Below are 57,671 nucleotides of genomic sequence, written 5' to 3'. Positions count from 1 at the left end.
TATTGCAGTCGAAATCGCAGTAGGTTCTACATTACAAATTGCCATGTTTGTTGCTCCTGTATTGGTATTGCTATCCATGTTTTTTGCAAATAGGATGCCTTTAGTATTTACCATACCAGAACTTGTTTCTATGATTACAGCTGTTTTCTTAACGATAGCGATTTCAAACGATGGTGATACAAACTGGTTTGAAGGAGGTACGTTATTAGCGGCGTATGTCATTATGGGAATTGGTTTTTATTTATTATGAAAAATAGGCATAACAATTGTGCTGAGAGAAAACAATAAAAAAAGTAGTATATACCTTTACGTAGGAAGGAGCCAGACAGGTGAAACGAGTATACAGCATATGTCTTTCAACTATGGTCTCGTTTATTCTATTATTTCCTAACATAAGTTTTGCAAAGACAACGGTAGAAACAAAAATGCCTTCATCTGTTTTAAATATTTCTAAAGACAATACGTTTCCAAATGATGCGCAAGATTTGCCGCGTTTACAGCCGAGTAAGTTTGCTCAAGAACTATTGAAAACAGCAAATATTAAAATTGAAAATCCGGACTTAATTCGAATGTTTAATGAAACGACAATTTCGAATGCGCCGCTTGCGGTAGGGTACCGAGCAAAAATCTATTTAGGTCAATGGGCTTTGAATTATGAATCGGTTGATACAACGATTAATTGGGAATATAAACAAGTAAATCGCAATGTGTACGATAATCGCGGAGGAGATCGCTTATATCCGTTACGCTATAAACAAGAAACGCAGAAGACAGTTGAAGGCGATTTAACAGCGGATATGAAAGATGCTACAGATGTGAAAAAAATGATGCTTCTCAAAGCACTTGAAAAAGTACAATTGCCACTTTCATTTAAAACAACCATTGGTTATGGTACAGGACATGAGCGCGTGTATAATATTAGCCCGAGTCAACTTGGATATTTATACGCCTATACACCAGCAGTAAATGAAAAAGGAAAAGTGACGTTTGGAGAAGTATACCTTGTATTAAAAGGAAATCAAAAAAGGCTTGTTGTAAAAAATATTACCTCACAAGGAATTGGAGCTGCTATTCCAATTCATGATCATTTATATTTTAAATTCATATCTTCTTCTCACTCGCAATAATATGAAAAAACGTCAGCTTATAAGCTGACGTTTTTATTTAGAATGTAATATTTGCTGTTTTTGATAAGAAATCTTCTGTTGGATAGTAGCTGTTTTTTACAAGAACATTCGGTCCGAGGCATTTTACAGCAGGACAGTGACAGCTTAATGATTTTGCTGTTTTTGAAGCACTCCATTTGTCATACGCTTCTTGTAGTGTGTTTGTTTGTACGTTACCTAGAAGAGGAACGTCACCGAAATCAGTTACAATAATATTTCCATCGAAAATGTTAACGTTTAAACGAGAACGGCCATCCGGATCGTTACGAACGGTTACATTTTTGCTTTCTTGTAATTTCTTAAATGTGGCGATGTCTCGCTCGTCATCGCTACAAGCGTAGAAAGGTAAAGTCCCAAATAACATCCATACATTTTCATCGCGAATTTCTAGTAAATGCTCAATTGCATCACGAATTTCAGCTTTTGTTAAAATTTCTAGATTACTCGCGAAGTCACTTGGATACATCGGATGTACTTCATGACGTTTACAGCCCATTTCTTCAACAATTTGACGATGAATATGTTCAATATGTGGTAGAGTTCTTTTATTCAGCATTGTTTCGGCTGATACGAGTACACCGGCATCTGATAGAGCTTTACTATTTGTAATCATTCGTTCAAATAGTTTTGCACGCTGTTCATACGTAGGTTTACGCTCCATCATTGCAAATCCGCCTTCAACGAAGTCATCAATTGTTCCCCAGTTATGAGATATGTGCAATACGTCTAAATAAGGAATAATTTGTTCGTAACGTGCTAAATCTATAGTTAAGTTTGAGTTGATTTGAGTGCGAACGCCTCGTTCATGGGCGTATTTTAAGAGTGGTGTTACATAGTTGTCGACGGATTTTTTTGAAAGCATAGGTTCTCCGCCAGTAATACTTAAAGAACGTAAATGAGGAATCTCATCTAATCGTTTTAATAAAAGCTCCATCGGAAGCGGATTTGGATCTTTCGGCTGTAATGTGTAACCAACAGCACAATGCTCGCAACGCATATTGCATAACGTTGTCGTTGTAAATTCAACGTTTGTTAATAGTAGTTTGCCGTACTCTTCAAGGTCCATATACGCTTCCCATGGATCGTAAGAAGGAGTAATCGGCTTCATTTTTTGTGATATCGTCATATGAAATACTCCTTTGACTATTGAAATAACAATTTGTCCATTCTCTATAATAGAAGAATATGTACTTTTTATAAAGTGAAACTTTTTTGTGAAAAAAGAGAGAGGGCTTACATTTGAATGAATGACCGTGACAAAATTGATGAAATTTCATGCCCATAGCAATCATTTTTGCGGTATAATAAAAGCAACTCGAATTAAAAGGAGAGTGCCTTCATGGGAAAAGCAATTCAAGATAAAGATACACAATTAGTATATTTAAAAGAACGTTTAAATATGTTCATTGAAGTGATTGATACAATTGAACCTGAAGAAGTAGAGTTAGAAGATGTAGATCGTCTACTTGCAATGTTAGATGAATTAGAATTAAAATGTGAGCAATTTAAAAAAGACGAATAATATATTAAAAAGGCTGCCAAAGCAAAATTGGCAGCCTTTTTCTGTATGGATAATAGAAGGAAGGTAGAAAAAAAGGTATAATCAAGTTGTGAAAAATTTCATTTATGCTTTATAGCGTGAAATAAATAAAAAGCTGAAGAGCATAACAATGGAATTTTCAGCTCATAACGTTTTGGTAGCGTTCACAATTGAGGGGGAAGTAACAATGGAAAAGCTTCAAGAAAGCATGTATCAACTAATTGTTGAAACGTCAACGAACTTACCGAAAGATGTTCGTCGTGCGATTCAACAAGCGAAAGAACGAGAAAATGCAGGGACTCGTTCAGCGATGGCACTTGGCACAATTACGAATAATATTAAAATGGCTGATGATAACATCTCGCCAATTTGCCAAGATACAGGGATGCCAACGTTTAAAATTTATACACCAGTTGGTGTGAATCAATTAAAGTTGAAGGAAGCTATCTATAATGCGCTTGAGCGGGCGACAAAAGATGGTAAACTTCGTCCAAATTCTGTTGATTCTCTTTTTGGAGACAATAGTGGAAATAATTTAGGACCAGGTACACCGGTTATTAAGTTTGAACAATGGGAAAAAGATTATATTGATGCTCGTTTAATCCTAAAGGGTGGTGGCTGTGAGAATAAAAATATTCAGTATAGCTTACCATGTGAATTAGAAGGACTTGGACGAGCTGGCCGTGATTTAGAAGGGATTCGTAAATGCCTTCTTCATGCAGTATATCAAGCACAAGGTCAAGGATGTAGTGCAGGTGTAATTGGTGTTGGTATCGGGGGAGACCGCACATCAGGTTACGAATTAGCAAAAAATCAATTATTCCGTACATTAGATGACGTCAATCCAATTCCAGAGTTACAAAAGCTTGAAGAGTACGTATTAGAAAATGCGAATAAGCTTGGCATTGGTACGATGGGATTTGGCGGAGAAACAACTTTACTTGGTTGTAAAATTGGCGTGTATAACCGTCTGCCAGCTAGCTTCTATGTGTCTGTGGCGTATAATTGCTGGGCATATCGCCGCCTTGGCGTAACAATCCACCCTGAAACAGGTGAAATTATGGATTGGTTATATCAAGAAGGTGAGGATACACTGGAGCAAGAAGCACAAGAAAAAACAGAGCAACGTGAGATTGTATTACAAGCACCAATTACAGAAGAGCAAATTCGTGAACTTCGCGTTGGTGATGTTGTAACAATTAATGGCATGATGTATACAGGTCGTGACGCAATCCATAAGCATTTAATGGATAACGATTGTCCAGTAGATTTAAATGGACAAGTTATTTATCACTGTGGTCCAGTTGTCGTGAAAGATGAAAATGACAATTGGCAAATTAAAGCGGCAGGTCCAACGACAAGTATTCGTGAAGAACCGTACCAAGGCGATATTATGAAGAAATTTGGTATTCGCGCTGTTATTGGTAAAGGCGGTATGGGTGCGAAAACATTAGCGGCTTTAGAAGAGCACGGTGGTGTATATTTAAATGCAATCGGTGGTGCAGCGCAATATTATGCTGAGTGTATTAAAGAAGTAAAAGATGTTGATTTCTTACAATTTGGTATTCCAGAGGCAATGTGGCATTTACGTATCGATGGATTTAAAGCAGTTGTAACGATGGATTCTCATGGTAATAGCTTACATGCAGATGTTGATAAAACATCACTTGAAAAATTAGCTAGCTTTAAAGAGCCGGTATTTAAGTAAACAAAAATGCATCTCGAATGATTCGAGATGCATTTTTTTGGTATATATAGAAAAACATGTTCAGCATGAAAGAATGCGAGGCAACAGAAACTACAAGTACGATTATATATGGAAAGGAGACTATTTATGAAATATAAATGGTTATATATCGGTCTCATTTTTTCAATTATGATGGCACTTGTTCCAGTTTCAACATTAGCTTATACAAATACTCCACATAACTGGGGAATTCCGCGTCCTAAAAATGAAACAGTACCAGATGCAGGGAAACTGTATACAGAATTATTACAAAAAAATGGCGGGTTTTATTTAGGGGACACGGAGAAAAAAGATATTTATTTAACATTTGATAACGGTTATGAGAATGGATACACAGGGAAAATTTTAGACGTACTAAAAGAGAAAAAAGTACCAGCAACCTTTTTTGTAACGGGGCATTATATTAAAACACAAAAAGATTTATTGTTAAGAATGAAGGATGAAGGACACATTATTGGAAACCATTCGTGGAGTCATCCTGATTTCACAACGGTAAATGATGAGAAACTTCGTGAAGAATTAACGAGTGTAACGGAAGAAATTAAAAAAGTAACTGGGCAAAAAGAAGTGAAATATGTACGTCCTCCGCGCGGTGTATTTAGTGAAAGAACGTTAGCTCTTACGAAAGAAATGGGCTACTATAATGTATTTTGGTCACTTGCATTTTTGGATTGGAAAGTGGATCAGCAAAGAGGATGGCAATATGCGCATAATAATGTTATGACGATGATTCATCCAGGATCTATTTTATTACTTCATGCAATATCAAAAGATAATGCAGAAGCACTTGCGAAAATCATTGATGATTTGCGCGAGAAAGGGTATCATTTTAAAAGTCTAGATGACTTAGTAAAAAGCAATCAACCGTAAGCATGTATGCTTGCGGTTTTCTCATGCTATAATGATTTGTAAAAAGGATGGGGAAACGTATGTGGAGCGAACATGTTACGTTAGAGTATCCGTATCACTTTGAAGAGGTATTAAGACGTTTATCTTTTGACCCTCTTCACGTCATTCAATTAGATGAGAAAGTTATGTATGTCCCGCTTTGTATAGACGAGGAACAGATTGTTGTTCGCTTACAAGGGATTGGTACTGTTCAAAATCCACAGTTTTGGATTTCTAGTCAGACAGGAGATCCGGAGAAAGTCATGAAACGAATGAGAGCCATTTTTCATTGGAATGAACCGTTTCAAGATATACAAAACCATTTTTTAAACACATCATTACGGCCACTATTTGAAACATATGCTTATACTCCAATTATTTTAGAATTTGATTATTTTGCTTGTCTTCTTCGCTGTATCATTCATCAACAAATAAATTTGAAATTTGCTACTGTGTTAACAGAACAGTTTGTGAAACGATATGGAACAGAGAAGAACGGTGTATTCTTTTTCCCCACTCCAGAAACAGTAGCAAATATTTCAATAGAGGAATTGAGAGAGCAGAAGTTTAGTCAGCGAAAGGCTGAATATATAGTAGGATTAGGTCGAAGTATTGTCAGCGGTACATTAGATTTAGCGAGTATAGAAACCAGGGCGGAAGAAGAGGTTTCGGCACAATTGTTACCAATTAGGGGGATTGGTACATGGACAGTGCAAAACTTTTTAATGTTTGGACTTGGACGGAAAAATATGTTTCCGAAAGCGGACATTGGGATTCAGCGTGCAGTACAAGGTGTATTTCAACTAGATGATAAACCTGATGATGCATTTTTAGAAAAAGTGAAACAAGAGTGTGAACCATACTGCAGTTATGCAGCGTTATATTTATGGAAAAGTATAGAGTAGAGGTGTAATAATGATACAAAAGCAACATGAGAGTAAGTTGGAAGTTGGTCAAACGTTTCCTGTGACAATTAAACGTCTTGGGATTAACGGAGAAGGCGTTGGTTATTTTAAGAGACAAGTTGTTTTCATTCCAGGGGCATTACCAGGAGAAGAAGTTGTTGCAGAAACAACGAAAATTCAGCGTGGCTTCGCTGAAGCGAAAGTGAAAAAAGTTCGTAAAGCTTCACCACATCGTGTGAAAGCACCATGTCCGGTATATGAAGAGTGTGGCGGCTGTCAGCTGCAACATTTAGATTATAAAGAACAATTAAATCAAAAGCGTGATATCGTTGTACAAGCATTTGAGAAGTACATGAATAACACTTTGGAAGAGAAAATTCGTCCGACGCTTGGCATGGAAAATCCATGGCATTATCGTAATAAGAGTCAATTACAAGTGGGACGTAAAGACGAAAAGGTCATTACAGGGCTGTATAAGCAAAACTCACATCAGTTAATTGATATTGCTCATTGTATGATTCAACATAAAGCAACGAATGAAGCGACCAAAGTTGTAAGACGTATATTAGAAAAATTAAATGTTTCTATTTACAATGAGAAAAAACAAAAAGGTTTAGTACGCACAATTGTGACACGTACTGCAGTTCAAACAGGGGAAGTACAAGTTACACTTATTACAACAAAAGAAGAATTACCAAATAAAGATCAATTTATCGCAGAAGTACAAAAACAGATGCCAGCTGTTAAATCAATTATGCAAAACGTAAACTGGCGTAAAACATCTGTTATTTTCGGTGATAAAACATTTAAATTAGCTGGAAAAGAAGTAATTCAAGAAACACTAGGTGATTTATCATTTGAATTATCAGCACGTGCATTCTTCCAGTTAAATCCAGAACAAACAGTTGTTTTATACGATGAAGCGAAAAAAGCAGCTGCTTTAACAGGCGATGAGAAAATTGTAGATGCGTATTGTGGTGTTGGTACAATCGGTCTTTGGCTTGCAAATGATGCAGCGGAAGTACGTGGTATGGATGTCATTCCAGAAGCAATTGCAGACGCAAGAAAAAATGCGAAGCGCCACGGATTTACAAATACGAAATATGAAGCAGGTAAAGCTGAACAATGGTTACCGAAATGGGTAAAAGAAGGATGGCGTCCAGATGTAATTGTTGTCGATCCACCTCGTACAGGTTGCGATGATAAATTACTGGAAACAATCTTAAAAGTGAAGCCGAAACAAGTTGTTTACGTATCCTGTAATCCTTCTTCATTAGCACGTGATGTACAAGCGTTAATGAAGAGCTATGAAGTGGAGTATGTACAACCAGTTGATATGTTCCCACATACAGCCCATGTAGAAAATGTAGTGAAGCTTGTTAGAAAGTAAAGTGTATTCATATTCCCTCACGACACGAGGGAATATTTTCTATGAAGGAGAATGAAATGTACAATTATAAATTAACGATTCAGTACGATGGTGCACGTTTTAAAGGATGGCAACGTCTCGGTAATAACGATAATACGATTCAAGGAAAAATTGAAAGTGTCATATCTGAAATGGTCGGAAAAGAAATTGAAATTATCGGTTGTAGTAGAACAGACGCTGGTGTACATGCTTTAAATCAAGTTGCTAACTTTCAAAGTGATGAGAAGTTAGTGGAACATAAAGTGAAAAAATATTTAAATCAATATTTACCTAATGATATTAGCATTACGAATGTAGAAGAAGTACAAGATCGCTTCCATGCTCGTTACAATTCTAAAGCAAAAACATATCTTTATAAAATTTGGAATGAAGAGCATACAAATCCATTTATGCGTAAATACAGCATGCATGTGAATAAAAAATTAAATGTGAAAAGCATGAAAGAAGCTGCGAAACATTTAGTTGGTTCACATGATTTTACTGCTTTTTCAAATGCGAAATCAAAGAAAAAGTCTATGGTTCGAGAAGTATATACACTTGAAGTGATGGAAGAAGCAGGATTTGTACAAATTAGAGTAAGTGGTAACGGATTCCTTCATAACATGGTACGAAAAATTGTTGGAGCATTAATTGAAGTTGGATTAGGACAATTAGATGCGGACGCAATCCCAAATATTTTAGAGGAAAAACAACGTAATCAAATTAATTGTCTTGCTGAGGCGAGTGGTTTGTATTTGGAGAATGTTGAATTTTAATAAACAATAAAAAAATCGAGCTGTGTAAGCTCGATTTTTTTATTGTTTTGGCGTTAAGAAGATTTTTCTTTCTTCATACGTATCTTCAAATTCCAAAAAGCAGCAAGCATAATAGCTGCAAAGGAGCCGCTAATTGTTGCTAATAGTTTTGCATAAGGATAAGCATTCATTTCAACTAGTAACATCATACATACAAGGGTAGGGAAGAAGGCTAAGTATTGTAATAACTTTAATTTGTTATCATTACTCATATATATCGTTCCTTTCTAGTATGTTATATGTTTATTATAGAATATTTTTCCAAGTGTTTATTTGCACTTGGAAGCGAATTTATCCTACATTTGATTAAAGTTTCACTTCATTTCATATGTGTAAATGAAGTTTTTTAATCCGATATTGTAAGTTTTGCCTACTTAATCCCAAAAACTTTGCAGCTTGTGAAATATTACCATGATACTCTTTCAAAATTTGATTGATGTAGTTCTTTTCCATTTCTGCTATTGTGTGCTTTAACGTTTTAGGTGCATCAGTATCGTTACTGGTTAGGAAAGGTTGCGTATTGAATTCTTTTTTTATTCGTTCGCGAAAGCGAGTGGGAAGATGAAATGCTGTAATGATATTTTCATCTTCAACCAAGTTCATTGAACCTTCAATGATATGTTCCAATTCTCGTACGTTTCCAGGCCAATTATATGCATACAGGAATTCTCTTACATGTATATCTACATCCGTTACAGCGAGTCCAAATTGAATGTTGTACTTTTCGATAAAGTGCTGAACAAGGGCTGGAATATCTTTTTTTCGTTCTCGTAAAGGCGGGAGACATAAAGTAACGACGCTTAATCGGTAATATAAGTCTTCCCGTAATCGATTGTGTGTAATAGCTTCAAGGGGGTCTTCATTAATAGTTGCTATAATACGAACATCAATTTCTTTTTCTTGTGTGCCCCCGATTCTTCGTATTGTTTTTTCTTGTATAGCTCGCAGTAACTTCGCTTGAAGTGCTGGACTTAATGAGTTGATCTCATCTAATAACAAAGTTCCTCCGTTGGCTTCTTCAAATAAACCAGCTTTATCGATAGCTCCTGTAAATGCACCTCGGTTCGTACCAAATAATAAGCTTTCCATTAGCGTATCAGGTATAGCAGCACAGTTTTGTGAAATGAACGGTTTTGTTGAACGTTGACTTTCATTATGGATACTTTGTGCAAATAGTTCTTTTCCAGTTCCTGTTTCTCCTACGAGAAGTATGGAGGAAGATGTACGAATTACCCTTTTTCCTTCCCCAATGGTTGATTGAATGGCTTCAGAATCACCAATTATGTGATCAAAGGTAAATTTAGTGTTTTGTTTTCGAGAAGAGTCCATTTTTATTGTTTGCTTTAAGTGATTCATCTCTTTTGAAATTTCAATAGCGCCTTTAATTTTTCCATTTTCTATTATAGGGAAAGTATCGTTAATCGTCGTAATTTCTTGCCCTTTATTGTTAAAATACGTTTGTTTTATATTTTTGTTTGTTTTTCCTAATTTTAATGCTTCTATAAGAGTACTATTTTTATTTTCTTCAAATGCGAATACTTCTAAAGGACTTTTATATAGCACATCTGAGCGTTCCATTGATTCAATTTCCATCATTTTGCGGTTATAGATAATCGTTTTACTTTCCTCATTAATAATATGAATCCCGATATCGAGTTCATTGAGTAAAGTTTCATATAGCATATTCATTTCAATGATCTGTTTAAAATTAATGTCTTCTGTACGCATAGATTATCTTCTCCTCATTTCACCCTATGAAGACTGACTTTTTATAATTTTATTAAAATTCTTATAAAATCGCAAAATTTTTTTGCTATTTTCTTTTTAAAACTTCTTGAATGATAGAAAAATTTTGCGGTTATGAAGATTTTTTCGTGAGGAATCCTCATTTTAAATAGGAATTGGAGATTGGTATGCTTTTTGCATAAATAATAGTTGAAATCTTTAAAGGAGGGATATGCAACGTTTCAGTACCAATTAATAAGAAGGAGGAGTTTATAAAGTGAAGACGGTTATAGAAGGCGTGTATAGTCCTTGTTACGGGAAAGTAGAGAAGTTATTTGTTGCGGAAAGTTCTTACGTATACGAGTGGGAGAAATTAGCGTTAATTGAAACGATAGATAAACAGAAAGTAGAAATTAAGGTAGGGATCAGTGGGTATATCGAATCATTAGAAGTAGTAGAAGGACAAGCCATCGCTGATCAAAAGTTATTAATAACAGTGAGGGATGATCTTTTAATAACAGGTAGTGATTAATACTATGTATTTTGCTCTTTTCAATAATTATTCTTATTATGGACAATTTTAAGAACGCTTACATGAAATGGGTTTCCAAAGGGAAGAGGGGGGAATTATATGATGGACCAAAACCAAGGGTTAAAAAGGGAATTGAAAAGCAGGCACATATTTATGATTGCACTTGGAGGAGTTATTGGTACCGGTCTTTTTTTAGGATCTGGGTATACCATCCATGAGGCTGGGCCTGGAGGAGCGATTGTAGCGTATCTTGTTGGAGGATTTGTTATGTATTTAACGATGCTCTGTCTCGGAGAGTTAGCTGTTGCGATGCCTGACGCAGGATCTTATCAAACGTATGCTACAAAGCACATTTCCCCTGCAGCGGGTTATGTAGTGGGATGGATGTCGTGGTTAAACTGGTCTGCTACGATAGGTATTGAACTGATTGCAGTTAGTATTTTAATGAAACGATGGTTTCCTGATGTACCGTCATGGATTTGGTGTGTAGTGTTTGCAGTGCTTCTCTTTGCTATTAATGCGTTATCTTCAAGAAGTTTTGCGGAAGTTGAATTTTGGTTTGCAAGTATTAAAGTAATTACAATCATTGCATTTATTATTTTGGGCGGGGCAGCAATGTTTGGTTTTCTAGATATGAAAGGACATGAACCAGCACCGATGTTTTCTAGTTTTACTGATTATGGTGGATTGTTCCCAAATGGATTATCAGCTATTTTAATTACGATGATTGCTGTTAATTTTTCCTTCCAAGGAACAGAACTAGTCGGTATTGCAGCAGGTGAGAGTGAAAATCCAGAGAAAACGATCCCGAAGGCAATTAATAATACAGTTTGGCGTATACTTGTGTTCTTTGTATTATCTATTTTCATTCTTGCGGGATTATTCCCTTGGCAGCAAGCAGGAGTGATAGAAAGTCCATTCGTAGTTGTATTTGATAAGATTGGTATTCCTTATGCAGCGGATATTATCAATTTCGTTATTATTACAGCGGTTCTATCCGTTGCGAATTCGGGGTTATATGCAACTTCCCGTATGCTATGGTCTATGTCTAATCAAGGAATGATTAGTCCGATTTTTGGTAAGTTATCTAAAAATGGTGTTCCTATTTACGCATTGATTGTAAGTACAGTTGTAGGTTGCCTTTCATTACTATCAGGTATTTATGCGGAAGATACAGTTTATTTATGGCTACTTTCAATTGCAGGATTTGGGGCGATATTAGTTTGGGCATCTATTGCTTTATCTAACTTATTAGCTAGAAGGTCATACATAAAGCAGGGCGGGGATGTGAAGGACTTGAAATTTAAAACACCATTATATCCATTCGTACCACTGCTTGCATTAGTATTAAATGTAACAGTAATTGTTGGTATGGCCTTTATTCCAGAACAAAGAATGGCATTGTATTGTGGAATTCCATTTATGATTGTTTGTTTACTGTTTTACCGTGCGACAAAAAATAAGGGAAGCAAAATAGAACATGCTGAAAAAATAAATACAACAGAAGCAGAAAGTTTATAAATATATTAGAAACTTATGCTGAAAAAAGAGACTGTAAAATTGTAAACAGTCTCTTTTTTTGTGAAAATAAAGCTGGAAACATACTATGTATGCAAAGGGGAATTAGCGATGAATCAAGAAGTTTCACAGCTATTAGAACAGATTGATTTACGAAAAGATGAGTTACTAGAGCTTACAAAGAATTTAATCCGTTTTGAAACACCAGCACCGCCGGCGAGAAACACAAGTGAGGCGCAAGAATTTGTTGCAGATTTTCTAAGGAAGCGAGATTTCAGTGTTGATAAATGGGATGTATATCCGAATGACCCAAACGTTGTTGGGGTGAAAAAAGGGATAGAAAGTGACACGCATAAAAGTCTTATTATTAATGGACATATGGATGTAGCTGAAGTGTCAGCAGATGATGTGTGGGAGGCAAATCCGTTTGAGCCATTTATAAAAGATGGTTGGTTAGTTGGACGTGGTGCAGCTGATATGAAAGGGGGACTGGCTGGAGCGCTATTCGCTATTCAGCTTTTACAAGAAGCAGGTATTGAATTACCTGGAGATTTAATCTTTCAATCAGTAATTGGGGAAGAAGTGGGAGAAGCGGGTACACTTCAATGCTGCAAAAGAGGTTATGATGCTGATTTTGCAGTCGTAGTGGATACGAGTGATTTACATATGCAAGGACAGGGCGGTGTAATCACCGGATGGATTACTGTGAAGAGCCCGCAAACGTTTCATGATGCAACACGCAGGCAAATGATCCATGCTGGAGGACGTTTATTCGGAGCGAGTGCGATTGAAAAAATGATGAAAATTGTGCAAAGTTTACAAGAATTAGAGCGTCATTGGGCAGTCATGAAAACATATGAAGGCTATCCCTCTGGAACAACAACAATTAATCCAGCTGTTATTGAGGGCGGACGTCATGCAGCGTTTATTGCAGATGAGTGCCGGTTATGGATAACAGTGCACTTTTATCCGAATGAAACACATGAAAAAATAATAAAAGAAATTGAAGAGTATATTGGGAAAGTAGCAGCTGCTGATCCATGGTTAAGTGAAAATCCACCACAATTTAAGTGGGGCGGAGAATCAATGATTGTGGATCGTGGCGAAATTTTCCCTTCTTTAGAAATAGATAGTGAACATGCAGCTGTAAAAACGCTTAGCTCAGTACACGAATCAATTCTCTCTAAAAATGCAATTTTAGATATGTCAGCAACGGTAACGGATGGTGGTTGGTTTAGTGAATTTCATATTCCAGCTGTTATTTATGGACCAGGTACATTAGAAGAAGCTCATTCAATAAATGAGAAAGTTGAAGTAGAACAGTTATTTGAATTTACAAAAGTAATAACAGCATTTATATATGAATGGTGTCATACGAAAAAATAGATTAGTATGTTGAAATCGTACAGGTATGTATACTTGTACGATTTTTTAGTGAACTATTTCAGAGTTGAATAGAAACAACTGAAATAGTTCTTTATTTTTCTATGTCTTTCGTTTTAGTTCCATTAATTTCTCTTTTGCTAATTCAACAGCAATTGCATCATCTAAATAGCCAATTGGAAAGAGGTAATCGGGAATAATATCTGTCGATAAAATGAAATACAGTAATGCGCCTCCAAGAACTGCACGCTCTTCTTTCGGATTAGTTTCATTGCAAAATTGTTGATACATATCTGTTAATTGTTCAATAAAAGGACCAGCACTATCAATTTGTTCTAATTTGCTTGCGAAACTTTCATGAATCCGTTTTTCACCTTCTGTTGTTTGAGCGTAGCGTTCATAGTTTTCAAGTTCTTGTTTTACGCGAGTTGTTGTGTAGTCGAAGTCAAATAAGTTAGAGGATTGCAGTGTTTGTTGAATTGTATCAAGAGATGTGTACATATCCGTTTTTTCTTTATTAATGTGAGGAGAATCCGGATACATTTCATCAAATAATAATTGGGGTGGGACTTGCAGACATTCTGCAAATTTTTGTAGATGTTTTTGTTTTGGTGGTTGTTTACCATTCATAATTCTTGAGATTGTTGCGGGATCAATATTTGTAAGCATTCCGAGTTGGCGCATGGATAAGGCACGTTCTTTCAAAAGTTTTTTTATTAATGTACTAAGCCGTTCATTTGGATTTTCTTTAGGCATAGTGGAGGCACTCCTTTTTTATTGTTGAAAAAATGTTGAGCATTTATTACATGTATATGAAACAGACAGGCACAGTTGCTCAACATTTTCATAAGATGCATTGAAAAGTGAGAAGAAAGGGTGACTGTTTATGAGTACGGCAGGTCTATTTTCAATTTTTTTAATCGGGATTGCTTCTAATTTAGATAATGCAGGTGTTGGGATTGCATATGGCATTCGTAAAATCCGAATTTCGTGGCTTAACAATTTTATCATCGCATTTTTTGGCTTTTTATTTACTTTACTAGCTGGCTTTTTTGGGAACTGGATTGCTTTATTTATTTCAGAGTTTACGGCAAACCTGATTGGAGCAATCGTTTTAGCGATAATCGGGGTGTTTATTTTATGCCAGCCTTTCTTGGGGCAAAGAAATACCGTAGGCTCTAAAGAAGGTAATGTACTTATGGGAATTTTACGTGATCCAGAAAAAGCAGATTTTGATGGTTCTAAAACAATTAGTTTTTCAGAAGCAATTGTTTTAGGAGTTGCACTGTCTATTAATAATATTGCAGGTGGGTTTGATGCTGGGGTAACAAACTTGAATCTGTGGCTTACAGCAACTATTTCTGGTGTGTTTAGTTTTATTTGTATTAGTGGTTTTGCGTATGTAGGAAAACGATTTTTAGCAGAATACTTAGGGAAATGGGCTACTGTGATTGCGGGCGTGCTATTAATTCTTATTGGGATAGATCAGTTATTGTAACATACAATGTTCGAGCATTTCCTCGGAAATACTCGAATGAATTGCATATATCGACATCGGATGCGTAATTATCTAAACGCTACTGTTTTTATAAATATTAAAGCACCTACATAGGTGCTTTTTTAACGTATATCTTCAATTAATTGTTCCGATTCTTCATGCATACTGTATTCACTTAAAACCTGAATACAAAGCCACTTTAATTCTTCGATCGTATGTTCAAGTTCTTCAGGAAGCACATGATGAATGTCTTCAAGCCCCATTCCGAAATGAATAAGTTCAAGTACTTGATCATCGATATTCCGATCCATTAGTAGTTCAAGTACTTCTAAATTAAATATGTATCGGTGAGCTTCATCGAGTGAAACCACCTTTAACTTCAAGCTTTCTACAATACTCAATATAAAAAGAAGAATTGTTTTTTCAAGAACAGGCTGTTTTTCCATTTGAAATATTAGTTTCATCTTTCACACCTCCACATATAGCGCTAGGTTGTACTATATTATTCAGGAGGGGGGAGCAAATATGCATGATATAGAGAAAGTTTCAGTACGTTTTTTGTAAGGGTATGGATAGCTAATAAAGTTGAGGTTTTTTATGAAATAAAAAAATCCTGCTAGTATAGCAGGATAACTCTGAATTAAAAAATGCTCCAACCTTCTTGAGCAGAAAGAAGTTCAAGAATTTTAAAACCAGCGATACTATTCCCATTTGCATCTAAAGCCGGTCCGAAAATGCCAATTCCCATTTCTCCTTTTACGCAGCCGAAAATGCCACCAGCTACACCACTTTTTGCAGGAATACCAACACGGATCGCAAATTCACCAGACTCGTTATACATACCGCATGTAACCATAAATGTTTTACAGATTTTTGTAATATGTTTAGGGATAATTTGTTTTTTCTTATATGGATCATATCCATCCATCGCAAAAATTAAGCCGATACGTGCTAAATCGATACAGTTTACTTCAACTGCACATTGACGAGTGTATAAATCCATAAGTTCTTCGATGTCACAATCGATAATTCCGTTTTGTTTCATATAGTAACAAAGTGAACGGTTTAAGTAAGCTGTCTCTAATTCTGAATTGGCAACTTTAGAAGAATAATTAATGGTAGGATTATCTGTTATTTCACGTACAAAATGAAGGATGCGCTCCATTTTTTTTTCATTATCTTTTCCTGTTAACATGCTTGTAATAGCTAGTGCCCCCGCATTAATCATTGGATTAAGTGGTTTGGATGGGCTTGTTGTTTCTAACTTAATAATAGAGTTGAATGGATCACCAGTTGGTTCCATTCCAACTTTAGAAAATACATATTCTTCACCACGATCTAAAAGGGCAAGTGCAAGTGTAATTACTTTTGAAATACTTTGAAGAGTAAATAGTGTTTGTGAGTTGCCAGCATGGATGTATTCTGTATCTTTATGGAAAATGGCAATCCCTAAATCATCTGGATTTGCATTTCCTAGTTCGGGGATATAAGTAGCAAGTTTTCCTTTTTTCGTATATGGTTTTACTTGTTCTAACAACTGTTGTAAGTTGTTTGTTTCAATGCACTGCATAGTACCAACGCTCCTATTTCGAATTAACTACGTTTACTTTTCCCGATATGCTCGGAAATAAATAATAACATGAAAAAGTGGAATGATAAAACGAAAGTTACATGTTCGATAGTAGGTCGTTCGTTTCGGGTCTTCTGTATTAAAAAAGGAGAATTTCCCTTTTATATAACAGTTTGGAAATAGGAGATTTATCCATAAAAAATTCGAAAATAAAAACTACACATCTATACAACTATATGTTATTATGGTTATGTAAATAGAAAGCGTTTTCTAAGGCGTACTTATAATGATAACGATTTCATAAATTTGATAGGGGGAATTAAAATGTTGCAGTTTTTACAACGTATTGGTAAAGCGTTAATGCTTCCAATCGCCGTACTACCAGCAGCAGGATTATTGCTTCGTTTAGGGCAACCAGATGTATTTGATATTCCTGTTATGGCACAGGCCGGTGCAGCAGTTTTTGATAATTTAGCACTTATTTTTGCAATTGGTATTGCAATCGGTCTTTCAGTTGATGGTAGTGGTGCAGCAGGTCTTGCAGGTGCAATTGGTTATCTAGTTATGAAAAACAGTATTGATGCACTTAGTAAGGGATATTCTACTGTAGAATTACAAGATAAATTAGGCAAAGTTCAAGATTTAATAGGTAATAGCGCTAATGTAGATCCATCTAAGCTTGCAGATACAATGACACAAGTATCTAAGGCAGCCGAATTATCGACTAAAGTGGATATGAAAGTTTTAGGTGGTATTATTGTCGGCGTTATAGCAGGATTCCTTTACAATAAATTCCATAAGATTAAACTTCCAGAATGGTTAGGTTTCTTTGCTGGAAAACGTTTCGTTCCGATTGTTACATCGGTTGTGATGCTAATATTAGGAATTTTATTCGCACAAATTTGGCCAGCAATTCAAAATGGCATCGATGCATTAGCTCATGGAATTGTTAATTTAGGTGCAGTTGGTTCAGGTCTATTTGGTTTATTAAACCGTCTCTTAATTCCAATTGGTTTACACCATGTAATGAACACATACTTCTGGTTCGTATTTGGTGACTTTACAAATGCAGCAGGTAACGTTGTAAATGGTGATATTGCTCGCTTCCTTGCAGGAGATAAAACAGCAGGTATGTTTATGACTGGTTTCTTCCCAGTTATGATGTTCGGTTTACCAGCAGCATGTTTCGCAATGATTGCAGCTGCTAAACCAGAAAAACGTAAAATGGTTACAGGTATGTTAGGTGGTCTAGCATTAACTTCATTCTTAACTGGTATTACAGAACCAATTGAATTCTCATTCATGTTCTTATCACCAGTATTATATGGTATTCATGCCGTGTTAACAGGTATTTCTTTATTTGTAACAACAGCACTTGGCATTCACGATGGTTTCACATTTAGTGCCGGTGCAATTGATTACTTCTTAAACTTTGGTATTGCAACAAAACCAGTATTGCTAGCGGGAATCGGTTTAATTTACGCAGTAATTTACTTTGTAGTATTCTACTTCTTAATTAAGAAGTTTGACTTGAAAACTCCTGGTCGTGAAGATGACGATGAGTTAGCTGAAGAGGATGATGCGCCAGTTGCAGGTTCAATTGGTGAAACTTACGTATTAGCTTTAGGCGGAAAAGAAAACTTAACAGTTATTGATAACTGTGCAACACGTCTACGCTTACAAGTGAAAGATGCTGGTCAAGTAAACGAAGCAGCATTAAAACGTGCTGGTGCAAAAGGTGTTATGAAATTAAGTAACACAAGTGTCCAAGTTATCGTAGGTACAAATGTTGAATCTGTTGCCGATGATATGAAAAAACACGTATAAATAATGAGATAAGAGGATATCCCAAAAGATTGATAACATCAATTTTTAGGGGATATCCTCTTTTTTTGTTAATAATTTAACGGGAATCTTACTTTTGTAAATTTTCTTTTTCTTTTTTATGCATATAGGTTGGTAATATGTACAGTGCGTGATAAAGTAGGGATGACGTCGAATGGAATGTCAAAAATCTATGAAAAAGTTCTGGAATGAATCTTGTGTAGTGGAATTAAATTATCGGTAAATAAGGGGAAAAAAGCAATTATGGATCAGGAAAAAAATAATGCGAATGGGAAAGCACGTCAGCCGATTGTATACATAAAAAGAACAATCATTCTCGTCTTACTATTTTCAGTTGTATATTTCATGTATACAAAAATTGTTGCGGATAATAAGAAAGAAAAAACTTTAAAAGCAGCAGCAGAAATGAAGAAACAAGAAGAGCTAAAAAAGAAAGAAGAAAAAAAGAAGCAAGAAGCACAAAAACAAAAAGAGCAGGAAGAACAAGTGAAGCAAGCACAAGCTGTGGAAAAGCCTGCTGAGGGACCACCTCAAGAAATTAATGAAAACGCTCAATTAGATCAATATTTACAAAACGCAGGATTTAGTGGGACAGCTGTTATTGTGAAGAACGGAAAAGTTCTTTTGAATAAAGGGTACGGTATGGCGAACAAAGAGAAACAAGTACCGAATAATTCAGAGACAACTTTTTATATTGGCTCTATTTCAAAGGCGTTTGTAGCGACTGCTATTATGCAATTAAAAGATCAAAATAAATTAAACGTAGAGGATACGGTTGCAAAGTATATTCCAGATTTCCCTCAAGGTAATGGTATTCAGTTAAAGCATTTACTAACACATACATCAGGAATTCCAGAGTATGAGCAGGGAACAGAGGATATTTCTCATGAAGAATTGATAAAACGAATAGGAAAGCAAAAGCGTATTGGGAGTCCTGGAGAGAAATGGAAGTATTCCGATTCGAACTATTCTATACTTGCCTACATCGCTGAGAAGGTAAGTGGGCAACCGCTAGAAGAATATATTAAACAACATATTTTTGCTACTGCGGGTATGAAACATTCTGGTTTCGGTAAAGCGTTAGAGCAAACAAGGTTTCCATCGACAGGTTATAAAATAGTAAATAACAATATGACAACACCTAATATTCCAAGTATGTCACAACTATATGGTTGTGGTGATATATATACAAGTGCACATGATTTATATTTATTTAATGAAGCGCTATTCTCTGGAAAGTTAATTTCAAAAGAGAGCTATAATCAAATGTTTACGGCCGTGAAAAAGGATTACGGATTTGGTTGGTATGTAGACCCGGGAAGTTATTCGAATCACGGTGTAATGCCAGGATGGAATTGTTTAAATGGATTTAGTAAAAACGGAAGTGTATATGTCGTTTTATTATCTAACATCCAAAACAACATTAAATCGTTTGGTAAAGTGAACAACGACATTTATACGATGTTGCGAAATATTGAAGTGTAAGAGGCTATCCTGATGGATAGTCTTTTTTTATTGAGGAAGTGTATGTGCAATGAGATAATGAAATAAAGTGAAACCTTAATCAGTGGGGGGTTCTTCATCCCCCACCTAACTTCTTGGCTTTCGCCGAATTTTGAAGTGTGGGTCTTACTGCCCGTTAATGCAGGATAAATGGAAAAGGAGGAGGGGTATGAGTATACATAAGCATCACGCACGTAATGCGAAACGAATTTTCTTTGTATCTATCATTGTATGGATTATCGTTGCAATTGCATTGTTGATGGAATATAAAAAAGGGACGCTATTCACTTCGGAGAAAGAAAATCTAAAATTAATAGGTGTTGTACTACCGGCATTTGGATTATTAATATATAGCTTTATGGAAAAACGAAGATCAAAAATACTTAAACAGGAAAATTATAATATAGAGACTTCTGAATTATTTGAGCAACAAAAATTTGTTGTTCGCAAAGAGGTAGGGGTATTTCAAGCAATAACGTACTTTGGATTAGATGGAAATACAGTAGGGTTTTTAAAAGAAGAGTATGATTTTGTTATTCAACGTGTATGGCAAGCTGTACTTTCTTTTCTTTTTAGGGGATTACATAAGCAACAATTGTATTTATATAATCACTCGGGAGAAAGATTGTTGCGTGTTCAAAAGAAGATGGGATTACGCAACGTCTATATTTTCTCTAATGTAGATGGAAAGAAAATTGGAGAGTTAACACAAATACTAAGTTTAACAAAGTGGGAATGGATTTTTTTAGGGGTGGATGGTAAAGAATTTGGTAAAGTGACTGGGGACCTTTCAGCAACAATGCAGAAAATAGATTGGCGGGATGGAACACATATAGATGTGAAAGAAGACGGTATTCCGTTAGAAGCTGTTAAGTATTTTTCGGCAAGCGGAGGGTCTCTTGTTACAGCTTCTATAAGTGAACAGGCAGAATTACCACGAGCAGTTTATTACAGTGTCTCTGCGATAGTTACAATTAAAAATTAATATATATATAAAGATAGATGGGATACCATCTATCTTTTTTTGTAATTAGAACATATTGTTTTGTTAAAAAATGTATGTCTTACCTATCACAAAAAAATCTGCTTTGTATACATTAAGATGTATGGATGTATTTTTATAATCTAAAAATAATAGGAGGAGAAGTGTATGTGTCTGTTCGGTAAGTATTGGAAAAAGTTATCGAGATTGTTTAATAGACAATTAGATTATTTTTTAGATAATAAGTTATTGCCTGCTGTGGAACGACTTTTATTTTCACAAAACTTCGCGAGATTTATTCAAAGAAACTCTAAGCAAGCTACGGAAGAATTTATTGAATCAAGCAGATTTCAATCTATTATTTGTAACATATTAAAAGAATGTAATACATCACCTTTTAAAGAAATTGCAGAGCAGTATTTGGGTGAAAACGTAGAAATTACGGTGACAGTTGGACAGTTAACGGGTGTAATTGTAGCAGTTGGTGATGATTTCTTAACACTGCAAGAAGGGATAGGAACAGAAATTTTATTACCATTTACAAGCATTATATCAATTAAAGAAGCGTAAGGAAGGAGACTTATATATGTTATTTACTGAAGAATTGCGTAACCATGTTGGTGAGCTAGTGCAAGTTGTGACAGCGGTTGAAATTGTTGCGGGTATTCTGTTATCTGTGACAGATGGGGCAGTAAGTGTTCGTACTTCTCCTTCTTATGGACCACCGGAAGATGTAGTTGTGCGTACTCCTATTATTGCTTATGTTCGCTTGGAAGGGTAAGCGTGATACAAATATGAGAGTATCAGTTGTTATTCCAGCGCATAATGAAGCGAGTACTTTATCACAAGTTTTAGTAGAAGTGGAGAAGCTCGAACCTTATGAAATTATCGTAGTTGATAATGGATCAACAGATGGAACGAAAGAAATAGCGTTACAACATCATTGCCATGTAATTTATTATAAACATTCTCTTGGCAATGATGTTGGACGGGCAATTGGAGCTAGAGAAGCAAAAGGTGAAATTGTATTGTTTTTAGATGGTGACATCGTCATTGATAATAAAGACCTACAACGTTTCGTGAAAGGAATTCAGCAAGGCCATCAAATTGTTGTGAATAATTTAACATGGTCTGTTTATTTAAAGATGAGACCACATTATACGACAGTGGGAAAATGTATGTTGAATCGTTATTTGAATAAGAAAGAGCTTGTTGTTGGATCTTTAATCGCAATTCCACATGCGATGAGTAGGGAAGTTATTCAGAAGCTTGGATGGTGGAATTTAGCAGATCCAGCATTATTTCAAGCGATGGCGATGTCTAGAGGAGTAGATATTGTGGATATGGCTTCGGTCGATGTAATTCACACAAATAAAGTTCGGCCTGTTCATACTGGTACATCACCTGGTTCTCCTTATCCGAAAGCGACTAGTCGTATTATGGGGGATCATTTACGTGCTTTGCAATACGTAATCGAAATATATGGTAAGCGTGGTGGCTTTTCGGAAGGAAATAGGGATAGAGAGTTTATAGGAAAGTATAAACCAGTTTTATTACAAAGAGAAAAAGCGAAATATAGTGCGATTATCCCAGTTTCAGAAGAAAAGATGACTATAAGATCTGTTATACAAGAAGTGAAAAAAGCAGGTGTAGATGAAATTATAGTTGTTGCGAATGGAGCGGACGTTGAGACAATTAAACAAGCGAAGCTAGAGAATGTCATCGTTATTGAATTCGAGGAAGCGCTCGGACATAATGTAGCCCGAGCGATAGGAGTTATGCATGCCACGGCCGATATTTGTTTATTTGTCGATGGTGATTTTGTTATTCCGGGAAAAAAACTAATTCCATTTTTACATGCTATTGAAGATGGACATGATGTGGCATTAAATGATTTACAGTGTTTATTAGATATGTTTCATCCGGCAGATCCAATTAGCATGGGAAAATATTTTGTGAATTTAGTAGCGAAACGACCAAATTTATGGAATAACTCATTAACGGCAGTACCACATGCTATGCATAAAAAGGTAATAGAGAAAATTGGATACGATTCTCTTATCATTCCGCCACTAGCTCAAATGAAAGCTATTTTGGAGGGATTCTCTATTACAGCAGTAGAATTTGTAGATGTTATAAAAACAAATCGGGTACGCCCAGAGCAACATGGATTTGTAAATGGGCGCATTCCAGCATTTGACCGTATTTTCGGCGATCAACTTGAGGCAATTGCATATTTATTGCAATCCACAGATGAGCGCGGGAGTTTTACAGATGGAGAGCGGGATAGAAATATCATTCAACAATTGAGAAAGGAAGAAGAGAATACAGATGAATGTTAGTAGTACAGTTGCCATTATCGGATTAGGATATGTCGGCCTTCCTTTGGCAGTTCATTTTGCAGAGAGAGGACATACAGTAATTGGATTAGATAAAGATACTAGAAAAATAGAATCAATTATAAAAGGAGAAAGTTATATTCCGGATGTTCCTTCTAAATTGTTACAAAGTTTATTGACTAAAAAAAAATTAATAGTAAATACACCGGATCAAGGTATTGCTGATTTTCAAAATAGTGATTATGTTATTGTCACTGTCCCAACTCCAATTAATGAACAAAGAGAACCAGACTTAAGTGCCCTCATTTCAGCTTCGCATTATATACAACAAAACCTTCAAAAAGGACAAACCTTCATTTTCGAAAGCTCCACATATCCAGGTACGCTTGAGGAAGTTATCATTCCTATTATTTCTCAAGAAGGTAAAGAGGTAGGAGAAGATTTCTATATTGGATATTCTCCTGAGAGGATTGATCCAGCCAATAGTCAATATTCAGTTCAAACGATTCCAAAAGTAATTAGTGGACAAACAGAAAAGTGCAAACAAAAAGTACAGGATTTATATAGCACGATCTTCGATGTAGTTGTTCCTGTTAGCTCTCCAAAAGTAGCGGAGATGTGTAAGCTATTTGAAAATATTCAGCGCTTAGTGAACATTTCGTTAGTAAACGAGTTAAATATGTTATGTGAAAGTTTAGGAATTGATTTTTATGAGGCGCTTGAAGCTGCATCTACAAAACCGTTTGGATTTACCCCATATTGGCCAGGACCAGGAATAGGGGGACATTGTATTCCAGTAGATCCTTTATATTTCCAATGGAGAATAAAAAAGAATGGGACAATTAGTCAATTAATTGAAGCAGCACATGTGATTAATGAAGAAATGCCAGAGAAAATAGTCCGGAAAGTAAAAGGCATGGTGCAATCGCCTGCATCAGTTTTAATTGTAGGAATTGCATATAAGAAAGATGTAAATGATTTGAGAGAATCACCGGCTTTACCAATTATTGAATTGTTAATAAAAGAAGGATATGAGATCGAATATCACGATCCATATATTTCTTCTGCAAAATTTGGAGATAAGGTGTACCAATCTGTTTCTTTGAATGAACAAGTCATGAAACAAGCGGATTGTATTTTAATTTTAACTGATCACTCTAATATCGATTGGAAGCTTTTTAAAGGAATGAAGCGAGTAATAGATACACGTGGAATTATAAAGAAGGTGAGTGTATGAGTAAGAAATGTTTAATTACAGGTGGAGCAGGATTCATTGGATCGCATTTAGCCGAAGAGTTGGTGAAAAGAGGAAATGAAGTCACGATTGTGGATAACTTCTATAAAGGAAAAAATAAATATCATGATGAGTTAATGAAAGAAATTCGGGTTATTCCAATAAGCGTTTTAGATAAAAATTCTATTTATGAATTAGTAAATCAACATGATGTAGTGTTTCATTTAGCAGCAATTTTAGGTGTGAAAACGACAATGGAAAAGAGTATAGAGCTTATTGAAACGAATTTTGATGGAACGAGAAACATTTTACAAGCAGCGCTAAAAGGAAAGAAGAAAGTAGTCTTTGCGTCTACTTCAGAAGTATATGGTAAGGCAAAGCCACCCTTCTCTGAAGAGGGGGATCGATTATACGGGGCAACTTCTAAAATACGTTGGAGTTATGCAGTTTGTAAAACGTTAGAAGAAACATTATGTTTAGGCTACGCATTAGAAGGTTTACCGGTAACGATTGTTCGTTATTTTAATATTTATGGCCCAAGAGCGAAAGATGGTCCGTATGCAGGGGTAATCCCACGATTTATCAGTGCGGCCCTGCAAGGTGAAGACATTCTCGTATATGGAGATGGGAAGCAGACACGTTGCTTTACGTATGTAAGTGATGCGGTGGAGGCAACGATTCGAGCAATGGATGAGAAGGTAAATGGTGAAATTATTAATATAGGTTCTGAGAATGAAAAAAATATAAAAGAAGTAGCAGAAGTAATTAAAAAGCTAACGAAATCTTCATCAAAAATTGTCCAAGTTCCTTTTGATGAAGTATATCCACATGGGTTTGAAGAAATTCCAAATAGAAGACCAGATGTAACGAAATTAAGAGAACTTGTTCAATTTCAAGCGACAGTAACGTGGGAACAAGGATTGAAAGAAACTATTAAATGGTTTCGTGAAGAAAACAATGGCTAAGTCGCTATCAATTATTATACCTGTATGTAATGAAGCGGATACGATTTCAGACGTTATTCAATCGGTAAAAGGATTAAATCCAGTAGAGATTATTGTAGTAGCAAACGGTTGTAACGATAATACAGAAGCGATCGCTGAGCGTTTAGGATGTAAGGTAATCCGGTATAAGGATTCACTTGGTAACGATGTTGGCCGTGCGGTTGGTGCAAAACACGCGATAGGTGATGTATTACTATTTATAGATGGAGATTTTGCTATTCAAACTTCAAAATTACAATTATTCCTGAATCCAATTTTACATGATCAGGCCGACATCGTTTTAAATAATTTGGACGCATTATTTTTAAAGAAACAAAAACCGCACTCCGTGACAGTATGGCGCCAAATATTAAATGCAATGTTAGAGCGTGAAGAGTTAAAAATTGATTCTTTATTATCTGTACCTCATGCGTTGACGAAAGAAGTTGTTCAAAGCATTGGATATGAATGTTTTGTTAATCCTATTGTGGCTCATTTACGCCTAGTACAAAGCAAATGGAGAATTAGTCGTCATTGTGCAATTGACGTTATTACCCCGAATAAATTTCGTCCGACCGAGCACGCTGCGTATGGCACGGGTCTTTCCCCATCTGAAAAACGGATGATAGGTGATCATATAGAAGCAGTAGCGGAGCGGATAGTAGGCAGTGATGAGCGCGGAGGGTATGATGACGGAAATAGGAAAAGAGAGTGTGTCTATCATACTTTAAGTTTCAAAGATTTTTATCAAGGATGGGGCGTTACATCTAAGTTGTATAAAGGGAAGCAATTATCGGTCATTATTCCTGTACAAGATGAAGAGAAAACAATTGGAAACGTTATAGAAGAGCTTCGCAAAATTGAAGCTTTTGAAATTATCGTTGTTGTAAATGGTTCGTCTGATAAAACAGCAACGATTGCAAAAGACAAGGGAGCAACAACAATTGTATATAAAGAAGCACTTGGAAACGATGTGGGGCGTTCACTTGGAACTTATTTTGCAAAAGGGGATATTATGTTGTTTATAGACGGTGACTTTGTTATTCCGGCTAGGGAATTATATCCTTTCGCAAAAGCTATTGCAGATGGAATAGATGTCGCATTAAATGATCTAAATCATTATTTAGATTTAAGAGTACCGCTTCATCTTGTAACTGCATTTAAATATGCATTAAATTTAGCTTGTGATAGAAAAGATCTAGGAGTAGGCTCTCTTATCGCTGTACCGAATGCGTTTAGCCGTAAGTGTTTGAAAGAAATCGGGTATAGATCTTTACTGTCACCTTGTGTAGCACAAGTGAAAGCTATTCTGTCAGGATTCGAAATTGCATGTGTAAGTCGTGTAGAGGTCGATAAGATGAACCGCATTCGTCCCAGTGAACATTTTGCGAAAATAGGCCATCCTCCAGCTGTCTTGCGAATTATAGGTGATCATATAGAAGGATTGGAGCAATTAATTGTATTAGAAGGCAGTCGTGGTGGATTCTATGATGGGAATAGAAAAAGAGATGTTTTAGAGTAGTAACAAAAAAAGTGTACAACATATGTACACTTTTTTGTTCTGTTATAAAAACTATAACAGATTAGGAGATAAGAGTATTACAGCTCTACAATGGGTATTGTTCTTCTATTACAAAATAGGACTCGTATATAAGGATACCAAAAAAATACAATTAAGGAAAGGGTTAATTATAAAGACTTTTAAGTGAAGTTAATACTATGTATATAGTGGTTTGCTCAACATTTCACAAACATGTCACAACTATTTCGTTCACTTTCGCAAAAAAGTAGTATTCTAAGTGTGTAAGCTGTTATATAAAAAATCTTAGTCCTGTACTAATCAAAAATGGAGGAGATTAGGATGACTCAAGTATTAGAAAATGTTAAAAATGCATGGGAAAACTTTAAAGGTGAAAAATGGAAAGCAGAGATTGATGTTCGCGATTTCATTTTAAATAATGTAAACGTTTTCGAAGGAGACGAATCTTTCTTAGCGGGAGCAACTGAAGCAACGAAGCAACTTTGGGATCAAGTAATGGATTTAACAACGAAAGAACGTGAAAACGGTGGCGTTCTTGATATGGATACAAAAATTGTTTCTTCTATTACATCACATGAACCAGGATATTTAAATAAAGATATTGAAAAAGTAGTCGGTTTCCAAACTGAAAAACCATTTAAACGTTCTTTACAACCATATGGTGGTATTCGTATGGCGGAACAAGCTTGTGAATCTTATGGATACGAAATGGATAAAGAACTTAGTCGTATTTTTAGAGATTGGAGAAAAACTCATAACCAAGGCGTATTCGATGCATACACACCAGAAATGAGAAATGCACGTAAATCAGGCGTTATTACTGGTCTTCCAGATGCATACGGACGTGGGCGTATTATCGGTGACTATCGCCGCGTAGCGTTATATGGTATTGATCATTTAATTGAAGCGAAAAAAGCTGATTTAGATTTAACTGGCGGTGTGATGAGCGAAGATACAATGCGTTTACGTGAAGAGTTATCTGAGCAAATGCGTGCACTTCAAGAATTAAAACAAATGGCTGCTTCTCATGGCTTTGATATTTCTAAGCCAGCAACAAATGCACAAGAAGCATTCCAATGGTTATACTTCGCATATCTGGCAGCAATTAAAGAGCAAAACGGAGCTGCAATGAGTCTTGGACGTACTTCTACATTCTTAGATATTTATATTGAAAGAGATTTAGCAAATGGTACTTTAACAGAAGAAGAAGTACAAGAAATTGTAGATCACTTTATTATGAAATTACGTCTTGTGAAATTTGCAAGAACACCTGATTATAATGAATTATTCTCTGGTGACCCAACTTGGGTAACTGAATCTATCGGTGGTATGGCATTAGATGGTCGTCCTTTAGTAACAAAGAACTCATTCCGTTTCTTGCATACATTAGATAATTTAGGACCAGCTCCAGAACCAAACTTAACAGTTCTTTGGTCAAAACAATTACCACAGAACTTTAAAAACTACTGTGCGAAAATGTCTATTAAAACATCAGCAATTCAATATGAAAATGATGACATTATGCGTGCTGACTACGGCGATGACTACGGAATTGCTTGTTGTGTATCTGCAATGAGAATTGGTAAACAAATGCAGTTCTTCGGCGCACGTGCAAACTTAGCAAAAGCATTACTATATGCGATTAATGGTGGTAAAGATGAAAAATCTAAAGCACAAGTTGGTCCTGAGTACGCACCGATTACTTCTGAAGTATTAGATTATGAAGAAGTTATGCATAAGTTTGATATGACAATGGAATGGTTAGCGGGTCTATACTTAAACACATTAAATGTTATTCACTACATGCACGATAAATATAGCTATGAACGTATTGAAATGGCACTTCATGATACAAATGTTCTTCGTACAATGGCAACAGGTATCGCGGGTCTATCTGTAGTAGCAGACTCTTTAAGTGCAATTAAACACGCAAAAGTAAAACCAATTCGCGATGAAAACGGTATTGCAGTTGATTTTGAAATCGAAGGAGATTTCCCTAAATACGGTAACAATGATGATCGTGTAGATGAAATCGCTGTAAATCTTGTGAAAACATTTATGAATAAACTTCGTAAACATAAAACATACAGAAATTCTGTTCATACAATGTCAATCTTAACAATCACATCTAACGTTGTATACGGTAAGAAAACTGGTAACACTCCAGATGGTCGCCGTACTGGAGAACCATTTGCACCAGGTGCGAACCCTATGCATGGACGTGATACAAAAGGTGCATTAGCTTCATTATTATCTGTAGCTAAATTACCATATGAAGATGCACAAGATGGTATTTCTAATACATTCTCTATTATTCCAAAAGCACTTGGTAAAGAAGATGATGTACAAGTACGTAACTTAGTATCAATGCTTGATGGTTATGCAGTAAAAGAAGGCCATCACTTAAATATTAACGTATTTAACCGTGAAACATTAATGGATGCAATGGAACATCCTGAAAAATATCCACAATTAACAATTCGCGTATCTGGTTACGCTGTAAACTTTATTAAATTAACTCGTGAACAACAAATTGATGTAATTAACCGTACAATGCATGAAAGCATGTAAGTGAAAAAGGTGTCCCTCTGCATTTTATAAATAGCAGAGGGAGGCTGTTTCAATAAAGGAGGAAGTAACATGGTAAAAGGAAGAATTCATTCTGTAGAGTCTTGTGGTACTGTTGATGGCCCAGGAATTCGTTATGTCATATTTACACAAGGGTGTTTATTACGTTGTCAATATTGTCATAATGCTGATACGTGGGAGATCGGTAAAGGAAAAGAAATAACAGTCGAAGAAGTAATGCAGGATGTGACATGTTACCTTCCTTTTATTGAAGCTTCCGGAGGCGGTATAACAGTTAGTGGTGGGGAACCATTATTACAGCTAGATTTCTTAATTGAATTATTTAAGAAATGTAAAGAAGCTGGAATTCATACAACAATTGATTCTTCGGGTGGTTGTTATTCTGAAGAACCAGAATTCCAAAATAAGCTAGATATTTTAATGGATTACACAGATTTAGTTTTATTGGATTTGAAACATATTGATTCAAAGAAACACCGTAAATTAACAGGGAAACCCAATGAACATATTTTACAATTTGCTCGTTATTTATCGGATAAAAATAAACCGATTTGGGTACGACACGTATTAGTTCCTGGTGTTACGGATAATGAAGAGGATCTACAAAAACTATCTAGCTTTATTCAAAGTCTGTCTAATGTTCAGAAAGTTGAAGTGCTACCATACCATAAGCTTGGTGTATATAAATGGGAGGCACTTGGGCATAAGTACCCACTTGTGAATGTAGAACCACCTACTGAAAAAAATGTAGAACAAGCAAGACATATTTTACAAGTAGTCTAATCCAAATATTGGATTAGGCTTTTTGCTTTCTTTACAATAAAACCTAGAGTATATATATATAAAAGAGTATACTGAAAACAGAATATCCATATTTTTGTAAGGAATAAGTGGAGAAATTTACATAATTGTAAAGGGAAATCAAAATAGTAAAAAGAATTAAGAAGTAAAAGAGTGAGTATCATGGAATAGAGAACATTTGTAAGTTATTGCGAAAGCTCTTATAGGAAAGTATAATGTAAAGATATGAGCACAGATAGGATTAAGGGGTCAATCTTATATGCTTTGCATATCCACGACAGGTACATAGCTGAAAGAGAAGTATTAGAATCTGTTTATGTAATTTTTAAGGAAAATGTTTTTCCTATTGTCGTATATGCAATATGGAGAAACAATAAGCTAGGAGTGGATTTGTTTGATAAAAAACCCCAAGGTTTTAATATTAACTGCACATTACGGTAATGGTCATGTGCAAGTAGCGAAAACATTAGAACAAACATTTCGCCAAAAAGGAATTAAAGATGTAATTGTATGCGATTTGTTCGGAGAATCACATCCAGTTATAACCGATATTACAAAATATTTATATTTAAAAAGTTATACAATCGGAAAAGAATTATACCGCTTGTTTTATTATGGCGTAGAAAAAATTTATGATAAAAAAATAGCATCTTGGTATGCGAATTTTGGAAGAAAACGTTTGAAATTACTTTTACAAGCAGAGAAACCGGATATTGTTATTAATACCTTTCCGATTATAGCTGTACCAGAATTAAAAAAGCAAACAGGTATTTCAATTCCTGTGTATAACGTATTAACGGATTTTTGTGTGCACAAAATATGGATTCATCGGGAAGTAGATCGTTATTTTGTAGCAACTGATCACGTGAAAAAAGTTATGATTGATATTGGTGTGCCTGCGGAGCAAATTGTTGAAACTGGAATTCCAATTCGTAGTAGTTTTGAGTTAAAGATAAATCCAGACATTATATATAATAAATATCAGTTATGTAAGAATAAAAAGATTTTACTAATTGTAGCAGGTGCTCATGGGGTATTAGGAAGTGTAAAAGAACTATGCCAATCATTTATGTCAGTACCAGATTTACAAGTAGTTGTCGTTTGTGGGAAAAATGAAGCGTTAAAACAGGATTTATTAGGGATACAGGAAAAAAATCCTGATGCATTAAAAGTATTTGGCTATGTTGAAAATATTGATGAATTATTCCGTGTTACTTCTTGTATGATTACGAAGCCAGGCGGTATTACGTTAAGTGAAGCGGCAGCATTGCAAGTACCTGTCATTTTATATAAGCCTGTTCCAGGACAAGAAAATGAAAATGCGATGTACTTTGAAAGAAAAGGAGCTGCAGTTGTCATTCGTGATGATAGTGAGGTTTTTGCAAAAACAGAGGCGTTATTACAAGATGATATGAAGCTTCTTCAAATGAAAGAAGCGATGAAAGGCATTTATCGTCCGGAGCCAGCTGGTCATATTGTGGATACAATTTTGGCAGAAAATCATGTAGAATCGAATCATATACCTATTAAATCACCTGCTCTTGCACAATTATTTACTTGATATGAAACCCTCTTTTATATGTTTAAAGAGGGTTCTTTATTGTTTTATAAGATAAAGTAATAACTTATCCACATGAAGATTACGCTTTCATTAAACAGTAAAGTCGAAATATTAACAACTATATCCACATTGTCCACAATTTTTAGAAAAATATCCACAATTCTAACATTTACTATGCGTTACAACATATAAACTCGTGAAGGGTTCGTGTAATTTATTCAAAATTCTATAAATTATGTGGATAACGTTATCCACATAAAAAAAGTTCCTTATAAATAAGGAACTTTTTTATCTATTCTATCACGTAGAAAAAATATGTAATGAGAATGAATAATTAGGGGGAAAACTTCTAATTATTCATTCTCACTTTAAATACTTTTCGAGCGATAACCCGCTGCGCGATCTGCTTTGCGAAATTCTCGTTGGTATAGAACTTCTTGTGTACTAGATAATGTGTTTTTTGCTTTGTCACGTTTCTTTTTATCCATTACAAATCACCTCGTGTCTTAAAGTTACTATCTATCGTTTCCAAAGACATGGGGTGATATACGTATATGTCAAAATGTTAATGGTTAATTATTATTTCTGAAAATTTAGATTATGCTTCTTTTAGTTGATGAGCATCTTGGAATGTTGTATCTCGCATTGTAGCAAGTGTATATTGATCTTTTGGAATTTCATATAAGTTATATACTTCTTCATTTGCGTTAATTTCATCATAAACGGCTTTTCTTGTTTCGTTTGCTAGATTTACATATTGTAGTTTTTCGGCAGCTTTAATAGAACGAATATTTATTTTACGAATACGCATAAAGATGGTTTCAATATCTAATTCATAGAAAAGTTCGCTAAAAAATGAATCTTTCGCCAATTTATTATAGCCTTTTCCATGATATGGTTTACCAAGCCATGTTCCAAGGAATCCGGCTTTTTCTTGCACATCAAATAAAGTAATTGTTCCGATGGGGTTACCCCATTCATCTAAAATTGTGCGTGAAATTAATTCCCCACGCTCTTCTGCTTCAATCGTTTGTTTCGTTAAAAATAAATATTCTTCATAAGAATAAGCCTTTTGACGCACAAAAGGGAAGACAGCTGGATCCACCATTAACTCGTATAGAACGTGGCTGTCGTGTAAGTCGCGTTTTTTCAACATACTAACTCCTCCTCACACGAGGGTAGCATGCCGAAAAAACACCCCACCCTCGAAATTTTTATATCAATCTTTAAAAAATTTCGGGGTGGGAATCGAACCCACTAGAACCAGTTTCTAACGCTGGTGGCGCACCATTTGCCTTCCCCATTCATCAATTTGAAAATGATAATCACGACACAAATTGATTATGGTTTCATTCAGTTTATAATCGTATAATACTTTATCTAGTCAAAAAAATAAACTAGTTTTTTTTATTTTTTTTGTAAATTATTTTTCCATCAATCATGGTTAGTACAGGCTTGGCTAAATAATGGAAAGGATGATGAGTCCATAACACGAGATCAGCGTCTTTTCCAACCTCAATGCTTCCAATTCTATCCTCTAAACGTAAATTTCGCGCTGGAAATATAGTGATTCCTTCTAGTGCAGTTTTTTCGTCTAATCCTTCCCTTACTGCGACAGCAGCACAAACATTTAAATATTGAATGGGTGTATAAGGGTGATCTGTTGTGATAGAAACTTCCACTCCATTTTTTGATAATATATGGTAAGTATCCCATGTTTTGTTTTTTAGTTCGATTTTAGAACGGCGTGTAAGAGTGGGGCCAACGGAAACCTTCAAATTGTGTTTCGAAAGCTCTTCAACAATAAAGTGTCCTTCTGTACAATGTTCAATGCGTAAATCGAGATTGAATTCTGTTGCAAAGCGTAGAGCAGAACTAATATCATCTGCTCGGTGAGCGTGGATACGCACGGGTATTTCGCGGCGTAATGCTTTTAAGATAGGAAGCATTCGAAAATCAGCTTCATGCCCGTAGTGCTGTGCTTCATAAAATGATTCCCGAAGTAATCCCATAATTCCCATACGTGTTATGGATTCTTTCGTTCCATTACTATGGACCTTTTTAGGGTTTTCTCCAAAGGCAATCTTTAAGCCAGCAGGTTCTTGAATAATCATATGATCAATACAAGTTCCAGCTGTTTTTATTACACAAGTAGTACCACCGATAATATTTTGACTTCCTGGCATAACATGAACAGTTGTGATTCCGTTTTGTACAGCATCTTGAAATGCAATATCAAAAGGGTGGATTCCGTCCAAAGAACGGATATGTGGTGTTGAAACTTCAGATGTTTCATTTGCATCATTGCCAGCCCAACCAGTACCTTCATCATAGAGACCAAGATGAGTATGGACATCAATAAATCCAGGTAAGAGATGAAGAGCACGCGCGTCTATAACTGTCATATCTTGAGTAGGTTGAATGGAAGGCTTGACCTCAGCAATTCGTTCTCCTATAACGAGTACATCCCCTTGAAATTTCGAGGATGTAATAGGATAGACAATGGCTTGTTTGAGCAATATTTTCATAGGTACCTCATTTCTGTTACTTTATAATGTTAATGGAATTTAAGGGGAAGTAACTGAAAGATTATTTGTGTAATAATGCTCCGGATTCTAGAAAATGAAGGTTTTGAAAGGGCCCCTGTAAAACTGTGTTTTAGAAGTACTACATTGTATGCGAAAGTATATTTTGTAATGCATGGTCTACTGTTGGAAATGTGTATTGATACCCATGTTCAATTGCTTTAGTAGGTAATACATGTTGTCCTTCTAGTACAAGTATACTCATCTCACCCAATAAAGTGTGAAGCATAAATGAAGGGACAGGTAACCAATGAGGTTTTTTCATTATAGTTGCAATGGTTTCTCCAAATTCCTTCATTCTTATAGGTAGGGGAGCCGTAATGTTAAAAGGTCCATCAACTTCTTCTTTGTGTATGATGAAATCAATTAGGCGAACGACATCATCTATATGAATCCATGATAACCATTGGTTTCCAGATCCAATTGTACCTCCGATATAGAATTGATAGGGGAGTAGCATTTTTGGAAGAGCTCCTCCGTCTGCGCCTAATACAACTCCAAGTCTTGCGTAGATTGTTCGTATTCCGAGAGAACGTGCTTTAGATGCTTCTTGTTCCCATGAATATACTGTATTTGCTAAAAAGTCATTTCCAGGAGTCTCATGCTGTTCTGTAAAAGACTCGGTTTCAGAAGTGCCATAGTATCCAATGGCACTTGCGTTAATAAATGTGCTTGGTTTTGTATTTAGTTTTTGCAATTGTTTAATGAGTCCTTTTGTTGTTTGAATTCTACTGTTTAAAATGGATTCCTTTTGTTTCTTTGTCCACCTACTATTAATAGACTCTCCAGCTAGATTAATAACTACATCAATAGAGGAGAGGGGGAAGATTTGTAAATCTGGTGTCCATTGTACGTATTGAAGGTTAGGATGTGAAGTTTCAGTAGTTTTGTTTCGAGTAAGAATGTAAACAGTATATCCTTTTTGAATAAAAAAAGTAGAAAGGTATTTACCGATAAAGCCGGTACCACCAGAAATTGCGATTCTCACAATTATTTCCTCCTCATTATATATATTCTTGAAAAGCAAAAACGTTCCTTGACTATGGTGAACTACCCACCACTTAGTATCTCTTACGAGCTGACTTGAAGTGGGGGCTTCTCGGTTCATCGCTACTTTTGATAGCTAACGAATTTGTCTTAAGACAGCCGAGCTAACTCCCTTGTTCCAAAGGTTATTTTTTACGGTTTATATCAATGCGAATAACCGCATCGCTTCCTTTTTGATATTGATCGCTGCGTTATAGTCACGACTGATTGTTAGTCCACACGAACACGCATACGTACGTTCAGATAGTGACATTTCTTTTTTGTTTCCACAACGACTACACATCTTTGTAGAAGGAAACCATTTATCTATTTTCACAAGCTGTTTTCCTTGTTCTTGTAGCTTATATGCTAAAAATGTCGTGAACATCCCCCAGCCGTTATCAGCTACACTCTTACCAAAGCGAAGTGCTCGTGACATTCCTTTCATATGTAAATCTTCGATTGCTACAACGTCAAAATGAGTAGCCAATTCTTTAGACTTGTGATGAAGGAAATTCTTACGTTGATTTGCGACCTTTTCATGCAGCTTCGCTACACGAATGCGTTGTTTATTCCAGCGTACCGAATCTTTCACACGTCTGGCTAATACTCGTTGTGCCTTCGCTAGTTTGTCTAACATCTGATGATAAAAGCGAGGATAATTGGCTTTCTCATCTTCGCTACTCACATATAATTCAGCCATTGCAAAGTCTAATCCAACTACACTTTGTACTTCTTTTTGTACAATCTCTTTTTTATATTCAGTCAAGATAGACACATAGTATTTACCGGTAGGTGTCATCGAAATCGTACAAGATTTGATGATATGATTTGGCGGTATCTCCCTATGTTGCTTCAGTTTCACCATTTGCAATTTCGGTAATTTGATATAACCATGAAATAACATAATATTTCCGTTTACGCGATTCGTTGTATAAGATTTTCTACTCTTTCTACTTTTGAATGTAGGAAAATCACTTTGACCACTAAAAAAGTTCTTATACGCAGTTTGCAAGTTTAATTGCGCGTTAGCCAATGCTAAGGAATCGACCTCTTTAAGCCATTCATACGCCACTTTGTATTTCGCAGGAGTAGGGAATTTTTGTTTCTTCAGCTCTTCCTTGTTCTCTTTATATGTTTCGTATATTTCTTTCCGCTCAGCCAGCATTTTATTATACACAAAGCGTACACATCCGAACGTTTTACGTATGAGATGAGCTTGTTCTTCTGTAGGATACAGACGAAATTTGTACGCCTTATTCTGCTTTAGCATTTCCATTCACCTCAGTTTTCGCTTCATTTCCCATAAGCTATGACGGTGATCACACAACCTGAATATTACATTATTATTATCTACTTTCATTGTTATACCAAACTTTACCTCTTATAAGAATGATTATATCAGAGGCAAAAAAAATCAGAAAACCAAATGTTTGGCTACGCCAAACCGAAATTCATCCCCCACCTACCGCTAGACTATCGTCTTTCACACGCCCCAGGAAGGAGACTTCTTTCGGATAATACGTTAAAATAATAGAGAGGTGAGAGTATGGCTGTCATTACAAAAATAGAAGTGCAAAAACGATCGAAAGAACGGTTTAATATTTATATTGATAAAGGTCAAGGTGAAGAGTACGGGTTTAGTGTGAATCAAGTAATCTTAATAAAACACGGATTACAAAAGGGCTTAGAAATTGATGAAATAGCGTTAGGAAATATTTTGTACAATGAAGAGGTACAAAAAGCATATTTACAAGCAATCTCCTATTTATCCTATCAAATGAGAACGAAACAAGAAATAGAAGATTTTTTACGAAAAAAAGAAGTGGGACAGTCCATCATCTCTGAAGTCGTTTCGAAATTATTACATGACCGATATATTAATGATAAAGAGTACGCTGTTTTATATACGAGAACACAAAGTAATGTGAATCGAAAAGGTCCCACTGTTATTAAAAGAGAGTTGTTAAATAAAGGAGTTCAGGATCTAATTATTACGCATAGTTTACAAGAATATCCGAAGGAAAAGCAAATTGAGAATGCTTTACATCTTATAGAAAAGAAGAAAAGATCTTATCAAAAACATTCCTTTTTACAAATGAAGCTAAAGTTAGACGAAATGCTTGTTCGTAAAGGGTATTCTAGAGATGTGATTCAAATTTGTTTGGAAGAATTGAAAGACGAAAAAGATGACGAACAGCAACAAGAAGCGTTACACTATCATGGGAATAAATATTATGAGAAATATAAGAAGTATGATGGCTGGACATTTGAAAATAAGATGAAACAAGCGCTATATCGCAAAGGATTCTCTATTGATGAGATAGAGATATTTTTGCAAATGAAACGTGAAGAGGGATGAGGGGAATAAGATGAATATGCCAAAGCGCTACAGTGAAATGACACCACATGAGCTAAGGGAAGAAATTGGGGTTTTGAAAGAGCAAGCAATAAAGGCAGAGCAGCTCGGAATTGTAAATGAGTTCGATGTATTAATGAGAAAGATGGCAATGGCTCGTGCTTATATGACTGACATAAACAAATTCCATATTGGTGAGACATATGAATTGGTAGAAGAACCTGGTATATTATTTGAAATTACGTATTTCAATGGGGTATTTGCTTGGGGACATAAGCAAAATGATAATGAAGAGATTGGAATACCAATTTCCTTATTACAAGAAAAATAAAAACCAGAGAGCGAATATCTCTCTGGTTTTCATCTTTGGTAGGCGTTACAGGAGATAGGAGATTCTAAAATTGGCGTTTCTTACATTCATTTGCCAATATAATGAGAGACTGGGTTTGTTGCGTCTGTCCGTTAACTTGCGCTTTAGCATGTTTCGGACGAGTCCACGTATGGTTAAATAATTCAGAACGACTATCTAAGCGATCACGGTAGCTCATCTTTATCACCTCGTGTAGGAAGTTAATTTAATTTGTACTACTCTTCCTGCTGATTTGCAGCACGCATACGTTCTTGTGGGTGCGTGTTAATTGTGCCGTTAGGTCGTTTCGAAGCGAAGCGTGATTTCGCTTTCGGTTGACCGTCGATTTTGCTGTTGTTTTTTGACTCAGACCAAAATTCGGCTTGTTTACCCATTGCGAACGCCCTCCTCATCATCAGTTGATACCTCTTTAAGAAGTATCACTTATAGAATGTGCAAAATAGAAGAAACTATCCTTTAGAAATGAAGGGATAATTAGGTAAAAGGAGACTAGAACATGAATGATATTTATGAAGCATTAACGAAAGAACTATTAGACAAAAATGACAAGCTTTCTTACGCACAGGCTCGTGCGTGGGTTGAATTACTGTGGGAAGACTTTCGAACAACTTATGCGAAATCCGGTCGTTATCAAGGAGAGGAAATGACTGAACAAGTGGTTCGATCATGGATTAATAATCATGGAGGACGCCTTCATGAAATGCGTACAAATAATCCGAAATATAGCCATTTAATTAATCAAGAAGATCATTTGAAACATTAAAAAAAGCGACTTAAGTCGCTTTTTTTAATGTGGAAGTAATTCCAGCTTTTTTCGAAGTTTTTCTTCACTAAAAATCCATCCTGTATAGGAACTAATAATATTTAAATTTTGATCGAGTTGAACAATTGCAACGAATGGATAATAATCTTTACTGCGATATCGCAAATCAATGAATCGAACTTCGTAATAATGATCATAATCGAAAATGTCCCAGCGATACACAGGAGAGAAAGATAGAAATGCTGAGATGTTTTCATCTTGTTTAGCAGCGCGCATAATAGCATTATCTGGGAACGGTACCCGATCGAACTTATCGTATAGCATGATGTTACCACGATGCCATCTAGCAACGTAGTAATAATCAGTTGTAACGATTGCTAAATGATAATGATAAAATCGATAAGAAGGAGAAATGATGATCTTCTCAACGTTATTGAAACGTTTATATACGACGCTACGTATGTTTCTATGCATCATAATCCGTCCGATGTAGTAAACAGTCATCAATATATACGCTGCTAAGGCAGTATACCCTTTATGGGAACCTACGAGCATACAAGCAATTGCGAGTATATGGATAAAGAAAATGACGGTATCAAATGTATTAATGATGCCGAGTGCTACCCATTTTTTTGTGAAGGGCCGTAATGCCTGTGTACCGTAAGCATTGAAAATATCTACAAAGACATGAAGAAAGACGGCAATAAATGACCAAAGTAGTAGATGCAAATATGGAGCTTCTGAAAAGAAGGCGAAAGAGATGCCACTTATAAGGAATGACCAAAGAATCACTGCAGGAATGGAATGAGTAATACCACGATGATTTCTTATATATTTAGCGTTATTACGCAATTTTAAAACTGTATCGATGTCAGGAATATTGGAACCGGCAATTGTAGCAAGCATAACTGCTTGTGGCCCAATATCACTTTGTGCTATGGCTGGGTCTAATGTAGCCAAACTGCCTAGAGTAACGCCCATAACAAGGTGAGTGGCTGTGTCCATAGAAATCCACCTCCGTTTTTTATTAATGTAACTCTTTTTATTCGATACCTCAAGTCCTTTGCCTTCTATTTCCTATGTCATCTTACTTAAATTTTTTCCTAAAATCTTTATAATAGTACTTATATGCAAAAAAATGAGGGGGATCAAGTTTGACACTTGAAATTTTAAATAATTTTAACATAGAGCAGTTTCAAAATGATTTAATTGGTTGGTTTGAAAAAGAGCAACGCGACTTACCGTGGCGTAAAAATAAAGACCCATATCGTGTTTGGGTTTCGGAAATTATGTTACAGCAAACAAGGGTAGAAGCTGTAAAACCATATTACGCGAATTTTATGGGGAAGTTTCCTACTCTAGAGGCTTTGGCAAATGCGGATGATGAAGAAGTATTAAAAGCATGGGAAGGTTTAGGGTATTATTCTAGAGCGAGAAATTTACATGCAGCAGTAAAAGAGGTAAAAGAAGTATATGGCGGGATAGTACCGAGTGATGTAAAGAAAATTGAAAAGTTAAAAGGAGTCGGACCATATACAAAAGGTGCTATTTTAAGTATCGCATATGGTATACCAGAGCCAGCAGTTGACGGAAATGTTATGCGTGTATTATCTCGCATTTTATCCGTGTGGGATGACATTGCAAAACCGAAGACTAGAAAAGTGTTTGAAGAGATTGTGCGTGAAATTATTTCGGCTGAAAATCCATCTTATTTTAATCAAGGTTTGATGGAATTAGGAGCACTGATTTGTATTCCTAAAAATCCAGCATGCTTACTTTGTCCTGTACGTGAGCATTGCAGGGGATATGCTGAAGGTGTTCAAAAGGAATTACCAGTAAAAAGTAAAGCGAAGGCTCCTACGATGGTACCGATTGTTGCAGGAGTACTTCAAACAGAAGATGGTCGTTACGTCATTAATAAACGTCCAAGTACCGGTTTATTAGCTAATATGTGGGAGTTTCCGAATATTGAACTTGGCGAAGGGATTCGTAATCAGAAGGAACAGCTTATAGATTATATGAAAGAAAAATTTGAGATTTCGATTTCTATTGAAGAATACGCGATGAATGTACAACATACGTTTACACATCGGACTTGGGATATATTCGTATTTTACGGAAAAGTAACTGGTGAAATTGTTGAAACAGATACATTGAAATTTGTATCGAAAGAAGCATTTGAACAGTTACCTTTCTCTAAATCGCATCGTACGATTTATGAGAGTTGCGTTGAGAAAATTACAATGCAATAAACAAAAAAGTGTTCCCTAAATTGGGAACACTTTTTTAATCGTAAGAAATTTTTGTCCCATGAGTCCAACTAGCTTCACCTTCTTGTAAGCCGCCTCTTGATTCAATTTCTATAACAATTTCTTTATAAATACTTTGTCCTTCTGCGTTTAAATAGGGCAGAATCTGTTGTAATGAATGATGAAAATAAGCTAATTCATCTTCTTTCCATTCATTTTTTGAAAGCATCGTTAGTTCAGTCATATCGCGTCCTATATACATATTTCCACCTCCATTTTCTATAGTTTGAATGAGTAATAAGAGATATATGCGGAATTTTTTTAAAGAAAATTACGGATAGCTTCTAAGTGAATTGGTTACATTATTGGTTGTGGAGGTGAGAAAGATGAGTAAAAAACAACAAGGTTATAACAAGGCAACTTCTGGTGCTAGCATTCAAAGTACAAATGCTAGTTATGGTACAGAGTTTGCGACTGAAACAAATGTACAAGCAGTAAAACAAGCAAACGCACAATCAGAAGCAAAGAAAGCGCAAGCTTCTGGTGCACAAAGTGCAAACGCTAGTTATGGTACAGAATTTGCAACTGAAACAGATGTGCATGCTGTGAAAAAACAAAATGCACAATCAGCTGCAAAACAATCACAATCTTCTAGTTCAAATCAGTAATGAAAGAAAAACACTTCTCTAATTCGTGAGAAGTGTTTTCTTTGTGCTTTGGTCATGGTAATGAAAATAAAGCGAACGACATAACTTCTAATAAGTCAACAAATGTAGTCAAAGGAGAAGGAAGTTAAAGATTAGAAATATGTAATGAGGAATAATAACTGATAAATAAGTCCAAAAGGGGGTAAGTAATGAACGATTTTGATAAGTTGGTAGGAGAGCAATTGGAAACGATGGATGAGTTGTTGAAGTTACAAGCTCATCTAGAGAAGTATCAGCAAATTGAAATGAGCGAAAAGGATACGTGCGATAAAAAGGAATTACATTTTATCCGCCAAGAAATATATAGAACAGAATTAGCGTTAAAGCTGTTACATGAGAAGTTTGAAAAGCAAACAAATAGTGTGATTCAATCTTTTGAAACTGAAAAAATGATTTCGAATTTAGGATAAGATATATTGTTACCTTTCGGTGCAAGGTCCTTCTTTACATAGAAATAAGGAAGGGCTTTTTCTATTCCAATTTCCTCGTTTGTAAATAATTCAGCGAAGACACCGTCTCCTAAGAAGATTAGGGATATGGTATTCAGTGTGAAAAAATAGAGTCTTGTCGCTTTAGTTTTAAAATTTCGACAAAAAAGTTATAATAGAAAAAAAGTGAATGCAGTTCAAAGGGCATTTGCAGTTGAAAGAAGGGAGCATATATGGGATTTCCCAACGAAGGAGAAAAAGTACAAATACATAGTTATAAACATAATGGCTCCATTCATAGAATGTGGGAAGAGACAACAATTTTAAAGGGGACACAGAGTCTTGTGATCGGAGCAAATGATCGTACAGTAGTGACAGAATCAGATGGCCGAACATGGATTACTCGTGAACCAGCAATTTGTTATTTTCATGCAAACTATTGGTTTAATGTGATTGGAATGTTAAGGGAAGAGGGAGTATATTATTATTGTAATTTAAGCTCACCTTTTGCATATGATTCCGAAGCATTGAAGTACATTGATTATGATTTAGATATTAAAGTGTATCCAGATATGACATATACACTTTTGGATGAAGATGAGTATGAAAAGCACAGTCAAATTATGCAGTATCCACCTGTTATTGATACCATTTTAAAACGAAATGTAGCACAATTAACACAATGGATTCATCAAAGAAAAGGGCCATTCGCGCCAGATTTCGTAGATATGTGGTATGAAAGATATTTAATGTACAGAAATTAAAACAAACCTGCAGGGGATTTCCCGGCAGGTTTGTCCTATTAGAGGGGGGATTATGTGCAAGGCATAAAAAGATATTTGCAATTTGTTAAACCGTATCGATGGCTTATTGCTATTACGATTATGATTGGCCTAGTTAAATTCGGCATCCCGCTTATTATGCCGTGGTTATTAAAATATATTATCGATGATGTAATTCAAGGCGGAGGGTCACTTCAAGATAAAACGTCCCAATTAGTAACAGCCGTTGGAATTGCTTTTTTTATTTTTGCAGTATTAAGACCGCCAATTGAATATTATCGTCAATATTTCGCACAGCGTATCGCAAATACAATACTGTATGATTTGCGAAAGCATATTTTTGGTCATTTGCAAAAGTTGAGTTTACGCTATTATTCGAATACAAAAACAGGGGAGATTATTTCACGTGTCATTCATGATGTAGAACAAACGAAGGACTTTGTAATTACTGGTTTGATGAATGTTTGGTTAGATACGGCAACAATTGCTATTGCTATTATCGTTATGTTTTCTATGAATATAAAATTGACATTTGTTGCGCTTTTAATTTTACCTATTTATGTAGTGGCGGTGAAATATTTTTTCGGGCGTCTTCGAAAATTGACGAAAGAGCGTTCACAAGCGTTAGCAACGATGCAAGGATATTTACATGAACGTATTCAAGGGATGCAAGTGACACGTAGCTTTGCATTAGAAGAGTATGAGGGGAAGCAGTTTGAAAAAAGAAATAATGAATTTTTGACGAAAGCATTAACCCATACGAGTTGGACGGCGAGAACATTTTCGGCAGTAAATACGTTAACAGATTTAGGCCCGTTACTTGTGATTGGTTTTGCAGCATATGAAGTGATTCAGGGGCAGTTAACATTAGGGACTATGGTTGCCTTCGTTGGATATATGGATAGTTTGTATAGTCCGCTTCGCCGCCTTGTTAATTCATCTACAACATTAACGCAGTCTTTTGCATCGATGGATCGAGTATTTGAATTGTTAGATGAAAAATATGATATTGTCAATGTACCAAGTGCGGTACAAGTGAAAAAATTAAATGGTGAAGTGATATTTGATAATGTATCTTTTCGTTACAATTCGGATGAAAAAGAGATATTACATAACCTTTCGTTAACTATGTTACCAGGAGAGAAGGTAGCACTTGTAGGAGCGAGTGGGGGAGGGAAGTCATCTCTTGCTAGTTTAATCCCGCGTTTCTATGATGTTTCTTCAGGTGCAGTTTATGTAGATGGGATAGATGTAAGAAAGTATGATATGAGAAATTTACGTAGTCATATTGGAATTGTACTGCAAGATAATTTATTATTTAGCGATACAATCGGAGCTAATATTTTATATGGAAATCCGAAAGCTACAGAGGAAGAAGTGATTTCAGCTGCCAAAGCTGCACAAATTCACGATTTTATTATTGAGTTACCTGATGGTTATGATACTGTAGTTGGGGAACGTGGTGTGAAGTTATCCGGTGGACAAAGGCAACGTGTAGCGATTGCACGAGTGTTTCTAAAGAATCCATCATTACTTATATTAGATGAAGCAACGTCTGCTTTAGATTTAGAAAATGAACGATATATTCAACAGGCGCTTCAGACGTTAGCTGCTGATCGGACGACGATTATAATCGCACATCGATTGGCGACGATTACGCATGTTGATACGATTATTTACATTGAAGATGGTGAAATTAAAGAAACAGGTTCTCATGAAGAGTTAATGAAAAAAAGAGGATTTTATTACAATTTATATCAACTTCAACACATAACAGAAACAGCTCCTTTAGCGTAAAAGGAGCTGTTTTCTTTATTCGTCTTCTTTTTTATCGTCGATTTGGAGTTCTGCTTCTGGTTTATGGTATGTGTAGAAGCTATCCACAAGTAAATCTAAATGCTCTACTTCTTCACTATAGTTAATAATGGCAGAAATAAGAGGGAAGAGGTGTAGCCATGTTTTATACGCTTCCTCATCGTCTTTGTTTTGATAATCCATAAAGATATCAATTAATTCTTGTTTACCTGTTTCAACTTCATCAAGCATTTCAACGGATTGTTGTTTTTTTGCTTTACCAATAAATTTTAATAAAACTTGTTCATGATAATGCGTTAATGAATCAAGTTCGTTTTGGATAGATTCCTGAAATTCTTCTGGCATATAGCGCAGTTCATTTTCAGTACGATGTAATGATTTTAACGTACTTAAAGCACGGCTTGTCGTCGCTAACATTTGTCTGAATAAAACGAGCTTACGAATTTTTGCGAACTTTACTTTTTTCGTGTAGCTTCTTTCTTCTTTATACAGCAAATAGTAATGGTTTAGTTTGATCATTTTTTCTTTCATACGATCAATATCAGTTTTTAGCGTTGTAAAATCAGAAGCTTGCCTGCTATTCATTCGAATCCATTTTACAATTTCTTCTGTATTATCAACGATACGATGATATAGCTTTGTTTCGTATTTTGGCGGCATAAACACTAAATTTACAAGTGAAGCTGCAATAATCCCAATCATAATCGTCGCAAAGCGAAGTAAGGCAAAACTAAAGAAATCTTCGCCCTGATACTCCATAATGGCGATAACTGTTACTAAAGCAATTGATATTGTGTTCTCTAATCGTAATTGCAGTGTAAGAGCAATTACTAATATACATGTTAATCCAATAATAAAAGGATTATGTCCAAAAGCAGTAGCAAATACGATAGCGAATATCGCGCCAATGACGTTTGCTTGAATTTGTTCAAGTGCAGTTAAATACGAACGGTATACAGACGGTTGAACAGCGAAGATAGCTGAGATTCCCGCAAATACCGGACTCGGTAATTGAAGTAAAATACAAGCAAATAAAGCTAATGTGATGGCAATACCCGTTTTTAAAATGCGAGCACCAAGTTTCATACCCTTAATAAGATCCTTTCTCTTGTCATAATGAATGTACAACATGATACTATACATTCATTACAATATGTTAGCAAGTGATATTTTAGTGACGTTAATAAGAAATTAAGATTCATTTATAATTTTTCCTAATTTTTTTTAAACATCAATTTTTAGTAAAAAAACCTGCTGAATTTCAGCAGGTTTCAAATTGTTATTATAGATTACTATGAGAAGTGTACTTCGTCAATTTTTTCTTGAAAATGAAAATGAGGTATATCACTCTGTCGAGATAGATGGATCAGCCTGCTCTTTTTTCGGGATAATTTCAAAAAACTGGTGCTGCATATCATCGAGTAACGGTGTTAATAAAGCAACTTCCTCATATTGCTCATGCTCATTTAATACACGAATATAATCTAGCAATAACTCAGTCACATCTTGCACACCATTTTTACTAATTGATTGTAATGTAACATTTGCCCCTTTTGCGATTCTTCTTTTTAAGGCCTGTTCTGTTAAACCAAGGCTTGCATCATGACGTAAATAAACAACACCGCCAGTCATACCAGCACAGATCCATGGACCGGGATCCCCTAAAACAAGCGCTCGCCCATTTGTCATATATTCAAAAGCGAAACCTTTAATATTAGAGTATGCACCTATATTCCCTTGTTCTTTTTCACGGAGTGGCTTTGTTATTCGCCCTCCAATTATCATGTCTGCTCCAGAGAGGCGAATGCCAGCGCGAGCATCAGCGTTACCTTGAACGTATAGGGATCCTTTTTGTGCGCCGTATCCAAAACCTTTTCCGACAGAACCGTTATAATATATGCCGTCTTTTCCTTTTGCTTTCGTTATATAAATACCACCACCAAAGGAGGTTTTACCAATACCATCTTGTGCACCGCCATTTACGTGTATAAATAAGTTCTCACTATTGTAAGCGCCTAATCCATTTCCAGGAATAGAGCCATTCGTATACTTTAATGTAAGTGGTTCAAGTTTTGTGTCTTCATATAATTTACTACGAACGCGATAGCAAGATTCTAGACCACCCATAACGCGTTGCTCTACGCCGACGCCCACTAATTCTTTTGAGTGAGGGGAATGAACTGTTTCAAATTGTTTTTCCAGTACATATTCTGTTTTTGTAACAGATGGATGTTTTATCGTTTGTAGTAAATTACATAAGTTTAATGAATTTTTGCCTCGAACTTGCTCTAATAAATCGGAACGCCCAACAATGTCTTGTAAATTTGTATAACCAAGATTTCCTGTTAATCGTTTTAGTTCTACGCCAAAAGTGGTGAATAAATGTAATAATCCAGCAACGGCACTTTCTAATTCGCGCGGGACGAAGCGGCGTAATCCGTGTTCTTTCGCCTGAGCCTCAGACTCGATTTGTGTTGCGATGCCAACGTGACAAGTATCTAGGTGACATCCGCGGCAAGTTGTACAGCCGATTGCAATCATTGATAATGTGCCAAATCCGATGCGGTTTGCTCCAAGGAGCATGATTTTTAAGGCGTCATTTACACTTCGAATACCACCATCAGCCCAAATCTCTACGTTATGCCTCATATCGGCTTCTAGTAAAGCATTATGAGCAGCTTTAACCCCAATTTCTACAGGAAGGCCTACATGTTGCAATGCGTGAATGCGTGCAGCACCTGTACCACCATCAAATCCGCTAATGTTAATAAAATCAGCACCAGCTTTTGCGATACCGACAGCAATTGTTCCAATGTTAGGGACGACAGGGACTTTTACAGCTACTTTTGCAAGTTGATTAGCCGTTTTAATTTCTGTAATCATTTGAGCTAAATCTTCAATTGAATAAATATCATGGTTGTTAGAAGGTGAAATTAAATCTGAGCCAATTGTAGCATTACGTGCTTCAGCGATTTTGGCTGTTACTTTTGAACCTGGCAAATGTCCACCTTCACCAGGCTTTGCCCCTTGCCCGATTTTTATTTCAATTAAGTTTGATGAATTTAGTAGTTCGGCGTTTACGCCAAATCGTCCGGACGCAATTTGTTGTCCACGTGTATGTGGGTATTTTCCGATCATATCTTTAATTTCGCCGCCTTCACCGTTCAAACTAATCATATTTAGCTGATCGGCCGCTTCTGCATATGCACGAAAGGCAACTTCATTTTGAGAACCGAATGACATGGAACTAATAATAAATGGTAAATCATGATTGCGGATACCGATGGACACATCTTCAGTTGGGACTACCTGTTTTGTTTGTTTCGTTTGAATAAGGTGTCTAATTGCGATTGGGTTATTTTCTTCTAATTCACTTAACTTGTCACGGTAATCATCATAAGAGTTGCCTTTTGCGACATCGCCAATTGCTTTCCAAATTCGCGGAAATATGTGAAAAGATTTTCGCATTCTAATTTTAGGATTGTTATAATCATCCGCTCGCATTTGTGCATCTTCAGCAAGTGATTCAAGCGAAAAAGCTAAATCATTTGAACCGAAGAAATTCGTAATTTGTAATATATTTGCGATTTCCTCATGCAATCCGATAGAGGAATAGAGACGACCGTAACCACGCAATTCATGAATTCCAATTGTTGAAATGACTTTTTCCAGTCCTTTATTAAGAGCATTATACAAATTCATAATTGGTGTTTTTGTCCCATCATTGACGGTTGCAAATAATAAATATGGATTAATACTATCTGCTCCTAATCCATACAGTGTGACGATATCGTGTAAGGAGCGAAGGGCACCAGAACGTATAACGAGAGAACAGTTTCGGCGTAATTTATTTTCGCTTAATACTTGATGTACTTTAGCGGTAACTAAATGCGGATCAATCCATAACCGTTCATTTAGATGAGCGTTGGCATCGTCTATTAATAGTAGGGAAGCCCCATCGTTCACGGCTGTTATCGCTTCAGAACTAATTCGATTTAAGGCGCATTGTAAAGTTTCTGTCGGACTGAACGTAGCAGAAATTGTAGCGATAGAGCTATGAGTATTGAATAGCTGTATAAGTTGTTCGTACGTAATTGTGTGTAATTCCTCTGTGATAGATTGTGCTACACTTCCTTCTAAAATAATTGGAGAAAGCATCTCAACTACAAATGGCTGTTTAGCACCACTTAATAAACTTGGGCGCTCTCCAAGTATCGTTCGTGTGGAGAAGTGTTCGACCTCTCGATCGCGATCGATTGCTGGATTTGTAACAACGGCTACACTTTCCTTAATGAAGTCAGCGATATTTCGTCTATCAGTATCGAGTGCAGCAAGTGGTGAATCATGCCCCAGTGAGCGAATTGGCTCAACGCCTTTTGTTGCCATCTGTTCAAGAAGCTGAATATGTTCTCGGTCCCATCCGAAAGCAACGTATTGTTTTGTTTCAACTTGGACAGAATCACATAATCCCTGAATTTCTTCTGTTTTAGGGATAGATAAATTTAAATGATAATCTTTAGTATCAATTCGCTCTTTAAAACGGTTGTATACTTGGGTTTGGTATTTGTCATATTCATAAAGAACAAGTTCATCTCGTTCATTCCATTTTAATCCGACCTTTTCTCCAGGAGCGAGTGGTTTTGGTTCGGCTACATATTCAGTTGGTGATACAACTCCAGGTTCAGAAGAGAAAATATAAGAACTCTCTGTTTCCACTTTCCATACTGGTCGCAGTCCAAGGGAGTCGACACTGAAAACAGCTTCATCTTTATAACGTGAAATAATGCCAGCTGGCCCTTGTGCGAAATGCCCCCATGCTTCACGTATATACGTATATAAATCTTGTAAATGCGGTTCATAAAGTTTAATTTCATTAATAATTGGTGGGAATAGTATATCCATTGCTTCAAATAAACTGTAGTCGTATTGAACAAGTAGAGTTTCTAAGGTGCGGTTTAAATCTTGGGAGTCACTGCCCCCAGCAGTAAGTGGAACATGAATCATGTCAGCTTGATCGCGTAATTTTGCAATTGTGTTAATTTCACCATTATGTCCAAGGATGCTAAATGGTTGTACACGAAAAAAATTAGATAATGTATTAGTAGAATAACGGTTATGTCCTAGCGTCATAGTTGAAGCGATAAGTGGGTGTTGTAAATCGTTGTAATAGGCAACAAGTGTATCGCCAGCACCTAGAACTTTATATACAACATGATTACGACTTAATGAAGCAACATGAATCGCTTCGTTTTCCTCTATTTTTATCGTTACAGAAAATAATGTTCGCTCAATATTTTGAACTTCATTTTCTGCGATAAGGGCAACTTGCCAAAATAAAGGTTCTTCTTGTTTACCAAGTGGGCCGAGTGCATCGGAATTTATTACATCATCACTTTCAAAAATAATAGTGAAATTTTCGTTATTTAATTGCATACGAATATAATTTTTTAAAGTAGCAATATTTTCTTTTTTATTTAGAAAAAAATGTCCAACGATAAAGTGGGGATGATCCACAATCGTTGGATTGTATCCGTTATTTTTCAGCTTCTCATTCCAAAGTGCTTTTGGGACATCAACGTGAATTCCGATACCATCTCCTTCACCATTAATGAAACCAGCTCTATGATTCATTTTGACGAGTGATTGTATGCAAAGATCAATGTTCTCTTTCGTAGCAATTTTTCGTTTCTCCATAACGGAAACGATTCCACACGCATCATGTTCTGCATTTCTATAATCTCGAAATAAAGACGGTGTCCATGTATTTGTTTTATTGAGCATCCGTCAATCCCCCCTCTTATTAAAGTTTGAATAATCTTACTATTTAAGGCATGAACAGCCTTGTATACAAAGATAGTAAGGATATAAAAGAAAAATAAAACAGATAATTATGAATAATTATACTATTAATAAGGGATTTATGAAATAGAAAAAAGGAAAAAAGAAAGATGTGCTTTCTTTTTTCCTTTTCATTATAGGGATTATTTATTATCTGCTAAAGCAGCAAATGCTCTACCTACAGCTTCAATTGTATATTCAATATCTTCTTTTGTATGTTCTGTCGTTAAGAACCATGCCTCATATTTAGAAGGTGCTAAGTTAATACCTTCTTGAAGCATAAGCTTGAAGAATCTACCGAACATTTCACCATCTGTATCTTGTGCTGCATCGTAATCTTCAATTGTATTTGTTGTGAAGTATACAGTTAAAGCACCTTTTAGACGGTTTAATGTAATATCGATATTATGTTTTGCTGCTTGCTCTAAAATTCCTTTTTCAAGCATTGCACCAAGTTCATCTAATTTCTCATAAAGCCCTTCTTGTTGAAGAACTTCTAGACAAGCAATACCAGATGCCATAGAAGCAGGATTTCCTGCCATTGTACCAGCTTGATATGCAGGTCCTAGCGGGGCAACTTGTTCCATAATTTCTTTCTTACCACCGTAAGCACCGATTGGAAGTCCGCCGCCAATAACTTTACCAAGCGCTGTTAAGTCTGGGGTTACGCCAAGTAAGTCTTGAGCACCACCGTACATAAAGCGGAAAGCAGTAATAACTTCGTCGTAAATTACTAGTGCACCAGCTTCGTGAACAAGTTCATTTACTTTTTCAAGGAATCCTGGTTTAGGCTCTACAATACCGAAGTTTCCAACGATTGGTTCTACAAGGATAGCTGCTACTTCATGTCCCCATTTATCTAGTGCTTCTTTTAAAGTTTCTACATTATTAAATGGAACGGTAATAACTTCTTGAGCGATACTTTGTGGTACACCGGCTGAGTCAGGAGTTCCTAGCGTAGAAGGACCAGATCCAGCTGCTACAAGTACTAAATCAGAATGACCGTGGTAACAACCAGCAAATTTCATAATTTTTGTGCGGCCTGTGTAAGCACGAGCGACACGAATTGTTGTCATTACTGATTCAGTACCAGAGTTTACGAAGCGGACTTTATCTAATGCAGGCATTGCTTCTTTTAACATTTTTGCAAATTTTACTTCTAGCGCTGTTGGTGTTCCGTAAAGTACACCATTTTCAGCAGCTGTTGTAATTGCTTTTGTGATGTGCGGGTGAGCATGTCCAGTAATAATAGGACCGTATGCTGCTAAATAATCGATATATTTATTTCCGTCTACATCCCAGAAATAAGCACCTTTTCCGCGTTCCATAGCAACAGGAGCGCCGCCGCCAACTGCTTTAAAAGAACGAGAAGGACTATTAACGCCGCCAACGATATGTTCTAACGCTTCTTTATGTAATGCTTCTGATTTTGTGAATTTCACTACAATTCATCTCCTTACAAAAATCTATGTATTATTCTAACATGTTTTTCGAAAAGACGTATTGTTTGTGATAGAGAAGGCAGTTGGGTAAACTATTCGTTGTGACATTTAGGAAGGGGGTCCGATTATGAAATCGGTAATTGAGGTACAAGGGTTACGTAAAGAATTTACAGCCTATTCAAGTCGTCCGGGTTTAAAGGGTGCATTTCGCGATTTATTAAATCGTAATTATAAAATAGTACCAGCAGTAAATGATGTATCGTTTACTGTAAAACAAGGTGAAATGGTTGGGTATATTGGTGAGAACGGTGCCGGTAAATCAACGACAATTAAAATGCTTACTGGAATTTTGACTCCGACATCAGGAGAAATTTTAGTAAACGGGATGAATCCACATAAGCAGAGAGAAGAATTTGTAAGAACAATTGGTGTTGTTTTTGGGCAACGCTCACAGCTTTGGTGGGATATTGCTGTACAAGAATCGTTTCGTTTATTAAAAAAAGTGTACGGTGTATCAGACGCTCAGTATAAAGAGCATATGGAGCACGTGATTGAAACGTTAGATATTGGTCCTTTATTAGATAAGCCAGTTCGAAAGTTATCTCTAGGTCAAAGAATGCGTTGTGAATTAGCGGCAGCATTAATTCATAATCCGCCGTTATTATTTTTAGATGAACCAACCATTGGGTTAGATGTACTTGTGAAATTGAAAATACGTGAATTTTTAAAAGAAATGAATGAACGTTATAAAACAACAATTTTATTAACAACCCATGATATTACTGATATTGAAGCTTTATGTGAGCGCGTTATCATGCTGGATGAAGGAAATATTATGTATGACGGTTCTTTAAATAATCTTCGTATGCAGTGGGGAGCAGAGAAGGAAATACATTTTCAATTTATTGCACCAGTTTCCTATCAGGCTTTATCAATGGTTATGCCAGATAGTCATGTCGTTTGGTCGAAAGCGAAAGAGGAAAACGCGTGGGTTGCAAAAATACCGAATGAAGAAGTTATCATTTCAATGCTTATTTCTAAAGTAGTACAAGCCTTTCAAATTAAAGATTTAAAAATTAACGAAGTGTCTACAGAGGAAATTATTCGTAACATTTATGAAGAAGGTATTAAACATGGGTAAGTACATTGAAATGATTCGGATTCGCTTTTTAATGATGCTTGCGTATCGTACAAACTATTATAGCGGGATTTTAATTTATACAATTAATATCGGTGCGTATTATTTTTTGTGGCAAGCAATTTATAGTGGAAAAGAGAATATTGAAAGTTTATCTATTTCGCAAATGACTACGTATATTGCAATTGCGTGGATGGCACGTGCCTTTTATTTTAATAATATAGACAGGGAAATTGCGATGGAGATTCAAGAAGGACGTGTAGCGGTAGAACTGATTCGTCCATATAACTATTTAGGCATGAAAGTGATGCAAGGTCTTGGTGAAGGAATATTTCGTTTTGCCTTCTTTTCAATTCCAGGCATGGTTATCGTTACCTTATTATTTTCATTGCAAATTACAACGAATTTTCAAACGTGGTTATATTTCTTCTTATCTTTAATATTTAGTTTTATTATTAATACACAAATTAATTTAATGACGGGAATGCTCACGTTCTTCCTATTTAATAATAGTGGAATTATGTATGCAAAACGTGTTGTTATTGATTTATTTTCAGGTCTATTATTACCAATTAGTTTTTATCCGTTATGGGCCCAGAAGGCAATGGTATTTTTACCGTTTCAGGCCATTAGTTATATTCCGAGTATGATTTTTTCAGAAGGTATACAAGGAAGTAAATTGTATGAGGCATTATTATTCCAAGTAATTTGGGCAATTGTACTTATTATTCCAATTGTACTCATGTGGAGAACGGCGAGAAAACGTCTAATTGTACAGGGGGGATGATGAGATGATATATATAAACCTATTTTTGCAATATGCAAGCCAATATATAAAAACAAAATTGGAGTATCGGGGCGATTTTATCGTTGGATTACTTTCTGATTTATCACTACAGGCTGTTAATTTAATCTTTATTCTCGTTGTATTTGGACATACACAAGCATTAAAAGGCTGGAGTAGAGAAGAAGTAATCTTTATTTATGGTTTCTTTTTAGTACCGTTTGCCATTTTCTCGGCTTTCTTTAACATATGGGACTTTAATGATCGTTACATTATTAAAGGGGAAATGGACCGTATATTAACGAGACCGATTCATAGTTTATTTCAAATTATATTAGAAAGAATGGAACTTGAATCTTTAATTGGAGCGATTACAGGAATGATTGTAATGGGCTACGCAGCTGTGGAGTTACAATTATCTTTTTACTGGTACGATTTCTTCTTATTCTTACTGATGGTAGGTGGAGGAGCACTTGTATATGGAGGGATATTTGTTACGCTTGCGAGTCTTGGTTTTTGGTCGGATGCGAAAAGTTCAATTATGCCGCTAATGTATAACATAGGTAACTATGGTCGCTATCCTGTGAATATTTATAACCGTGTGATTCGCTTCATTTTAACGTTTGTTTTACCATTTGCGTTTGTCGGAGTGTATCCGGCAGCATACTTTTTAAGAAAAACAGAGTGGAATAGCTATGCATTTGCAACACCATTCGTTGGTGTTATCTGTTTTACGATTGCAATTACTCTTTGGAATCAAGGGGTAAAAAGGTACCGTGGTGCTGGGAATTAATTATAGAAGCTTGTTTGTTTCTAAGGGATAAATCCAATGGCCGTCTCATACATATAAAATGAGGTGGAGGACATGTTATGGGGATTTATTCTATTACTTGCAGCGATAGCTATTTTGAAGAGTGTCCAATTGTTATGGAGTTCCTATTCAGATTCAACGCGTTTTTTTTCGCTGTATAATTTAGCCACATTATTTTTGATTTATACAACTGTACTAATTGCGTTTGGATTAAGTTACGTTGTATTAGAGGAAATGGGTTTTGCAGTTTTGAAAGAGGATGGAGAAAGCTTGAACGCTCACTCTTTTCAACTTGTAGAAATTTGTTTATATTTTAGCGCGGTTACTTTATTGTCTGTTGGATATGGTGATATATCTCCGATTGGAATTGGGAGATGGATTGCAATTGCGGAAGCGCTAATTGGATATACATTACCGTTTGCTTTTGTGATGAGGTCTGTAATAGACAATGAAAAATAGGATAGCATTTGATATAGTAAAAGAAAAGAGTAGGAGTGATAACAATGATCACAGTAGGAGAAATGGCTCCAGAATTTACATTAGAGGGAAGTAACGGGGAACAAATTCGCTTAGCTGATTTTCGTGGTAAAAATGTAGTTCTATATTTTTATCCGAAAGATATGACTCCAGGGTGTACAACCGAAGCGTGTGATTTCCGTGATGCTTATGGATTATTTCAAGAGAAGGATACGGTTATTCTTGGAGTGAGTCCGGATCCGGCAAATAGACATTTGAAATTTATTGAGAAGCATGAACTTCCATTTACACTTTTAGTAGACGAGGATCATAAAGTAGCAGAATTATACGATGTTTGGAAGTTGAAAAAGAACTTTGGGAAAGAGTACATGGGAATCGAGCGTTCTACATTCCTTATTAATAAAGATGGTGAGCTTGTAAAAGAATGGCGTAAAGTGAAAGTGAAGGGACATATTGAAGATGTTCTTTCTTATATAAAGTAAATCTATGGTGGAGATAAAATATGTAAAAGTAAGGCAAGTGTCTATACATATTTTACTGTGTTACATAAAGTGAAGTGTAGGGCATACCTCCTCAGATGATAGTATTCCAAGTGCGATTATGTCGCACTTTTTTTCTATGTAAATGTATAGGAAATGGGGAAAGATACATAAGAATAAGGCTATATACAAAAATAAACCACATACTTATAGTAGAAATATTGACGATTTATAAGAAAAGGAGTACACTCTTTATAAGAATTATAAAATAATAATCCGTATAGAATCGGGGTGCATGACGGTGGTCAAAGAAGAATTAAAAGAAGCGCTAGAAATGCTGAAAAATACGGGTGTACGCATTACTCCACAGCGTCATGCTATTTTAGAGTACCTTGTGGAATCAATGACGCACCCAACAGCGGATGACATTTATAAAGCATTAGAAGGTAAGTTTCCAAATATGAGTGTTGCAACTGTCTATAATAACTTACGTGTGTTTAAAGAGGTTGGACTTGTAAAGGAATTAACTTATGGAGACGCTTCAAGTAGATTTGATTATGTTACAAGTCAACATTATCATGTGATTTGCGAAAAATGTGGTAAGATTGTTGATTTTCCTTATGGGGGCTTGGAACAGCTTGAAGAAGAAGCTGCGAAAACGACAGGCTTCGTTATTAATAGCCATCGCTTAGAAATTTATGGCGTTTGTCCAGAGTGTCATAAGGCGTAATATATAATAAAGAAAGAGGCTGACGGCTTTACGTCGACCTCTTTCTTTATTATATATGGGAATTACGTTAGGTTCAGGAGGATTTAAAATGTTAAGTGAAGAACCTAACTTAATTAAGGACAAATATAAAAGGTGATTTCTTGGTTAAGAAATCACCTTTTTAATAATTTGAAACCTCTTTAGTTTTTGTAAGGATACATTTTACTCGCTGTCCTCATATATACTTATGATTTATAGCTCTTCTTATTATATTTCTCATCAAATTCTTTTCCTTCTAGATTCCGATCCATTGTTAAAGGTTGATTGCAATGCATACATGCGTCGACACGACCGAGCATTTTTGTTGGCTTATCGCAGCTTGGACAAATAATTTGTACAGTTTTAGTAGATAACATGCCAATCCAAAAGTAAACAACAGTACTAGCGATAACAGCTAAAAAGCCAACCATCATAAATGTTGTCATAATAATAATGTTTTCACGGAAAAAGACTCCTAAATATGCAATGAAGAGGCCGATAAATACTAAACTTAATGCAAAGGTCCGGATTTTATTGATTTTGTTTGAATACTTAATGCTCATTTGCATCACACTCCTATAACAATAATATAACATAAAATTTAGAATTTTCACTCGTTCATAAATGTGATAAAGCGATGAGATATGAAATGTGGAGTATGATGAAGAATGACGGGAGGCTATAATGGTTTTTAGAACATGTTTTTAAACTTTTAACGGGATGTGAAATTTTTTTATAAAAAGTATTGACCCTTTATATACTGCATGATATATTAATAACCGTCGCTGATGCGGAAAT

General features: G+C 35.8%; 58 protein-coding genes (1 of these 58 running past the window's edge). 39 read left to right on the top strand and 19 right to left on the bottom strand.

All coding sequences use genetic code 11. The features are described from left to right. Both cax and ACXY7N_RS14395 read left to right on the top strand, forming a co-directional pair. Nucleotides 1-250 carry the final stretch of a calcium/proton exchanger gene (cax, locus tag ACXY7N_RS14400; protein WP_016133540.1) on the top strand. The gene continues 806 nt to the left of window position 1, outside the view, so 250 of the gene's 1,056 nt are visible here — the last part of the coding sequence; the start codon falls outside the window, past its left edge; the stop codon is at nucleotides 248-250. A 79-nt stretch (nucleotides 251-329) separates the two neighbouring features. Then, the gene (locus ACXY7N_RS14395; RefSeq protein WP_016089448.1) at nucleotides 330-1,127 is read left to right on the top strand and encodes a YfkD famly protein; all 798 of its coding nucleotides are present in this window, start codon (nucleotides 330-332) and stop codon (nucleotides 1,125-1,127) included. A gap of 37 nt (nucleotides 1,128-1,164) precedes the next feature. Here the strand turns inward: ACXY7N_RS14395 and yfkAB are convergent, their stop codons facing one another. Next, a complete protein-coding gene (gene yfkAB / locus ACXY7N_RS14390; RefSeq protein ID WP_016133541.1) occupies nucleotides 1,165-2,292 on the bottom strand; it encodes a radical SAM/CxCxxxxC motif protein YfkAB in 1,128 nt (375 codons plus the stop codon). A gap of 213 nt (nucleotides 2,293-2,505) precedes the next feature. Here yfkAB and ACXY7N_RS14385 point away from each other — a divergent pair, with 213 nt between their 5' ends. The 6 genes from ACXY7N_RS14385 to truA all read left to right on the top strand — a co-directional run bounded on the left by ACXY7N_RS14385 (nucleotide 2,506) and on the right by truA (nucleotide 8,430). Continuing rightward, nucleotides 2,506-2,688, top strand: coding sequence for an SE1561 family protein (locus tag ACXY7N_RS14385; protein WP_000513558.1), 183 nt, complete (start codon nucleotides 2,506-2,508; stop codon nucleotides 2,686-2,688). A gap of 205 nt (nucleotides 2,689-2,893) precedes the next feature. Then, nucleotides 2,894-4,414, top strand: coding sequence for a class I fumarate hydratase (gene fumA / locus ACXY7N_RS14380; protein WP_080118112.1), 1,521 nt, complete (start codon nucleotides 2,894-2,896; stop codon nucleotides 4,412-4,414). Between the two features lie 126 nt (nucleotides 4,415-4,540). Beyond that, nucleotides 4,541-5,323, top strand: a complete 783-nt coding sequence (gene pdaA / locus ACXY7N_RS14375; protein ID WP_016089445.1) for a delta-lactam-biosynthetic de-N-acetylase — start codon at nucleotides 4,541-4,543, stop codon at nucleotides 5,321-5,323. Between the two features lie 59 nt (nucleotides 5,324-5,382). Beyond that, complete coding sequence (locus ACXY7N_RS14370) at nucleotides 5,383-6,246, top strand: DNA-3-methyladenine glycosylase family protein (protein WP_016133542.1); 864 nt, start codon at nucleotides 5,383-5,385, stop codon at nucleotides 6,244-6,246. Between the two features lie 10 nt (nucleotides 6,247-6,256). Then, nucleotides 6,257-7,636 (top strand): 23S rRNA (uracil(1939)-C(5))-methyltransferase RlmD, encoded by a 1,380-nt coding sequence (rlmD, locus tag ACXY7N_RS14365; RefSeq protein ID WP_016137005.1) that lies wholly within the window; start codon nucleotides 6,257-6,259, stop codon nucleotides 7,634-7,636. Between the two features lie 56 nt (nucleotides 7,637-7,692). Further along, nucleotides 7,693-8,430: a tRNA pseudouridine(38-40) synthase TruA gene (gene truA, locus ACXY7N_RS14360; RefSeq protein WP_016089442.1), complete on the top strand. Its 738-nt coding sequence runs from the start codon at nucleotides 7,693-7,695 to the stop codon at nucleotides 8,428-8,430. A 53-nt stretch (nucleotides 8,431-8,483) separates the two neighbouring features. Here the strand turns inward: truA and ACXY7N_RS14355 are convergent, their stop codons facing one another. Next, nucleotides 8,484-8,681 (bottom strand): hypothetical protein, encoded by a 198-nt coding sequence (locus ACXY7N_RS14355; protein ID WP_016089441.1) that lies wholly within the window; start codon nucleotides 8,679-8,681, stop codon nucleotides 8,484-8,486. Between the two features lie 112 nt (nucleotides 8,682-8,793). After that, a complete protein-coding gene (locus ACXY7N_RS14350; protein ID WP_016089440.1) occupies nucleotides 8,794-10,197 on the bottom strand; it encodes a sigma-54 interaction domain-containing protein in 1,404 nt (467 codons plus the stop codon). 274 nt (nucleotides 10,198-10,471) lie between these two features. Here ACXY7N_RS14350 and ACXY7N_RS14345 point away from each other — a divergent pair, with 274 nt between their 5' ends. From ACXY7N_RS14345 to ACXY7N_RS14335, 3 genes are all read left to right on the top strand, one after another. After that, nucleotides 10,472-10,726 (top strand): biotin/lipoyl attachment domain-containing protein, encoded by a 255-nt coding sequence (locus tag ACXY7N_RS14345; RefSeq protein ID WP_000859484.1) that lies wholly within the window; start codon nucleotides 10,472-10,474, stop codon nucleotides 10,724-10,726. Nucleotides 10,727-10,825: 99 nt separating this feature from the next. Continuing rightward, nucleotides 10,826-12,247: an amino acid permease gene (locus ACXY7N_RS14340; RefSeq protein ID WP_033660242.1), complete on the top strand. Its 1,422-nt coding sequence runs from the start codon at nucleotides 10,826-10,828 to the stop codon at nucleotides 12,245-12,247. 108 nt (nucleotides 12,248-12,355) lie between these two features. Next, nucleotides 12,356-13,630 carry an acetylornithine deacetylase gene (locus tag ACXY7N_RS14335; protein WP_016137007.1) on the top strand — a complete coding sequence of 425 codons (1,275 nt, stop codon included), beginning with the start codon at nucleotides 12,356-12,358 and terminating at the stop codon, nucleotides 13,628-13,630. 99 nt (nucleotides 13,631-13,729) lie between these two features. Here ACXY7N_RS14335 and ACXY7N_RS14330 read toward each other — a convergent pair whose 3' ends face one another. After that, complete coding sequence (locus ACXY7N_RS14330) at nucleotides 13,730-14,383, bottom strand: helix-turn-helix domain-containing protein (protein ID WP_016089437.1); 654 nt, start codon at nucleotides 14,381-14,383, stop codon at nucleotides 13,730-13,732. 130 nt (nucleotides 14,384-14,513) lie between these two features. On the opposite strand from ACXY7N_RS14330, the gene ytaF reads away from it, so the two are divergent. Next, the gene (gene ytaF, locus ACXY7N_RS14325) at nucleotides 14,514-15,125 is read left to right on the top strand and encodes a sporulation membrane protein YtaF (RefSeq protein WP_016089436.1); all 612 of its coding nucleotides are present in this window, start codon (nucleotides 14,514-14,516) and stop codon (nucleotides 15,123-15,125) included. Between the two features lie 122 nt (nucleotides 15,126-15,247). Here ytaF and ACXY7N_RS14320 read toward each other — a convergent pair whose 3' ends face one another. Both ACXY7N_RS14320 and glsA read right to left on the bottom strand, forming a co-directional pair. Further along, nucleotides 15,248-15,589, bottom strand: coding sequence for a DUF3969 family protein (locus tag ACXY7N_RS14320; protein WP_000766602.1), 342 nt, complete (start codon nucleotides 15,587-15,589; stop codon nucleotides 15,248-15,250). A gap of 176 nt (nucleotides 15,590-15,765) precedes the next feature. Beyond that, the gene (gene glsA, locus ACXY7N_RS14315) at nucleotides 15,766-16,695 is read right to left on the bottom strand and encodes a glutaminase A (protein ID WP_016089435.1); all 930 of its coding nucleotides are present in this window, start codon (nucleotides 16,693-16,695) and stop codon (nucleotides 15,766-15,768) included. A gap of 69 nt (nucleotides 16,696-16,764) precedes the next feature. Between glsA and ACXY7N_RS14310 the strand changes: the two genes are divergently transcribed. From ACXY7N_RS14310 to ACXY7N_RS14250, 13 genes are all read left to right on the top strand, one after another. Continuing rightward, the gene (locus tag ACXY7N_RS14310; protein WP_080118111.1) at nucleotides 16,765-16,878 is read left to right on the top strand and encodes a transcriptional regulator; all 114 of its coding nucleotides are present in this window, start codon (nucleotides 16,765-16,767) and stop codon (nucleotides 16,876-16,878) included. A 141-nt stretch (nucleotides 16,879-17,019) separates the two neighbouring features. Beyond that, a complete protein-coding gene (nagE, locus tag ACXY7N_RS14305) occupies nucleotides 17,020-18,522 on the top strand; it encodes an N-acetylglucosamine-specific PTS transporter subunit IIBC (protein ID WP_016133546.1) in 1,503 nt (500 codons plus the stop codon). A gap of 261 nt (nucleotides 18,523-18,783) precedes the next feature. Then, on the top strand, nucleotides 18,784-20,025 hold the full coding sequence (locus ACXY7N_RS14300) for a serine hydrolase domain-containing protein (protein WP_033659617.1): 1,242 nt from the start codon (nucleotides 18,784-18,786) through the stop codon (nucleotides 20,023-20,025). Between the two features lie 187 nt (nucleotides 20,026-20,212). After that, on the top strand, nucleotides 20,213-21,028 hold the full coding sequence (locus ACXY7N_RS14295) for a sugar ABC transporter ATP-binding protein (RefSeq protein ID WP_088083189.1): 816 nt from the start codon (nucleotides 20,213-20,215) through the stop codon (nucleotides 21,026-21,028). Between the two features lie 165 nt (nucleotides 21,029-21,193). Further along, a complete protein-coding gene (locus ACXY7N_RS14290; protein ID WP_016137010.1) occupies nucleotides 21,194-21,595 on the top strand; it encodes an LSm family protein in 402 nt (133 codons plus the stop codon). A gap of 16 nt (nucleotides 21,596-21,611) precedes the next feature. Further along, complete coding sequence (locus ACXY7N_RS14285; protein ID WP_000899482.1) at nucleotides 21,612-21,806, top strand: hypothetical protein; 195 nt, start codon at nucleotides 21,612-21,614, stop codon at nucleotides 21,804-21,806. 13 nt (nucleotides 21,807-21,819) lie between these two features. Next, complete coding sequence (locus ACXY7N_RS14280; RefSeq protein ID WP_353811498.1) at nucleotides 21,820-23,367, top strand: glycosyltransferase family 2 protein; 1,548 nt, start codon at nucleotides 21,820-21,822, stop codon at nucleotides 23,365-23,367. Next, on the top strand, nucleotides 23,357-24,601 hold the full coding sequence (locus ACXY7N_RS14275; RefSeq protein ID WP_016137012.1) for a nucleotide sugar dehydrogenase: 1,245 nt from the start codon (nucleotides 23,357-23,359) through the stop codon (nucleotides 24,599-24,601). The genes ACXY7N_RS14280 and ACXY7N_RS14275 overlap by 11 nt, the downstream gene beginning before the upstream one ends. Then, on the top strand, nucleotides 24,598-25,563 hold the full coding sequence (locus ACXY7N_RS14270) for a UDP-N-acetyl-alpha-D-glucosaminuronate decarboxylase (protein ID WP_098486028.1): 966 nt from the start codon (nucleotides 24,598-24,600) through the stop codon (nucleotides 25,561-25,563). Before ACXY7N_RS14275 ends, ACXY7N_RS14270 begins: the two co-directional genes overlap by 4 nt. Further along, entirely contained in the window at nucleotides 25,556-27,103 is a 1,548-nt protein-coding gene (locus ACXY7N_RS14265; RefSeq protein WP_116349639.1) for a glycosyltransferase family 2 protein, read from the top strand. Before ACXY7N_RS14270 ends, ACXY7N_RS14265 begins: the two co-directional genes overlap by 8 nt. A 339-nt stretch (nucleotides 27,104-27,442) precedes the next feature. Further along, entirely contained in the window at nucleotides 27,443-29,692 is a 2,250-nt protein-coding gene (pflB, locus tag ACXY7N_RS14260; RefSeq protein WP_016089427.1) for a formate C-acetyltransferase, read from the top strand. A 69-nt stretch (nucleotides 29,693-29,761) separates the two neighbouring features. Continuing rightward, nucleotides 29,762-30,493 carry a pyruvate formate-lyase-activating protein gene (gene pflA, locus ACXY7N_RS14255; protein WP_016089426.1) on the top strand — a complete coding sequence of 244 codons (732 nt, stop codon included), beginning with the start codon at nucleotides 29,762-29,764 and terminating at the stop codon, nucleotides 30,491-30,493. Nucleotides 30,494-30,905: 412 nt separating this feature from the next. Further along, entirely contained in the window at nucleotides 30,906-32,072 is a 1,167-nt protein-coding gene (locus ACXY7N_RS14250) for a diglucosyl diacylglycerol synthase (RefSeq protein WP_016089425.1), read from the top strand. Between the two features lie 368 nt (nucleotides 32,073-32,440). On the opposite strand, the gene ACXY7N_RS14245 is transcribed toward ACXY7N_RS14250, so the two are convergent. From ACXY7N_RS14245 to ACXY7N_RS14225, 5 genes are all read right to left on the bottom strand, one after another. Further along, complete coding sequence (locus ACXY7N_RS14245) at nucleotides 32,441-32,560, bottom strand: YfhE family protein (protein WP_000358484.1); 120 nt, start codon at nucleotides 32,558-32,560, stop codon at nucleotides 32,441-32,443. Nucleotides 32,561-32,670: 110 nt separating this feature from the next. After that, nucleotides 32,671-33,228 (bottom strand): GNAT family N-acetyltransferase, encoded by a 558-nt coding sequence (locus tag ACXY7N_RS14240; protein WP_000914737.1) that lies wholly within the window; start codon nucleotides 33,226-33,228, stop codon nucleotides 32,671-32,673. A gap of 241 nt (nucleotides 33,229-33,469) precedes the next feature. Further along, on the bottom strand, nucleotides 33,470-34,600 hold the full coding sequence (locus ACXY7N_RS14235; protein ID WP_016089424.1) for an amidohydrolase: 1,131 nt from the start codon (nucleotides 34,598-34,600) through the stop codon (nucleotides 33,470-33,472). Nucleotides 34,601-34,739: 139 nt separating this feature from the next. Further along, nucleotides 34,740-35,645 carry a TIGR01777 family oxidoreductase gene (locus ACXY7N_RS14230; RefSeq protein ID WP_016089423.1) on the bottom strand — a complete coding sequence of 302 codons (906 nt, stop codon included), beginning with the start codon at nucleotides 35,643-35,645 and terminating at the stop codon, nucleotides 34,740-34,742. Between the two features lie 198 nt (nucleotides 35,646-35,843). Beyond that, nucleotides 35,844-36,956: an RNA-guided endonuclease TnpB family protein gene (locus ACXY7N_RS14225; protein ID WP_016089422.1), complete on the bottom strand. Its 1,113-nt coding sequence runs from the start codon at nucleotides 36,954-36,956 to the stop codon at nucleotides 35,844-35,846. A 276-nt stretch (nucleotides 36,957-37,232) separates the two neighbouring features. Between ACXY7N_RS14225 and recX the strand changes: the two genes are divergently transcribed. Both recX and ACXY7N_RS14215 read left to right on the top strand, forming a co-directional pair. Beyond that, the gene (gene recX / locus ACXY7N_RS14220; RefSeq protein ID WP_016089421.1) at nucleotides 37,233-38,045 is read left to right on the top strand and encodes a recombination regulator RecX; all 813 of its coding nucleotides are present in this window, start codon (nucleotides 37,233-37,235) and stop codon (nucleotides 38,043-38,045) included. A 10-nt stretch (nucleotides 38,046-38,055) separates the two neighbouring features. Next, complete coding sequence (locus ACXY7N_RS14215) at nucleotides 38,056-38,373, top strand: YfhH family protein (protein WP_001057030.1); 318 nt, start codon at nucleotides 38,056-38,058, stop codon at nucleotides 38,371-38,373. A gap of 64 nt (nucleotides 38,374-38,437) precedes the next feature. Here the strand turns inward: ACXY7N_RS14215 and ACXY7N_RS14210 are convergent, their stop codons facing one another. Next, a complete protein-coding gene (locus ACXY7N_RS14210) occupies nucleotides 38,438-38,590 on the bottom strand; it encodes a YpzG family protein (protein WP_000122093.1) in 153 nt (50 codons plus the stop codon). A 37-nt stretch (nucleotides 38,591-38,627) separates the two neighbouring features. Beyond that, nucleotides 38,628-38,786: a small, acid-soluble spore protein K gene (locus ACXY7N_RS14205; protein ID WP_000517891.1), complete on the bottom strand. Its 159-nt coding sequence runs from the start codon at nucleotides 38,784-38,786 to the stop codon at nucleotides 38,628-38,630. A gap of 122 nt (nucleotides 38,787-38,908) precedes the next feature. Here ACXY7N_RS14205 and ACXY7N_RS14200 point away from each other — a divergent pair, with 122 nt between their 5' ends. Then, the gene (locus ACXY7N_RS14200; protein ID WP_016089420.1) at nucleotides 38,909-39,175 is read left to right on the top strand and encodes a YfhJ family protein; all 267 of its coding nucleotides are present in this window, start codon (nucleotides 38,909-38,911) and stop codon (nucleotides 39,173-39,175) included. Between the two features lie 24 nt (nucleotides 39,176-39,199). Here the strand turns inward: ACXY7N_RS14200 and ACXY7N_RS14195 are convergent, their stop codons facing one another. Then, nucleotides 39,200-40,180 (bottom strand): metal-dependent hydrolase, encoded by a 981-nt coding sequence (locus tag ACXY7N_RS14195; protein ID WP_016089419.1) that lies wholly within the window; start codon nucleotides 40,178-40,180, stop codon nucleotides 39,200-39,202. 149 nt (nucleotides 40,181-40,329) lie between these two features. Here ACXY7N_RS14195 and mutY point away from each other — a divergent pair, with 149 nt between their 5' ends. Beyond that, complete coding sequence (gene mutY / locus ACXY7N_RS14190) at nucleotides 40,330-41,427, top strand: A/G-specific adenine glycosylase (RefSeq protein WP_016089418.1); 1,098 nt, start codon at nucleotides 40,330-40,332, stop codon at nucleotides 41,425-41,427. A gap of 34 nt (nucleotides 41,428-41,461) precedes the next feature. Here mutY and ACXY7N_RS14185 read toward each other — a convergent pair whose 3' ends face one another. Then, nucleotides 41,462-41,686 (bottom strand): hypothetical protein, encoded by a 225-nt coding sequence (locus ACXY7N_RS14185; RefSeq protein ID WP_016089417.1) that lies wholly within the window; start codon nucleotides 41,684-41,686, stop codon nucleotides 41,462-41,464. A 124-nt stretch (nucleotides 41,687-41,810) separates the two neighbouring features. Between ACXY7N_RS14185 and ACXY7N_RS14180 the strand changes: the two genes are divergently transcribed. The 4 genes from ACXY7N_RS14180 to ACXY7N_RS14165 all read left to right on the top strand — a co-directional run bounded on the left by ACXY7N_RS14180 (nucleotide 41,811) and on the right by ACXY7N_RS14165 (nucleotide 45,138). Further along, a complete protein-coding gene (locus ACXY7N_RS14180) occupies nucleotides 41,811-42,092 on the top strand; it encodes a gamma-type small acid-soluble spore protein (RefSeq protein ID WP_000039039.1) in 282 nt (93 codons plus the stop codon). 188 nt (nucleotides 42,093-42,280) lie between these two features. Then, nucleotides 42,281-42,541, top strand: a complete 261-nt coding sequence (locus ACXY7N_RS14175) for a YgaB family protein (RefSeq protein WP_016089416.1) — start codon at nucleotides 42,281-42,283, stop codon at nucleotides 42,539-42,541. 251 nt (nucleotides 42,542-42,792) lie between these two features. Continuing rightward, entirely contained in the window at nucleotides 42,793-43,323 is a 531-nt protein-coding gene (ntdP, locus tag ACXY7N_RS14170) for a nucleoside tri-diphosphate phosphatase (RefSeq protein ID WP_016089415.1), read from the top strand. Nucleotides 43,324-43,377: 54 nt separating this feature from the next. Then, nucleotides 43,378-45,138: an ABC transporter ATP-binding protein gene (locus ACXY7N_RS14165; protein WP_016089414.1), complete on the top strand. Its 1,761-nt coding sequence runs from the start codon at nucleotides 43,378-43,380 to the stop codon at nucleotides 45,136-45,138. Between the two features lie 15 nt (nucleotides 45,139-45,153). Here the strand turns inward: ACXY7N_RS14165 and ACXY7N_RS14160 are convergent, their stop codons facing one another. The 3 genes from ACXY7N_RS14160 to hemL form a co-directional block, all read right to left on the bottom strand. Further along, nucleotides 45,154-46,242, bottom strand: coding sequence for an aromatic acid exporter family protein (locus tag ACXY7N_RS14160; RefSeq protein ID WP_016089413.1), 1,089 nt, complete (start codon nucleotides 46,240-46,242; stop codon nucleotides 45,154-45,156). Between the two features lie 258 nt (nucleotides 46,243-46,500). Next, the gene (locus ACXY7N_RS14155) at nucleotides 46,501-50,937 is read right to left on the bottom strand and encodes a glutamate synthase-related protein (RefSeq protein WP_016089412.1); all 4,437 of its coding nucleotides are present in this window, start codon (nucleotides 50,935-50,937) and stop codon (nucleotides 46,501-46,503) included. 200 nt (nucleotides 50,938-51,137) lie between these two features. Then, nucleotides 51,138-52,436, bottom strand: coding sequence for a glutamate-1-semialdehyde-2,1-aminomutase (hemL, locus tag ACXY7N_RS14150; RefSeq protein ID WP_016089411.1), 1,299 nt, complete (start codon nucleotides 52,434-52,436; stop codon nucleotides 51,138-51,140). A gap of 127 nt (nucleotides 52,437-52,563) precedes the next feature. Between hemL and ACXY7N_RS14145 the strand changes: the two genes are divergently transcribed. The 6 genes from ACXY7N_RS14145 to perR all read left to right on the top strand — a co-directional run bounded on the left by ACXY7N_RS14145 (nucleotide 52,564) and on the right by perR (nucleotide 56,855). Further along, nucleotides 52,564-53,577, top strand: a complete 1,014-nt coding sequence (locus tag ACXY7N_RS14145; RefSeq protein WP_016089410.1) for an ABC transporter ATP-binding protein — start codon at nucleotides 52,564-52,566, stop codon at nucleotides 53,575-53,577. Then, nucleotides 53,570-54,361 carry an ABC transporter permease gene (locus tag ACXY7N_RS14140; RefSeq protein WP_000521523.1) on the top strand — a complete coding sequence of 264 codons (792 nt, stop codon included), beginning with the start codon at nucleotides 53,570-53,572 and terminating at the stop codon, nucleotides 54,359-54,361. Before ACXY7N_RS14145 ends, ACXY7N_RS14140 begins: the two co-directional genes overlap by 8 nt. Before the next feature lie 4 nt (nucleotides 54,362-54,365). Then, on the top strand, nucleotides 54,366-55,151 hold the full coding sequence (locus tag ACXY7N_RS14135) for an ABC transporter permease (RefSeq protein WP_016089409.1): 786 nt from the start codon (nucleotides 54,366-54,368) through the stop codon (nucleotides 55,149-55,151). Nucleotides 55,152-55,223: 72 nt separating this feature from the next. Next, nucleotides 55,224-55,628, top strand: a complete 405-nt coding sequence (locus tag ACXY7N_RS14130) for a potassium channel family protein (RefSeq protein ID WP_016133560.1) — start codon at nucleotides 55,224-55,226, stop codon at nucleotides 55,626-55,628. Nucleotides 55,629-55,672: 44 nt separating this feature from the next. Next, the gene (gene bcp, locus ACXY7N_RS14125) at nucleotides 55,673-56,128 is read left to right on the top strand and encodes a thioredoxin-dependent thiol peroxidase (RefSeq protein ID WP_016089407.1); all 456 of its coding nucleotides are present in this window, start codon (nucleotides 55,673-55,675) and stop codon (nucleotides 56,126-56,128) included. Between the two features lie 298 nt (nucleotides 56,129-56,426). After that, a complete protein-coding gene (gene perR / locus ACXY7N_RS14120; RefSeq protein ID WP_000237831.1) occupies nucleotides 56,427-56,855 on the top strand; it encodes a peroxide-responsive transcriptional repressor PerR in 429 nt (142 codons plus the stop codon). Nucleotides 56,856-57,079: 224 nt separating this feature from the next. On the opposite strand, the gene ACXY7N_RS14115 is transcribed toward perR, so the two are convergent. After that, nucleotides 57,080-57,436 carry a YgzB family protein gene (locus ACXY7N_RS14115; protein ID WP_000025063.1) on the bottom strand — a complete coding sequence of 119 codons (357 nt, stop codon included), beginning with the start codon at nucleotides 57,434-57,436 and terminating at the stop codon, nucleotides 57,080-57,082. Between the last annotated feature and the right edge of the window lie 235 nt (nucleotides 57,437-57,671).

It is taken from the genome of Bacillus sp. 5w2, from assembly GCF_054353775.1.
The sequence above is the reverse complement of the archived record's forward strand: the minus strand, read 5'-3'. Positions and strand labels throughout refer to the sequence as shown.

What these genes read in the sequence shown, in the direction of transcription:
- yfkAB (WP_016133541.1), bottom strand. Translation starts at nt 2,292, where the DNA reads ATGACGATATCACAAAAAATGAAGCCGATTACTCCTTCTTACGATCCA.
- ACXY7N_RS14385 (WP_000513558.1), top strand. Translation starts at nt 2,506, where the DNA reads ATGGGAAAAGCAATTCAAGATAAAGATACACAATTAGTATATTTAAAA.
- fumA (WP_080118112.1), top strand. Translation starts at nt 2,894, where the DNA reads ATGGAAAAGCTTCAAGAAAGCATGTATCAACTAATTGTTGAAACGTCA.
- pdaA (WP_016089445.1), top strand. Translation starts at nt 4,541, where the DNA reads ATGAAATATAAATGGTTATATATCGGTCTCATTTTTTCAATTATGATG.
- ACXY7N_RS14370 (WP_016133542.1), top strand. Translation starts at nt 5,383, where the DNA reads ATGTGGAGCGAACATGTTACGTTAGAGTATCCGTATCACTTTGAAGAG.
- rlmD (WP_016137005.1), top strand. Translation starts at nt 6,257, where the DNA reads ATGATACAAAAGCAACATGAGAGTAAGTTGGAAGTTGGTCAAACGTTT.
- truA (WP_016089442.1), top strand. Translation starts at nt 7,693, where the DNA reads ATGTACAATTATAAATTAACGATTCAGTACGATGGTGCACGTTTTAAA.
- ACXY7N_RS14355 (WP_016089441.1), bottom strand. Translation starts at nt 8,681, where the DNA reads ATGAGTAATGATAACAAATTAAAGTTATTACAATACTTAGCCTTCTTC.
- ACXY7N_RS14350 (WP_016089440.1), bottom strand. Translation starts at nt 10,197, where the DNA reads ATGCGTACAGAAGACATTAATTTTAAACAGATCATTGAAATGAATATG.
- ACXY7N_RS14340 (WP_033660242.1), top strand. Translation starts at nt 10,826, where the DNA reads ATGATGGACCAAAACCAAGGGTTAAAAAGGGAATTGAAAAGCAGGCAC.
- ACXY7N_RS14335 (WP_016137007.1), top strand. Translation starts at nt 12,356, where the DNA reads ATGAATCAAGAAGTTTCACAGCTATTAGAACAGATTGATTTACGAAAA.
- ACXY7N_RS14330 (WP_016089437.1), bottom strand. Translation starts at nt 14,383, where the DNA reads ATGCCTAAAGAAAATCCAAATGAACGGCTTAGTACATTAATAAAAAAA.
- ytaF (WP_016089436.1), top strand. Translation starts at nt 14,514, where the DNA reads ATGAGTACGGCAGGTCTATTTTCAATTTTTTTAATCGGGATTGCTTCT.
- ACXY7N_RS14320 (WP_000766602.1), bottom strand. Translation starts at nt 15,589, where the DNA reads ATGAAACTAATATTTCAAATGGAAAAACAGCCTGTTCTTGAAAAAACA.
- glsA (WP_016089435.1), bottom strand. Translation starts at nt 16,695, where the DNA reads ATGCAGTGCATTGAAACAAACAACTTACAACAGTTGTTAGAACAAGTA.
- ACXY7N_RS14310 (WP_080118111.1), top strand. Translation starts at nt 16,765, where the DNA reads ATGAAAAAGTGGAATGATAAAACGAAAGTTACATGTTCGATAGTAGGT.
- nagE (WP_016133546.1), top strand. Translation starts at nt 17,020, where the DNA reads ATGTTGCAGTTTTTACAACGTATTGGTAAAGCGTTAATGCTTCCAATC.
- ACXY7N_RS14300 (WP_033659617.1), top strand. Translation starts at nt 18,784, where the DNA reads ATGGATCAGGAAAAAAATAATGCGAATGGGAAAGCACGTCAGCCGATT.
- ACXY7N_RS14295 (WP_088083189.1), top strand. Translation starts at nt 20,213, where the DNA reads ATGAGTATACATAAGCATCACGCACGTAATGCGAAACGAATTTTCTTT.
- ACXY7N_RS14290 (WP_016137010.1), top strand. Translation starts at nt 21,194, where the DNA reads ATGTGTCTGTTCGGTAAGTATTGGAAAAAGTTATCGAGATTGTTTAAT.
- ACXY7N_RS14285 (WP_000899482.1), top strand. Translation starts at nt 21,612, where the DNA reads ATGTTATTTACTGAAGAATTGCGTAACCATGTTGGTGAGCTAGTGCAA.
- ACXY7N_RS14280 (WP_353811498.1), top strand. Translation starts at nt 21,820, where the DNA reads ATGAGAGTATCAGTTGTTATTCCAGCGCATAATGAAGCGAGTACTTTA.
- ACXY7N_RS14275 (WP_016137012.1), top strand. Translation starts at nt 23,357, where the DNA reads ATGAATGTTAGTAGTACAGTTGCCATTATCGGATTAGGATATGTCGGC.
- ACXY7N_RS14270 (WP_098486028.1), top strand. Translation starts at nt 24,598, where the DNA reads ATGAGTAAGAAATGTTTAATTACAGGTGGAGCAGGATTCATTGGATCG.
- ACXY7N_RS14265 (WP_116349639.1), top strand. Translation starts at nt 25,556, where the DNA reads ATGGCTAAGTCGCTATCAATTATTATACCTGTATGTAATGAAGCGGAT.
- pflB (WP_016089427.1), top strand. Translation starts at nt 27,443, where the DNA reads ATGACTCAAGTATTAGAAAATGTTAAAAATGCATGGGAAAACTTTAAA.
- pflA (WP_016089426.1), top strand. Translation starts at nt 29,762, where the DNA reads ATGGTAAAAGGAAGAATTCATTCTGTAGAGTCTTGTGGTACTGTTGAT.
- ACXY7N_RS14245 (WP_000358484.1), bottom strand. Translation starts at nt 32,560, where the DNA reads ATGGATAAAAAGAAACGTGACAAAGCAAAAAACACATTATCTAGTACA.
- ACXY7N_RS14240 (WP_000914737.1), bottom strand. Translation starts at nt 33,228, where the DNA reads ATGTTGAAAAAACGCGACTTACACGACAGCCACGTTCTATACGAGTTA.
- ACXY7N_RS14235 (WP_016089424.1), bottom strand. Translation starts at nt 34,600, where the DNA reads ATGAAAATATTGCTCAAACAAGCCATTGTCTATCCTATTACATCCTCG.
- ACXY7N_RS14225 (WP_016089422.1), bottom strand. Translation starts at nt 36,956, where the DNA reads ATGCTAAAGCAGAATAAGGCGTACAAATTTCGTCTGTATCCTACAGAA.
- recX (WP_016089421.1), top strand. Translation starts at nt 37,233, where the DNA reads ATGGCTGTCATTACAAAAATAGAAGTGCAAAAACGATCGAAAGAACGG.
- ACXY7N_RS14215 (WP_001057030.1), top strand. Translation starts at nt 38,056, where the DNA reads ATGAATATGCCAAAGCGCTACAGTGAAATGACACCACATGAGCTAAGG.
- ACXY7N_RS14210 (WP_000122093.1), bottom strand. Translation starts at nt 38,590, where the DNA reads ATGAGCTACCGTGATCGCTTAGATAGTCGTTCTGAATTATTTAACCAT.
- ACXY7N_RS14205 (WP_000517891.1), bottom strand. Translation starts at nt 38,786, where the DNA reads ATGGGTAAACAAGCCGAATTTTGGTCTGAGTCAAAAAACAACAGCAAA.
- ACXY7N_RS14200 (WP_016089420.1), top strand. Translation starts at nt 38,909, where the DNA reads ATGAATGATATTTATGAAGCATTAACGAAAGAACTATTAGACAAAAAT.
- ACXY7N_RS14195 (WP_016089419.1), bottom strand. Translation starts at nt 40,180, where the DNA reads ATGGACACAGCCACTCACCTTGTTATGGGCGTTACTCTAGGCAGTTTG.
- ACXY7N_RS14185 (WP_016089417.1), bottom strand. Translation starts at nt 41,686, where the DNA reads ATGTATATAGGACGCGATATGACTGAACTAACGATGCTTTCAAAAAAT.
- ACXY7N_RS14180 (WP_000039039.1), top strand. Translation starts at nt 41,811, where the DNA reads ATGAGTAAAAAACAACAAGGTTATAACAAGGCAACTTCTGGTGCTAGC.
- ACXY7N_RS14175 (WP_016089416.1), top strand. Translation starts at nt 42,281, where the DNA reads ATGAACGATTTTGATAAGTTGGTAGGAGAGCAATTGGAAACGATGGAT.
- ntdP (WP_016089415.1), top strand. Translation starts at nt 42,793, where the DNA reads ATGGGATTTCCCAACGAAGGAGAAAAAGTACAAATACATAGTTATAAA.
- ACXY7N_RS14160 (WP_016089413.1), bottom strand. Translation starts at nt 46,242, where the DNA reads ATGAAACTTGGTGCTCGCATTTTAAAAACGGGTATTGCCATCACATTA.
- ACXY7N_RS14155 (WP_016089412.1), bottom strand. Translation starts at nt 50,937, where the DNA reads ATGCTCAATAAAACAAATACATGGACACCGTCTTTATTTCGAGATTAT.
- ACXY7N_RS14145 (WP_016089410.1), top strand. Translation starts at nt 52,564, where the DNA reads ATGAAATCGGTAATTGAGGTACAAGGGTTACGTAAAGAATTTACAGCC.
- ACXY7N_RS14140 (WP_000521523.1), top strand. Translation starts at nt 53,570, where the DNA reads ATGGGTAAGTACATTGAAATGATTCGGATTCGCTTTTTAATGATGCTT.
- ACXY7N_RS14135 (WP_016089409.1), top strand. Translation starts at nt 54,366, where the DNA reads ATGATATATATAAACCTATTTTTGCAATATGCAAGCCAATATATAAAA.
- ACXY7N_RS14130 (WP_016133560.1), top strand. Translation starts at nt 55,224, where the DNA reads ATGTTATGGGGATTTATTCTATTACTTGCAGCGATAGCTATTTTGAAG.
- bcp (WP_016089407.1), top strand. Translation starts at nt 55,673, where the DNA reads ATGATCACAGTAGGAGAAATGGCTCCAGAATTTACATTAGAGGGAAGT.
- ACXY7N_RS14115 (WP_000025063.1), bottom strand. Translation starts at nt 57,436, where the DNA reads ATGAGCATTAAGTATTCAAACAAAATCAATAAAATCCGGACCTTTGCA.